A 54,999-nucleotide genomic window follows, 5' to 3' on the forward strand; every position below is an offset into this window, starting at 1 on the left:
TGCTCACCGCCCCACGAACAGGAACCCCACCGCCGCCACGATGCACGCGAATGCCGCGGCATGGCGCCATGTCACCGGCTCGCCCAGCACCGCGACCATGAACACGCCGAACACGATCAACGCGATCGCCTCCTGCGTCACCTTCAGCTGCCCCGCGCTCCACCCGGCGGCATATCCGATCCGGTTGGCGGGCACGGCCAGGCAATATTCGAACAGCGCGATGCCCCAGCTGATCGCGACGACCAGCGCCAGCGGCTTGGCCATCCCGCCCTTCAGGTGCCAATACCACGCGATGGTCATGAACACGTTGGACAGCGTCAGCAGCAGGATCGTCGGCATTCCCGCCCCCTGCGCCGCGAAAGGAACGATCGCAAGATGAGCGCGCCGAAGCTCGATACGAAGCTGTCCCGCGACGACGCGGGCTTCCGCGCCAATGCTGCGCACAACCGCGCGCTGGCGGACGAATTGCGCGCCCGCGTCGCGACCGCGGCGCTGGGCGGCGACGCGCGCGCGCGCGACCGCCACGAATCGCGCGGCAAGTTGCTCCCGCGCGACCGCGTCGAGCGCCTGCTGGACCCGGGCACCGCCTTCCTCGAAATCGGCCAGCTTGCCGCGGACGGACTGTACGGCGGCGACATTCCCGGCGCGGGCATGATCGCGGGCATCGGGCGCGTATCGGGACGGCAGTGCATGATCGTCTGCAACGACGCGACCGTGAAGGGCGGCACCTATTACCCCCTGACGGTCAAGAAGCACCTGCGCGCGCAGGAGATCGCGCTGGAGAACCGCCTCCCCTGCATCTACCTCGTCGACTCGGGCGGCGCGAACCTGCCGCATCAGGCGGAGGTCTTCCCCGACCGCGACCATTTCGGCCGCATCTTCTTCAACCAGGCGCAGATGTCCGCACGGCAGATCCCGCAGATCGCCTGCGTCATGGGCAGCTGCACCGCGGGCGGCGCCTATGTGCCCGCGATGTCGGACGAAACCGTCATCGTCCGCGAACAGGGCACGATCTTCCTCGCCGGCCCCCCGCTGGTGAAGGCCGCGACGGGGGAGGTCATCACCGCGGAGGACCTGGGCGGCGGCGACCTGCACGCGCGCCGGTCGGGCGTGGTCGATCATCTGGCGGAGAACGACGAACACGCGCTGACGATCGTGCGCGACATCGTCTCCACGCTGCCCGCGGACCGCACGCCCGACGTGAACCTCGCCCCGCCCCGCCCCCCGCTCTATCCCGCCGACGACCTGTACGGCATCGTGCCGCAGGACGTCCGCGCGCCGTACGACGTGCACGAGGTCATCGCGCGGATCGTCGACGGCAGCGAGTTCCACGAGTTCAAGGCGCTGTACGGCAGCAGCCTCGTCTGCGGCTTCGCGCATATCCACGGGCTACCGGTCGCGATCCTCGCCAACAACGGTGTGCTGTTCAGCGAATCCGCGGTGAAGGGCGCGCATTTCATCGAACTGGCGTGCCAGCGCCGCGTTCCGTTGCTGTTCCTGCAAAACATCTCCGGCTTCATGGTCGGTGGCAAGTATGAGGCGGAAGGCATTGCGAAACATGGCGCGAAGCTCGTTACCGCCGTCGCCACCGCCAGCGTGCCGAAGCTGACCGTGCTGATCGGCGGCAGCTTCGGCGCCGGAAACTACGGCATGTGCGGGCGCGCCTATGGGCCACGTTTCCTGTTCACCTGGCCCAACAGCCGGATCAGCGTGATGGGCGGGGAACAGGCCGCCAGCGTGCTCGCGACCGTCCATCGCGACGCCGACGGCTGGACGCCCGAACAGGCGGAGGCGTTCAAGGCGCCGGTCCGCGCGAAGTACGAGGACGAAGGCAACCCGTATTACGCCACCGCCCGCCTGTGGGACGACGGCGTGATCGATCCGGCGCAGACCCGCGACGTGCTGGCCCTGGCGCTGACGGCAGCGCTGAACGCCCCGGTGGAGGAGACGCCCCGGTTCGGCGTCTTCCGCATGTGACGGGGGCCGACCAAATACCTCCCCGGCACGGGGAGGGGGACCAGCCGAAGGCTGGTGGAGGGGTCTTCGCCACCACGCGAAGCACGATTATTCGCGCCCGCAAAGAACGCCGCTCGAACAACCTGCCGGAGGTCGTCCTCTGGCGCGCATTACGCACGCGTCCCGCGGGCCTGAAGTTCCGCCGCCAGCATCCGATCGCGGGCTATTGCCTCGACTTCGCCTGCCTATCGGCCCGCCTCGCGATCGAGGTGGATGGCGAGGCGCACGCGCGTGGCGATCGCCCGGCACGCGACGCGGCAAGAGACGCCGCGCTTCGTGACCTCGGCTTCCGCACCCTGCGCATTCCGGCCCGCGACGTCCTGTCCGACACCGACGCCGCCGTCCGCGCCATCGTCGCCGCCTGCCAACCCCTCCACCACCCGGCGCCGCCGGGCGGTCCCCCTCCCCGTACCGGGGAGGTATGAAGGTATCGCCATGATCCTCCCCCTCCTCCTCGCCCTGCAAACCACGCCCGTCGCGCCGATCGTGAAGGGCACCGCCCTCCCCCCGCCCGGCTCGACCGAGGCGGAGGTCATGGCGCCCGTCACGCGGCTGCTGACCGCGCTCACCACCGACGATGCCGCCGCCGTCATCGCCGTCACGCTGCCGGAAGGCACGATCACCGCCGTCCGCACCGGTCCCGACGGCACGGCGCAGCGCCGCACGATCCGCTGGGCGGACTTCGCCGCCGGCCTGAAGCCCGACGGCACCCGCGTGGTCGAGACGCTCGGCCAGCCCGCGATCGAGATCGACGGCCCGGTCGCGATGGTTTGGGCGCCGTACACCGTCACGATCGACGGCAAGCCGTCCCACTGCGGCTACGACCTGTTCGACCTCGTCCGCGACAACGGCAGCGGGGGCGGGTGGAAGATCCTGAACGTCACCTATTCGCACCGCACCGACGGCTGCGGATCGTGAGCCGCGATGTCCTACATCCGCCCGGTCGTGATACGGCGGCGACCATGATGGAGGTCCCCGCCCGCACCGCGCGAAAAACGCGCGATCGATTCAACATTCGCAACATTCGCGCCCACGTCCCCTCCTGCAACCACGGTGCCGCCGCATGATCGCCTCGCTCCTGATCGCCAACCGCGGCGAGATCGCCTGCCGCATCGTCCGCACCGCGCGCGCGCTGGGCATCCGCACGATCGCGGTCCATTCCGACGCCGATGCGACGGCGCTGCACGTGCGCGAGGCGGACGAGGCGGTGCACATCGGCCCCTCCCCCGCGCGCGAAAGCTATCTCGTCGGCGACCGCATCCTCGCCGCGGCGAAGGAAACGGGCGCGGCGGCGATCCACCCCGGCTACGGCTTCCTGAGCGAGAATGCCGATTTCGCGCAGGCGATGATCGACGCCGGGCTGGTCTGGGTCGGCCCCTCCCCCGCCTCGATCCGCGCCATGGGGCTGAAGGACGCCGCGAAGCAGCGGATGATCGACGCGGGCGTTCCCGTCACGCCGGGCTATCTGGGCGAGGACCAGTCCCCCGACCGCCTCGCCGCGGAGGCCGCGCGGATTGGCTGGCCCGTCCTCATCAAGGCGGTGGCGGGCGGCGGCGGCAAGGGGATGCGCCGCGTCGACGACGCCGCCTCCTTCGCCGACATGCTCGCCTCCTGCCGGCGCGAGGCGGCCAGCTCGTTCGGCGACGATCGCGTCCTGATCGAGAAGTACGTCCTGTCGCCGCGGCATATCGAGGTGCAGGTGTTCGGCGACACCCACGGCAACGTCGTCCATCTGTTCGAACGCGACTGCTCGCTGCAACGCCGCCACCAGAAGGTGATCGAGGAGGCCCCCGCCCCCGGCATGGACCCCGCCACCCGCGCCGCGGTGTGCGACGCCGCGGTCCGCGCGGCGAAGGCGGTCGACTATGTCGGCGCCGGCACGATCGAATTCATCGCCGACGCCAGCGACGGGCTGCGCGCCGACCGCATCTGGTTCATGGAAATGAACACGCGGTTGCAGGTCGAACATCCCGTGACGGAGGCGATCACCGGGCAGGACCTGGTCGAATGGCAGCTGCGCGTCGCGTCGGGCGAACCGCTGCCCTGCACGCAGGACCAGCTGTCGATCCACGGCCACGCGATCGAGGCGCGGCTGTATGCGGAGGACCCGGCGAAGGGCTTCCTCCCCTCGATCGGCACGCTGGAGGCGTTCGCGCTGGGCGACGGCGTCCGCATCGACACGGGCGTCGAGGAAGGCAGCGTCATCTCGCCCTTCTACGATCCGATGATCGCGAAGCTGATCGCGCATGGCGAAACCCGCGAGGAAGCGCGCGAGACGCTGGCCGACGCGCTGGACGAAAGCGTCGTGTGGCCCGTCCGCACCAACGCGGGCTTCCTGGTCGAGGCGCTCGACCATTCCGCCTTCGTCGCGGGCAATGTCGACACCGGCCTGATCGCGCGCGAGGGCGAGGCGCTGATGCCTCCGACGCTGCCGAGCGAGGAGGCTTTGGTCGCCGCCGCCGCCGCGCTGGTCGGCCCGGTCGCGCTCGGCGGTTTCCGCCTGAACGCCGCGCCGCGTCGGACGGGCATGTTCCTGCTGGACGGCGAACCGCTGGCGATCGACTTCGCCGACGCGCAGGGGGCCGACGACGCGACCGACGGCGCGGTGCTGATATCCGAAGGCGGGCAGACATGGGCGCTGGACCGCTACCGGGCGACCGCGACGGCGGCGGGCGGCGCGGCGGACGGCGCGATCCTGTCCCCCATGCCCGGCCGCATCATCGCGGTGGAGGTCGCGGCGGGCGATACGGTGACGAAGGGGCAGCGGCTGCTGGTGCTGGAGGCGATGAAGATGGAACATGCGCTGGTCGCGCCGTTCGACGGCATGGTGGCGGAACTGAACGCCGATACCGGCGGGCAGGTGGTCGAGGGCGTGGTGCTGGTCCGGATCGAGAAGGGCGAAGCCTGACGGCACCTCCCTCGGACCCCACCCCCCGTTCGTGCTGAGCGAAGTCGAAGCACACGTACCACCGCATGGCCTTCGACTGCGCTCAGGCCGAACGGAGGGAGGCTCAGACGTACAGGTCCACCACCTCCCGCCCCTCGCCCTCCGCGGCGAGCAGCAGGGTGCGGTGGCAATGGCACGGATCGCGCTCGTAGCAGAGCAGGGCGCTCGGCATCTCGTCCGCCAGCGCGCGCATCCGCGCCGCCTGCGCCATCGCCTCGGGCAATGCCAGTTGCTCGGCATAGACCGCCTCCAGCGTCGCGACATCGCCCTTCTTCGCCGCGTCCCGCCCCGGCTTGGGCGTGCCCAGCGACTTCAGGTGGACGTAGTCGATCCCCTCCGCCGCCAGCGAGGCGGCAAGGATCGATTTCGAGAACCCCGGCCGGCGCGACAACGGCAGCATCCGGACGTCGATCACGCGCCGCACCCCGGCGCGCACGAGCGTGGACAGGAAGTCGCCCATAGCGACTCCCTCGTACCCGATGGTATAGATGGTCATCGCTTGCACATGGCGATCGTCTGCCGGAAGCGCCAGTTCCCGGCGCCCCCGGGGACGCTACCCCTCCAGCACGCGCCGCATGTCCGGATCCTCCGCCAGGGTGGCCAGATCGTCGTCGTTGCCGCCCGGCGTCGCCAGGGCGCGGAGGCGGTCGCGATAGCTGGGATCGATCCGGACCGCCCGGCGCGCCGCGTCCAGCGCATTGTCGCGCGCGCTTTGTCGCAGCTCCTGATCGCCCTCCGCCGTCGCGACGCCATGCTGCTGCCCGAACGCGGCGGCGAGATAGAACCAATATTCCGGCCGCGCCACCGCGCTGGAACTGGACAGCCGCCCCGCAAGATCGATGACGCGCGCGTAACCGGCGTCGCCATCGTACAGCATCGAGAACATCAGATCGAGCGCGTCCTCCACGCTGATACTGCCCAGCGACGGCGTGGGCAGCGGGGCTGCGGACGGCGCACGCTGGATCGCGTTCGCCACCGCGCGCTGGGCGTCGCGGTCCAGATAGCAATCCAGTTCGGCATGGCGGAACAGGCGCGTGATCTCGATCCTCGTATACAGGTACATCGCCAGGAAGCCCAGGATCACGCCGGTCACCAGGATCATCGGCGCCAGTCCCGGCAGCCGCGCCGCGACCGGCCCCAGCGGCGCCGAAGCCGTCCCGACGAACGCGGAGAAGGATGCCAACGCCTCGCCCGCGCGCGCCACCTGGGTCAGCCCGGCACCGACGATCAGCGTGGTCAGCCAGTCGGAAATCCGCTCCAGATTGGTATTCGTCTCCAGCAATCGCTGCGCCTGCGTGCCCGCCGGGACGGCGCCCACCGCCGCCTCCGTCGCGCCGCGCGCCAGGACCCGCGGAACCGAGAACAGGAAACCCAGGAAGGCACCGACCATCAGCGCCGCGACGAAGATCGCGCTCCCAAGGCCCACCACCGCATGCGCGCCCGATCCGCGCATGCTGTGGATCGCGATCCCCGTGGTGAGCAGCAACAACGCCAGTATCGCGCCCAGCACGCGCATGACCCAGATGGCGCGCCGTTTCTCTTCCCACGCTTCCATGTCCGCCCCCGCGTCCGCCCGATGCGCGACCGTAGGACGATCGCGGTCGTCGCAGGTGGATTGACCGGTCCGTTTCGGACGCGACCGCGCGCTCTGGCCATCACCCCGCGCTTGGCGCTATTCGCCGCGCCATGACTCATGACATCCAAGTGATCGGCGGCGGCCTGGCCGGGTCGGAGGCGGCGTGGCAACTGGCCGAGGCGGGCTTCCGCGTGCGGCTGAGCGAGATGCGCGGCGGCGGCGATGCGACCGCGGCGCACCACACCGACGACCTGGCCGAACTCGTCTGTTCGAACAGCTTCCGCTCCGACGATGCGGATTCCAACGCGGTCGGCCTGCTGCATCAGGAAATGCGTGCGCTGGGATCGCTGATCCTGCGCGAAGGCGACCGGACCCGCGTGCCCGCGGGGTCGGCGCTTGCGGTCGACCGCGACGGGTTCGCCGCGGGCGTGACGGCGGCGCTGGCGGCGCATCCCAACGTCACGATCGTGCGCGAGCGTATCGACATCCTGCCCGATGCCCCCGCGATCATCGCGACAGGCCCGCTGACCGCGCCCGCCCTGTCGGAGGCGATCGCGACGGAAACCGGCAAGGACGCGCTCGCCTTCTTCGACGCCATCGCCCCGATCGTCCATCGCGATTCGATCGACATGGAAACCGCCTGGTTCCAGTCGCGCTGGAACAAGGGCGACGGGACCGACTACATCAACTGCGCGATGTCGAAGGAGGAATATCACGCCTTCGTCGCCGAGCTGCTGGCCGCGGAGAAGACCGAATATCGCGAGTGGGAGAACGTCCCCTATTTCGAGGGCTGCATGCCGATCGAGGTGATGGCGGAGCGCGGGGTGGAGACGCTGCGCTTCGGACCGATGAAGGGCGTCGGCCTGGACGATCCGCGCACGGGCCGCTGGCCCTATGCCTGCGTGCAGCTGCGGCAGGACAATGCGCTGGGTACGCTGTGGAACATCGTGGGGTTCCAGACGAAGCTGAAACATGCCGAACAGGTCCGCGTCTTCCGCACCATCCCGGGGTTGCAGAATGCGGAGTTCGCGCGGCTGGGCGGCCTGCACCGCAACACGTTCCTGCGGTCGCCCGAACTGCTGGACGGCGAACTGCGGCTGAAATCGCGCCCGGCGATCCGCTTCGCCGGGCAGGTGACGGGATGCGAGGGCTATGTCGAAAGCGCCGCGATCGGCCTGCTGGCGGGCCGCTTCGCCGCCGCGGAACTCGCGGGGCGCTCGCTCCCCTCCCCTCCGGTCGAAACGGCGCTGGGCGCGTTGCTCTCGCACATCACCGGCGGGGCGGCGGCGGACACCTACCAGCCGATGAACGTGAATTTCGGCCTCTTCCCGCCCATCCCCGGCAAGACGAAGAAGGCGGATCGCAAGCGCATGTACACCGATCGCGCGCGTGAGGCGCTGGCGGGCTGGGTCGCGGCCTGATCCGTCAGTCGTCGCCGCCCGGCGGAGGACAGACGCACCGCGGGCGGGCGGCGGCACGTTTTGGGCGCGTCGTGGCGAATTCGGCCGCGGTCAGCACGCCCGACCCGTCGCGATCCGCCGCGGCGAAGCGGTCGGTCGTCTTCACCGCCCATTCCTCGAACGACAGGCGCCCGTCGCCGTTCACGTCGAGCTTCGCGAAGGCCTTGCGCCGCGGGGCCAGATACTCCTCGCGCGCGATCCCGGCGTTGCGATCCTTGTCGTAGCGATCGAAGCGCTTCTGTTCGCGTGATCGTTCGGGCGCGGCGGGCAGCGCGACCGCCGGATCGTCCGCCGCCACCGGCGTCGAGGGTCCCGCGGCCTGCGCGGGCATCGCCGGCAACGGGGAATCCGGTCGCGCCTGGCTGGAAAAGATCAACCACCCCGCCGCCGTCATCAGCAACGCCGCGATTCCCCCCGCCACATATCGCCACATGTCCCGCGCCTCCGCCGTCACCGCGCCGACCCTACCGCCGCCGTCGCGCGGACGAAAGCCGTCACCTGCCGGTCAACAGCAGGCGGATCGCGCGTGCGCTGCGGCGCGGACCGCCCGGGACCCCGCGCCCCTCGACCGCGAGCGCGGCATCCGCCGCCAGCGCCCCGATCGCGCGGGCAGGACCGTGCCAGCGACCCCGCGCATCCCCCAGCGCGGCCAGCGCCGCCGCGCCCGCCCGCTGCGCCAACGCCGGCTCCGCCACGTTCGCCGCCAGGTCCGCCAGCGCCCAGCCGCGCCCCGCCGCCGCGATCCGCCCGTTGCTGCCGCCGTCGCCGTCGCCGTCGCCGATGCCGTCCGGAACGATCGCCCGGAACAGCGTCGTCCCCCTCGCCTGGGCATAGGCCAGCAGAGCGGCGTCATCGGGAACGGCCTCGTCCGTCAGCAGCTCCCACCCGTCCGTCATCCCGGCAAGGGTCGCACCCGACATTCGCGGCAGGACATGCGCGTGCAACGCCTGCAACACCGGGTGGGCGGGCGCCGGTGCCGCATCCAGCGCCAGCAGCGCGTCGCGCCACCACGTCAGCCGCATCTGGCCCAGGATCGGCGTGCGCGTGGTGCGGACGACCGTGCCCAGGATCGCGTCGAGCGCGAACAAGGCGGCCGGGGCGCCGGCGAAGCGGCACCCGACCCAGCCGAAGATCGTCGCCGGTGCGGTGGGGGGAAGCGGTGACATGACCCGACAGCGATGCGGCGGCGCCGGTCGCCGCGCAAGGGGATCGGGTTACCGAACCGTTTACCATGTCCGTCTACCGCCTGTTGTGGATGTCCATGCGATGCGGCGGCGTCCTGGACGCGAGAAAATGAAGAGCAACAGCCAAGCATCACGCCGTCAGCCGCAGCGCCGGAGCTTTCTCCTGCGGCTGCTCCATGACCGGAAAGCCAACACGCTGGTCATCATGGCCATGGCCCTGATCCCGCTCAGCGGTCTGGCGGGGTCCGCGGTCGACATGGCGCGGCTCTACGTCGTCAAATCGCGGATCCAGCAGGCGTGCGACGCGGGCGTGCTTGCCGGGCGCAAGTTCATGGCGACGACCAGCTCGTCCACGCTCGACACCAATGCCGCGAACAGGGCGCGCGAATTCTTCCGCAACAACATGGAGTCCGGCTGGCTCAGCACCGGGACCGCGACGTTCGCGCCGGTGAAGACGACCGACAACCAGGTCGCCGGAACCGCGTCGGTCGTGGTGCCGATGACGGTCATGAAGATCTTCGCGGTCGGCGATGCGACCGTGAACGTCGCGTGCGAGGCACGGTACGAGGTCGCGGATACCGACATCGTCTTCGTCCTGGACACCACGGGCTCGATGGCGTGCCGCCCGGAGGACAACAGCACGCAATGCGGCAACTACGTCAACGCCAATTCCGCGGTCGCCTATACGCGGCCGTCGTCGGATCCGGATGCCGTGGCGGGCTATCCAGGTTCCACGGGCTATGCGGTCCCCGAAACCAGCGTGGGTTCGGGATCGCGCATCAAGGCCCTGCGGCAGGCGGTGAAGGATTTCCACGCCACGATGATCGCCAGCGTCGACGCCAACACGCGCATCCGCTACAGCTTCGTCAGCTACACCTCGACCGTGAACGCCGGCCGTGCGATCCAAGCGATGTCGCCGTCGTACATGATGGGAAGCGCCTCGTCCGAGACGGTTCCCTATCAATCGCGCCGCGTCACCGCCGACTATTTCATATCGAACATCAGCCGCAGCTCGAACGGCAAGAGCAGCGCCAGCTGCAATGCGACGTACAGCCGCACGCCGTCGACCGCGCTGACCTACGATTCCTCCGGCCGCGCCACGCGCGTCGTGGACGTGTGGGATTCCAGCTTCGGGCAATGCTACACCACCAACCAGCGGATCGGCCCGCGCTACACCTACCGTCGCTACGACACCAACGTGTCGCAATATCTGTCGGGCGGCGCGGTCCCCGATCCGACGAAGGCGACGGGTGCGACCTCGAAATGGGACGGCTGCATCGAGGAGCGGCAGACCGAGGCCGGCACGACCAGCTTCACGGCCGCCTCCTACGATCTCGATCCCGATCTGGTCCCCACCAGCGCCGCGCCGACGCGATGGGCGCCGATGTGGGCGGATGCGGAGTATACGCGCTGGGGCTACGGCTGGACCGGGGACGATGCCACCGACGGCGACGACGACAATTATCGGTATAGCCTGGGCGACGCGGCGCGGCGGAGTTCGGGAAACTATTCCTGCGGAAAGCCGATCCACCGTCTTTCTGCGATGTCGGCCAGCGAGGTCGCCGCCTACGTCGATGCGCCGGACTTCAAGGCGCTGGGCGGCACCTATCACGACACGGGCATGATCTGGGGCGCCCGGATGCTGTCGAGCAAGGGCATCTTCGCCGGCGACAACACCGGTCGTGCCGGACAGGCATCGCCCAAGAAGGTCATCATCTTCCTGACCGACGGCGACATGTCGCCCAGCCCGTATCTGTACGGCCTCTACGGCATGGAATATTTCGACAACCGCGTCAGTGCGGGGGACCATGGCAACCTGAAGGCGTATCACAACGCCCGGTTCCTGGCGGTGTGCGATCGCGCGCGTGCGATGGGGATCGACGTCTGGACCGTCGCGATCGGCATGGGGAGCACGCCTGAGCTGAAGAGCTGCGCCCGCGTCGATACGCAGGCGCTGGCCACCACCAGCGGCTCCGGACTGTCGACCGCGTTCCAGACCATCGCGAAACAGGTCGCAATGCTGAGGTTGCAGAAGTGATCGCCCGGCTGGCCCGCCGCGTCTGCGCGCTGCGCCGCGATGCGCGGGGGGTGACGGTCGTGGAATTCGCGATCATCGCGCCGGTCATGCTCGCCCTCATCATGGGGCTGTGCGACCTGATGTATCAGGCCTACGTCCAGTCGGTCCTGGACGGGGCGATGATGAAGGCCGGACGCGACAGCGCGCTGGAAACGAACGCGACGAACGCCGCGGCGCAGGATGCGGCGGTCAAGAACATGGTCGCCAGATTGGGTCCGGAAGCGAAATTCTTCCCCGAGCGGAAGAGCTATCAGTCGTTTTCCGTCGGGAAGCCGGAGAACTTCACGGACACGAACAGGGACGGCGTCCGCAACGCCGGCGAATGCTACGACGACGTGAACGGCAACAAGCAATGGGACGCGGACCCCGGCCGTACCGGACAGGGCGGCGCGAACGACGTCACCAAATACACCATGCGCGTCGAGTATCCGCGCCTGTTCCCCATCGCCCCCATGTTCGGATGGCCCGCGAAGCAGACCATCACCGCGACGACGATGCTGAAGAACCAGCCCTACCGCACCCAGGACGTGAAGGCGATCGAGAGCATATGCACGTGACACGCCCCCCATCGACGTTCGTGCGCGTGTCGCGCGCGTTGCTGCGTGACCGGTCGGGCGTGGCGCTGATCGAGTTCGCCTTCTCGATGCCGATCGTCCTGGGCATCGGATGCTACGGCATCGAGACCGCGAACCTCGCCCTCGCCAATCTGCGCGTCAGCCAGATCGCGCTGAACCTCGCCGACAATGCGTCGCGCGTGGGCAATATGCAGGCGGACAATACGACCCAGCTGCGCGAGGTCGACATCAACGACGCACTGACCGCTGCGCGGATGCAGGGCGAGAAATGGGGCCTGACGACGCAGGGGCGCGTGACGCTGTCCAGCCTCGAGGAACACGGCGGGAAGCAATATATCCACTGGCAGCGATGCCTGGGGACGAAGAGCGGATCGTCATACGATTCGCGTTACGGCACGACCAAGCCGACCGACGGCACCGCCGTCGGGGCGAGCTACGCCGGGACCGAGGTGACGGGCGGCATGGGAAAGACGGGCGCGAAGGTATCCGCGCCGCCCGATTCGGGCGTGATGTTCGTCGAGGTGAATTACGACTATTCGCCCGTGATCGGGAAGATGTGGCTGGCGGGCGAGTTCGCGCGCCTCCACTACATCGCCTCGTTCGTGGTGCGCGATCGCCGCGCCTTCGACCAGATCTACAATCCGGCGCCGACCGCGACGCGCTACACCTGCGACCGATATACCAGCAGTTGAGCCCGGCTCCGACCGGAGCCGGGCCCACACCGCCGGCGATCAGTTCCGGTAACAAACCTTCTTGACCGCGGTCACGACCTTGTCCGCGGAAACGAGCGCCAGCTTCTCCAAGTTGGCGGCGTAGGGCAGCGGCACGTCCTCGTTGCAGACGCGCAGGACCGGGGCGTCGAGGTCGTCGAACCCCTCCTCCATCGCGATCGCGACGATTTCCGATGCGATCGAGCACGTCGGCCAGCCTTCCTCGACCACGACCAGCCGGTTGGTCTTCGCCAGCGACGTCAGCACCGCAGCCTTGTCCAGCGGGCGTAGCGTGCGCAGGTCGATGACCTCCGCATCGATGCCCTCATCCGCCAGCCGGTCCGCCGCCTCCAGCGCCAGGCCGACGCCGATCGAATAGCTGACGATCGTCACGTCCTTGCCCTCGCGCATCGTCCGCGCCTTGCCGATCGGCAGGACCCAGTCGTCCAGCTTGGGCACGTCGAACGAGCGGCCGTACAGAAGCTCGTTCTCCAGGAACACGACCGGATCGGTGGTGCGGATCGCGGCTTTGAGCAGCCCCTTCGCATCCGCCGCGTCGTACGGCGCGATCACGATCAGGCCGGGGACGCTGGCGTACCACGGCCCGTAGTTCTGCGAATGCTGCGCACCGACGCGACTGGCGGCGCCATTGGGGCCGCGGAACACGATGGGGCAGCGCATCTGCCCGCCCGACATGTAGTTGGTCTTCGCCGCCGAATTCACGATATGGTCGATCGCCTGCATCGCGAAGTTGAACGTCATGAACTCGACGATCGGGCGCAGGCCGCCCATCGCCGCGCCCGTGCCGACGCCGGCGAAGCCATATTCGGTGATCGGCGTGTCGATCACGCGGCGGTCGCCGAACTCGTCCAGCAGACCCTGCGTGACCTTGTACGCGCCCTGATATTGCGCGACTTCCTCGCCCATCACGAACACGCGGTCGTCGGCGCGCATCTCCTCCGCCATCGCGTCGCGCAACGCCTCGCGAACGGTGGTCTTGACCATCTCGGTCCCTTCCGGAACCTCGGGGTCGCGGACCTCCGCCTTGTGGGCAGCGGCATCGAACATCTGGCGCGCGCCGGTTTCGACCTTTTCCTGCGCGGGATGCGCCGAATCCTCGACCGCGGCGGCCTTCTTCTCGTCCGCCTTCGCCTCCGGCTCGGGCGCGTCGTCCTTCGTCGTGGACGGTTCCTCGCCCTCGGCGTCGAGCTGCATGATGGCCGTGCCGACCTTCACCGCATCGGTGCCCTCGGCGACCAGGATCTTCGCGACGGTGCCCTCGTCGACCGCCTCGAACTCCATCGTCGCCTTGTCGGTCTCGATCTCGGCCATGATGTCGCCGGACTTGACGGTGTCGCCTTCCTTCACCAGCCACTTGGCCAGCGTACCTTCTTCCATCGTGGGCGACAGCGCCGGCATCTTGATGTCGATCGCCATGTCAGTACGTCTCCACCAGCACGTCGGTATACAGCTCCGCGGGTTCGGGTTCGGGCGTGGATTCGCTGAAGTCCGCCGCCTCGGCGACGATCTTGCGGATCTCCTGTTCGGTCTTCTTCAGGTCCGCCTCGGTCACGCCCTGCTCCTCCAGCAGCTTCTTCACGTGTTCGATCGGGTCGGACTTGTCGCGCACCGCCTGCACTTCCTCGCGGCTGCGGTACTTCGCGGGATCGGACATCGAATGGCCGCGATAGCGATAGGTCTTCATCTCCAGGATGATCGGCCCCTTGCCCGCGCGCACCCATTCCAGCGCCGTCTCCGCCGCGCCGCGCGCCGCCAGCACGTCCATGCCGTCGATCTGAAGGCCCGGGATGCGGAAGCTTTCGCCGCGACGGTACAGCTGATCCTCGCTCGACGCGCGGTTCACGCTGGTCCCCATGGCATATTGGTTGTTCTCGATGACGAAGATGATGGGGAGCTTCCACAGCTCCGCCATGTTGAACGCCTCGTACACCTGGCCCTGGTTCGCCGCGCCGTCGCCGAAATAGGCCAGCGCCACGCCGCCGTCGCCGCGATACTTGTGCGCGAAGCCGAGGCCCGCGCCCAGCGACACCTGCGCGCCGACGATGCCGTGCCCGCCGTAGAACTTATGCTCCACGCTGAACATGTGCATGGAGCCGCCCTTGCCCTTGGAGATGCCGGCCTGACGCCCGGTCAGCTCCGCCATCACGTCCTTGGGCGGGATGCCGCACAACAGCATGTGGCCGTGGTCGCGATAGCCGGTGATGACCGAATCCTTGTCGGTCAGCGCGGACTGAAGCCCGACGGCGACGGCCTCCTGCCCGATGTACAGGTGGCAGAAGCCGCCGATCAGGCCCAGGCCGTACAATTGCCCGGCCTTCTCCTCGAAACGCCGGATCAGCAGCATGTCGTGGTAGAATTTCAGCAGTTCGTCTTTCGACGCCTCGTACGGCGTCAGGTCGGCCGGACGCTCGCGATTGGATGCGGGGGGCGGCGCACTGGGCGCCTTGGTGCTTGCAGGGGCTTTTGCCACGGGTCGGAAGGCCTCGTCGTTTCCGGGGAGGGAACTGGACGCAGCCTATAGGCCGGGGGCGGGCGCGCGTGCAACCGCGCCGGCGGTCAGAAGGCGAAGCGATCCAGTGCGTGATCCGCGGGCCGCGCCGCCAGCATCTGCGCGAAGCGGGCGCGTTCGGCCGCCAGATGGTGGATCGGCACCCAGAAACGCACCCCGTCGATCGGCGCGTCGAACCCGCTCTGGCGCGTCGCGGTTACGGCCAGGCCGTCGATCAGGTGCGCCAGCTTCCGGAACTGCGCGACCTTCATCGTCACCTCGGCATCGGGTGCCGCGGCGGCGACGCTGGCGATCATCCGTCGTGCCTCCTCGTGCGCCGCGGCGACGATCTCGTCCTCTTCCATCCCGGTCCTGCCCCGTTGGTCGTAGGCACGGCTAGGCCCGCTGTGGTTAAATTGTCGTTATCGATACGATCACGTCACGATCCCCCCCCCGACCGGGCGGTTGCCGCCACGCGGCGGCTGGTCCAAAGCCGCATGCGATGGCCGACGTCCCGCACCCGCTCACGATCCCCAATTTCCGCGCGTATTGGGCTTCCCGCCTCGCAGGGACGGTCGCGGTCAGCGCGCAGGCGATCGTCATCGGCTGGCAGGTCTACGGCATCGCGCGCCAGACGATGGACATCAAGGACGCCGCCTTCATGCTCGGCATGATCGGGCTGGCGCAATTTCTGCCGCTGTTCCTCCTGACCCCGGTCGTCGGGCTGATCGCGGACAGCGTCGACCGGCGGTGGATCGTGCGCGGCACCACGGCCTTGCTGGTCGTGGTCGCCGCGACGCTCGGCGTCCTGACATGGGCGGGCGACCTGACTCTGCCGTTCCTGTTCGGCGCGGCGGTACTGATCGGCGTGGCGCGCGCCTTCTCCGGCCCGGCCTATTCCGCGCTCGCGCCGAATCTCGTCCCGCGCGAGGTGCTGCCGACCGCCATCGCCGTCTCCTCGATCGCGTGGCAGGTGGGGACGATCGCGGGCCCCAGCGTCGGCGGCCTGCTGTACGCACTGCACCCCGACGTCGCCTATGGCGTCATCGCGGGGTTGCTGACGATCGCGCTGGCGGCGATGTTCCTGATCGGCCCGGTGGCGCAACCGCCGGCGCAGAAGGACATCCACCCGATCCGGCGTATCCTCGACGGCTTCTCCTACGTCCGCCGCAACCGGCTGGTGCTGGCCGCGATCACGCTGGACCTGTTCGCGGTGCTGCTGGCGGGGGCGACCGCGCTGCTGCCGATCTACGCCCGCGACATATTGCATGTGGGCGCAAGCGGCCTGGGATTCCTGGCGGCGGGCATGGGCATCGGCGCGGCGGCGACGGCGGTGTGGTTCTCCTTCCGCCCGATGACCACCAACGTCGGCATGAAGATGCTCGTGTCGGTCGTGATCTTCGGCCTGGCGATCCTGACGTTCGGCATATCCAAGAATTTCTGGTTGAGCCTGTCCGCGCTTATCGTGGCAGGCGGGGCGGACATGGTATCGGTCTACGTCCGCTCTTCCCTGATCCAGTTGCACACGCCCGATGCGATGCGCGGGCGGGTCAGCGCGGTGTCGCAGCTGACCATCTCGGCCTCCAACGAACTGGGAGAGGCCGAGAGCGGCCTGCTCGCCTCGCTCCTCGGCCCCGTCGGTGCGGTCGTGTTCGGCGCGGTCGGGGCGATCGGCGTGACCCTGCTATGGGCGCGCATCTTCCCGGAACTGAAGCGCGCGCGGACCTTTGACCCGCCCGAGATACTTGAAGCGGTTCCCCAACAGCACGGAGTTACGCCATGAAGGCCCGGAACATCCTGGAGACGATCGGCAACACGCCCCACATCCGCATGGGCAAGCTGTTCCCCGAATCCGACGTGTGGATCAAGTCGGAGCGGTCGAACCCGGGCGGCTCGATCAAGGACCGGATCGCGCTGGCGATGATCGAGGCGGCGGAAAAGTCCGGCGAGCTGAAGCCCGGCGGAACGATCATCGAGCCGACCAGCGGCAATACCGGCATCGGCCTCGCCATGGTCGCGGCGGTGAAGGGGTACAAGCTCGTCCTCGTCATGCCCGAGAGCATGAGCCTGGAACGCCGCCGCCTGATGCTGGCCTATGGCGCGCAATTCGACCTGACCCCGCGCGAGAAGGGGATGAAGGGCGCGATCGAGCGCGCGCTGGAACTGGTCGAGCAGACCCCCGATCCGTGGATGCCGCAACAGTTCGAGAATGCGGCGAACATCGACGTCCATGTGCGCACCACGTCGCAGGAGATCCTGAACGATTTCCGCGACGCGCCGATCGACGTCATCATCACCGGCGTCGGCACCGGCGGCCACATCACCGGCGTCGCCGAGACGCTGAAGAAGGAATGGCCGCACCTGAAGGTGTTCGCGGTCGAGCCGAAGGCGTCGCCCGTGATTTCCGGGGGGCAGCCGGGGCCGCACCCGATCCAGGGTATCGGCGCGGGCTTCATCCCCGCCAACCTGCATACGCAATCGCTCGACGGCGTGATCGAGGTCGACGCCGCGGTCGCCAAGGACATGGCGCGCCGCGCCGCACGGGAGGAAGGGATGCTGGTCGGCATCTCCTCCGGCGCGACGCTGGCCGCGATCCTGCAAAAGCTGCCCGACCTGCCCGACGATGCGCGGGTGCTCGGCTTCAACTACGATACCGGCGAACGCTACCTGTCGGTCCCGGACTTCCTGCCGGAAAGCTGATCTGTCCATCGCTCACCGCCTCCCCGGCGAAGGCGGGGGTCCGGTTGGGACAAGGCCGATAACGACGCGCCGCGCGCCGTCGCGACGACCTTTCCAACCGGACCCCGGCCTTCGCCGGGGAGGCGGGTGCGCGAGGAGCGCGCGTGATGACTGATGAACGAGGCCGATCGCACCAGCCGATGACCGACACCACCCCCTCCCCGTCCCTGCGCATCATCCTCGGCGGCATCGCGGCGCTGGCGATCGTCGGCCCGATCGTGGCCGTGCGGAATGCGCCGGCGATCGCCCCACCCGCGGTCGCCGAGGTGAAGCGCCCGCAGCGGATCGTGGCGCCGAACGAGGTGCCGGAGGTGGAGCCGGTCGAATACCAGTCGCTCGCGCCGCAGGACGCGCGCGCCTTCAACGCCACCGTCCCGTTCGCGCGCGGGCCCAACCCCGCCGCGCGTCCGTTCCGCTTCGCGGGCGACGACGCCGCGAAGACGCGCGCCACCGACTGCCTCGCCGCCGCCGCCTGGTACGAGGCGGGGGACGATCCGGTCGGGCAGAAGGCGGTGGTGCAGGTCGTGCTGAACCGCCTGCGCCACCCCGCCTTTCCGAAGACCGTCTGCGGCGTCGTCTTCCAGGGGCAGGAGCGGCGCACCGGATGCCAGTTCACCTTCACCTGCGACGGCGCGATGACGCGCCCGCCCGCCGCCCCGGCGTGGGATCGCGCGCGCAAGGTCGCGACCGCGGCGCTGAACGGCGCGGTCTATCGCAAGGTCGGCTATGCCACGCATTACCACACCGACTGGGTCGTGCCGTACTGGAGCGCCAGCCTGGACAAGATCGCGGAGGTGAACACGCATCTGTTCTTCCGCTGGACCGGCTGGTGGGGCACGCCCCCCGCCTTCCGCCGCGCGGTGTCGGGGGACGAGCCCGTGATCGCGAAGCTGGCGCCGCTGTCGTCCGTCCATGGCGGGATCGCGGGCGCGCTCGCGGCGGCGGACGCGCCGGTGGCGGCGGCGGTGCCGTTCACCGGCACGATCCCCGAACCGCTCGTCGAGGCGCCCGACACCTATCACGTGGTGCTGGCGGGTATCGCGCCGGAGATGTTCCGCGCGATGGCCGACACCGCCTGCGGCCCGCGCGAGCGCTGCAAGTTCATGGGCTGGACCGACCGGCGGCAACTGCCCACCACCGTCCTGCCTACGCCCGCGCAGATGGCGGCGATGTCGTTCAGCTACCTGCGCAACACCGCCGAAGGCTTCGACCGCGCGTTGTGGAACTGCGCGCAATATCCGCGCCCCGATGCGAAACAATGCATGAAGCGGCAGGTGATGCCCGCGGCGACCCCGACCCCGCCCGCGCTGGTGCCTACGCGCGGCGTGGCGGAGCTGGACGGGGTGCGGCGGCGGGCCGATCCCGCGCCGGTGGCGACCCCGACGGTGCCATAATTCCCGGACCGCCCGATCGCAACGTCCGTTCGGGCTGAGCGAACTCGAAGCCCAGGCGCTGCGCATACCCTTCGACTTCGCTCAGGGCGAACGGAGGTTGTCCTATATACCGCCAGCCTCCCGTGTTCCCGCGAAAGCGGGAACCCAGAGCCACGAACGCTACCGCCCGCGACCTTGGGCTCCCGCCGCCGCGGGAGCGCATCGCCGCGGATCACGCCGCCGCGAACATCTCCGGCGGCAACGCCATGATCGCCTCCGCCCCGCCCTCGACCTGCCGCCGCAGCCCGCCCGCCTCGGGCAGCACGCGCTCGGCGAAATATCGCGCGGTGACGAGCTTGGCGTCCAGGAACGCCGCATCCCCCTCGCCCGCATCCTTCAACCGCGCCGCCGCGCCCGCCATGCGCAGCCACATCAGCCCGACCGCCACGATCCCGACCAGCCGCATGTACGGCACCGCGCCCGCGCCGATGTTGTTGGGATCCTTCATGCCGTTCGCCATGAACCACATCGTCGCGGCCTGAAGATCGCCCGCCGCGCGTTCCAGCCGTGCGGCGAAGTCGGCCGTCGCCGCAACCGACTTGGCGCCCGCGATCTCGTCGGTCACCAGCTTCCCGAACGCCATCACCGCACGCCCGCCGTTCATGGCCAGCTTGCGCCCCGCCAGATCCATCGCCTGCACGCCGTTGGTGCCTTCGTAGATCATCGCGATCCGCGCATCGCGGACATATTGCTCCATCCCCCATTCGCGGATGTAGCCGTGCCCGCCGTAAACCTGCTGCGCGTTGGTCGCGATCTCATACCCCTTGTCGGTGCCGACGCCCTTGATGACCGGGGTCAGTAGGCCGAGCAGGTCGCCCGCAAGCTGCCGCTCCGCCTCGTCCGCTGCGCCATGTTCCAGGTCCGCCTGCAACGCCCCCCACAGGCACAGGGCCCGCAGCCCTTCGGTCCACGCCTTCGCATCCATCAGCATCCGGCGCACGTCGGGATGGACGAACAACGTATCCGCCTTCTCGCCCGGCTCGGCAGGCCCGGTCAGCGCGCGGCCCTGCCGCCGGTCCTGCGCGTATTGCACGGCGTTCTGATACGCCGTCTCCGCGATCCCCAGCCCCTGCAACCCCACGCCCAGCCGCGCCGCGTTCATCATGATGAACATCGCCGCCAGCCCCTTCATCTCCTCGCCGACCAGCCAGCCGGTCGCCCCGTCATAGTTCATGACGCAGGTGGAATTGGCGTGGATGCCCATCTTGTGCTCGATCGACCCGCACGACACCGCATTGCGCGCGCCCAGCGACCCGTCCGCGTTCACCAGCACCTTGGGCACCACGAACAGGCTGATCCCCTTCGAACTGTCCGGTGCCCCCGGCGTCTTGGCCAGGACGAGGTGAACGATATTCTCGGTCAGGTCGTGCTCGCCCGCCGAAATGAAGATCTTCGTGCCCGTGATGCGATAGCTGCCGTCCGCCTGCGGCTCCGCCTTGGTGCGGATCAGGCCCAGGTCGGTGCCGCACTGCGGCTCGGTCAGGTTCATCGTCCCGCCCCATTCGCCCGACACCATCTTGGGCAGGTACGTCGCCTGCTGCTCGGGCGATCCCTTCACCACCAACGCGGCGATCGCGCCGTGCGCGAGGCCGGGATACATGGCGAAGGCCATGTTGGCGGAGATCATATATTCCTGGAACGCAGTCGACACGACGTGCGGCATCCCCTGCCCCCCGAACGCCTCCGGCGCGCTGAGCGTGCCCCAGCCCGATTCGACGAATTGCGCATAGGCCTGCTTGAACCCCTTCGGCGTCGTGACGCTGCCATCCTCGTGGCGCGTGCATCCTTCGAGGTCGCCCGACTGGTTCAGCGGGAACAGCACCTCCGCCACGAACCGCCCGCCTTCCTCCAGCACCGCGTCGACCGTGTCGGGCGTGGCATTGGCGAAGCCGGCGAGGTTCGCATGGCGGTCCAGCCCGACGACGTGGTCGAGGACGAAGCGCGTGTCGCGGACGGGGGGCGTGTACTGTGGCATGTCAGTGATCCTCGGTTGGTTCGGCGAGCAGCGCGACGAAGCCGTCCAGCTCCGCGATAGCCGCATCGATATCGTTCTTCTGCCGGTGCAGCGCGTCGATCCGCTCGCGGCAACGCGCGACCGTGACCGCGCGCTGCACCGCGCGACCGTCGCCGACGTCGTACAGGTCCACCATCTCGCGGATCTCTGCCAGGCTGAAGCCCACGCGCTTGCCGCGCAGGATCCACGCCAGCCGCGCCCGGTCGCGATGCGAATAGACTCGCGCCACGCCCCGCCGCTCCGGCGCGATCAGGCCTTCGTCCTCGTAAAAGCGCAGGGCCCGCGGCGTGACATCGAATTCGGTCGCGAGATCGGTGATCGTGAACGACACCCGGTCGGGGCGCGGCGGGACCGTGGCGAAGGTGGACGTCGGCGCGGGTCGCGAACTCATGCCGTGTTTTTAACTTCCGCTTACGTGAACGTCAACCTGCACACAGCAATGCGCCGTCCGCGCCACGCACGCGTGTCGCTTCCGCCGCGGAGCCGCTCAGGCGACCCGCCGCGATACCCGTCATCGACGCGCGGCCGACGCATTTCTCGTCGCAGGTGTCGGGAAGGATCGCGGGAAGGACGATCCGGTCCGCTTCCACCCGCGCCTCGAACCGGCAACCGTCCCCCATGTCCATCGTCAGCCGGTCCCGCCCCGTCGCCCGTCCGCGCGCGACGCAGCGCTGCCCCTCGCCGTAATCGACGCTCACGCCAGTGACGAAGCCGTCGCGATCGGGGGCGACGCATATGCGGTCGGCGTCGGTGCGATAGACGCCGACGGGGGACACCGCATCGGGGCCGGCGACCAGTCCGCGGGCCCGCGCCTGCGCCTCCAGCGCCGCCCCGCCGCCCGCGACCGCCGCTGTCGGCGCCGGCCGATCGCATCCGGCCAGCGCGATCAGCAGCACGAACGGGAGTTTCACGCGATCCGCTCCAGCCCCGTATCGATGATCCGGCGATAGAAGCAGCTGTCGGCCCCGGTGTGACAGGCGGGCCCGGCGGGATCGACGACGATCCACAGCGCGTCCTGATCGCAATCGACCCGCATCTCCACGACGCGCAACGTGTTGCCCGACGTCTCGCCCTTCACCCACAATCGCGCCCGGCTGCGCGACCAGAACGTCGCGAGGCCCGTGACCCTGGTGGCCGCGATCGCTTCATCGTTCATGTGCGCGACCATCAGCAATCGTCCGTCGCGATCGGTGACGACGGCGGTCACCAGACCCGCAGCGTCGAATTTCGGGGCGAAGTCGAGGCCGGTTTCGCGGGTGTCCTGCATGAGGTCGCCCTAACCGGAATCGATCGCGTGGCGAAGTCGCTTTCGACACATCGCCCCGTCCCGGGATCCGCCGCACCGCGGGGCCCAGACCTTCAGGTGAGTAGCATGATCGACCCCCGGAATCGGCTCGGGACGAGGGACGCGCGCCCTCACTTATGCCCGCGGATCGCGGTCGCCAGCCGGGCCTTGTTCATCGTCGATCGCCCCTTGATCCCGATCCTCTTCGCCTCGTCCAGCAGTTCGTCCTTCGTCCGATCCTCCAGCGCACTTCCCTTGCGATCCAGCGTCCCCGCCGCCTTCGCATTGGCGATCCGCGCCGCCTTCTCCTTCGATGCCCCCTGCTCGCGAAGCGCCGCATACAGGGCGTCGTCCTTGATCTGCGGTCCGTGGTCCTTCGCCATCGCGTCTCTCCTTCGCCGCGAATAACTTGCGACGACCCGCCCGGCTCCCGGATGACATTCCCGCGACAACCGCTATATGCGGCTCCGCGCCCCACATCGCGAGCCTCTCCTTATGCTGACGACCCACCCGTTCCAGCCCGAAGACGGCGATCACCTGCGCGAGGAATGCGGCATCTTCGGCGTGTCGGGGGCGGAGGGTGCCGCCGCGCTCGTCGCCCTGGGACTCCACGCGCTGCAACACCGCGGGCAGGAGGCAGCCGGGATCACGACATGGGACGGGCATCTGTTCCACACCCATCGTGCGATGGGGCATGTCGCGGGCAATTTCGACCGGGACGAGATCATCCGCGCGCTGCCCGGCGACGTCGGCTGCGGCCATGTCCGCTATTCCACCACCGGCGAGACCGCGCTGCGCAACGTCCAGCCGCTATACGCCGACCTGGCCACGGGCGGCTTCGCGATCGCGCACAACGGCAATATCTCGAACGCAATGAAGCTGCGACACGAGTTGGTCCGCCGCGGTTCGATCTTCCAGTCGACCAGCGATACCGAGACGATCATCCACCTCGTCGCGACGTCCAGCTACCGGACGCTGCTGGACAAGTTCATCGACGCGCTGAAACGGGTCGAGGGCGCCTATGCGCTGATCGTCATGACCCCCGACGGCATGATCGCCTGCCGCGATCCGCTGGGCATCCGTCCGCTGGTGATGGGCAAGCTGGGCGATACGATCATCTTCGCCAGCGAGACGGTGGCGCTCGACGTCGTGGGCGCGGAATTCGTTCGCGTCGTCGATCCGGGCGAGCTGGTGATCGTGCGCGGCGAGGAAATCCGGTCGATCCGCCCGTTCCAGGAAGTCGCGGCGCGGCCGTGCATCTTCGAATGGGTGTATTTCTCGCGGCCCGATTCGATCGTCGACGATCATTCGGTCTATTCGGTGCGCAAGGAAATCGGCGCGCAACTGGCGATCGAATCGCCGGTGGAGGCGGACCTCGTCATCCCCGTTCCCGATTCGGGCGTCCCCGCCGCGATCGGCTACGCGCAGGAATCGGGCATTCCGTTCGAACTGGGCATCATCCGCTCGCACTACGTCGGCCGCACCTTCATCCAGCCGGGGGACAAGGTCCGCCACCTTGGCGTGAAGCTGAAGCACAACGCCAACCGCGCGCTCATCAAGGGCAAGCGCGTGATCCTGGTCGACGATTCGATCGTCCGCGGCACGACCAGCCTGAAGATCGTGCAGATGATGCGCGAGGCCGGCGCGGCGGAGGTGCACATGCGCATCGCCTCGCCCCCGACGCGCCACAGCTGCTTCTACGGCGTCGACACGCCGGAACGGGGCAAGCTGCTGGCGGCGCAGCACGACGTCGGCGGCATGACCGACTTCATCCATGCCGACAGCCTGGCGTTCGTGTCGATCGACGGGCTGTACAAGGCGCTGGGCGAGGCCAGTCGCGCGGACGACCGGCCGAAATATTGCGACGCCTGCTTCACCGGCGACTATCCCACCACGCTGACCGATCATGACGAGACGACGGCGGAGGATCAGTTTGCGCTGCTGGCCGAACGGGTGAACTGACATGGACCTGCCGTTGAAGGACAAGCTCGCGCTGGTGACCGGCGCCAGTCGCGGCATCGGCGCGGCGACCGCGATCGCGCTGGCGGCGAAGGGCGCGCACGTCGTCCTGACCGCGCGCACCGCCAGCGGGCTGGAGGCGGTGGAGGAAGCCATCTTCGCCGCCGGCGGCTCCGCCACGATCGCGCCGCTCGACCTGACGCAGACCGATGCGATCGCGCGTCTGGCGACCGCGATCGGCGAGCGGTGGCAGGCGCTGGACGTTCTGGTCCTGAACGCCGGCACGCTCGGCACGCTGACCGCGGTGCCCGCGATCGATCCTAAGGAACTGGCGCAGGTCCTGACGCTCAACGTCTCGGCACCGGTCGCGATGATCCAGGCGTTCGACCCGATGCTGCGCCGATCCGACGGCGCGCGCGTCGTCGGCCTGACGACCAGCGGCACCGCGATCGGCCGCGCCTATTGGGGCACCTACGGCGCGTCGAAGGCGGCGTTCGAGGCGCTACTGTCCTCCTACGGCGATGAGATGGAGGCGACCAGCAAGGTTCGCGTCGCGCTGGTCGACCCCGGCGCCACCCGGACGAAGATGCGCGCCCGCGCCTATCCGGGCGAGGACCCCGCGTCGGTCAAGCCGCCGGAAGTCGTCGCCGACCGCATCGCCGCGCTGGCGGTGGCGGGCTTCCCGGCGGGTCACCGCGAGCGGGTGGAGGGCTAAGGACCCCTCCGTTCCGGCTGAGCGAAGTCGAAGCCTATGCGCATACCCTTCGACGTCGCTCAGGGCGAAGGGAAGGTCGGGGTAAGTGGCGGTCGGTCAGCGCTTGACCAACGTCACCTGCACCACGTCGATCCCGCCGCCGCGGAAGCCGCCCTCGCAATACATCAGGTAATAGCGCCATAGCCGCCGGAAGCGGGCGTCGAACCGCGGGGGCAGCGTCGCGGCGTCGAACCGGTCGCGCCAGTCGCGCAACGTGTCGGCATAGTCGAGCCCGAACGCCGCCCGATCCTCCCACGCCAGCCCCGCGTCGTGCGCCAGCGCGCGGAACGTCGGTTCGTGGATCAGCGATCCGCCGGGAAAGACGTAGCGCTGGATGAAATCCACCCCGCGGCGATAGCGGTCCCACACGTCGTCGGCGATCGTGATGAACTGGATCGCCGCACGCCCGCCGGGTTTCAGCCGCGCAGCGATCGTCGCCAGATAGGTCGCCCAATATTCCGGCCCGACCGCCTCGACCATCTCGATGCTCGCGACCGCGTCGAACGTGCCGGCGACGTCGCGATAGTCGGTCAGCGCCACGGTGACGCCCGTCAGTTCCAGCGCGGCGACATGATCGCGCTGCTCGGTCGACAAAGTCAGCGCATGCACCCCCACACCCGCCGCCGACGCGGTCGCCGCGAACGAGCCCCAGCCGCAGCCGATCTCCAGCACGCGCTCCCCCGCCCGCGCACCCGTCCGCTCCAATATGCGCGACAGCTTGCGCCGCTGCGTCTCCTCCGGCGTCCCGTCGCCCAGCCCGCTGGAATAGGTCAGCGTCGCATCGAGCCATTCGCGATAGAAATCGTTGCCCAGGTCGTAATGCGCCGCGATGTTGCGCCGCGCGCCACGGCGGTGGTTGCGCCGCAGCCGGTGCCACGCCCGCATCGCCAGCCGCGCCGCCGGTCGCGCCCGCGCGACGTTACCCAGCGCCAGGCGGTTTCGCATGAACAGATCGAAGATCTGCACGGGATCGGGGCTGGTCCAGTCCCCCGCCTCCCACGCCTCGTACCAGCCGATCGATCCCCCGGACACCAGCCGCCACAAGGCGCGCCACCGTACCAGCGTCACGACCGCCAGCGGCCCTTCCGCATGGCCGCCGATCAGCCGGCGCGTCCCGTCGGGCAGCGTCGCCTCGATCGCACCCGTCAACAGGCCGCGATCGATGCGATCGAGCACGCGATGGAACGGCCCGGCCAGCAGCCGCGCGCGCCTGTGCATTGTGTTCCGTACGACCGTGCCCGCGTCCATGCGGGCGCGGTTACTTCACCTTCGCGTTCGCCGCCAGCGCGCGTTCACGTGCCTCGCGATGGCCGATGATCTTGGCCGGATAGTCCTTCGGCCGGCATCCCGCCGCATCCGGATCGTGGATCGCATCCCCCCGCACCTTCGCCAGCTCGGGCACCCATTTGCGGATATAGTCGCCCGCGTCGAATTTCTCCGACTGCGTCAGCGGCGCCATGATGCGGCCGAACATGTTGGCGTCCACGCCGGTGCCCGCGACCCATTGCCAGTTGACGGCGTTGTTGCCGTAATCGGCATCGACCAGGCAGTCCCAGAACCAGCGCTCCCCCTCGCGCCAGTCGATCAGCAGGTGTTTGACGAGGAAGGACGCGGTTATCATCCGGACGCGATTGTGCATCCAGCCCAGCGACCACAATTGCCGCATCCCGGCATCGACGATGGGATAGCCCGTCCGCCCCTCCTGCCACGCCTTCAGGTCCTTCGGCGACCGTCGCCACGGCAGGGAATCATATTTCGGTCGCCCATTCTCCGCACCGTATTCGGGCAGCGCCAGAATCACGCCCGACGTGAAATCGCGCCACGCCAGCTCCTGCCGGAACGTCGTGTCGCCCCGCCCCGTCGCGTGCCACACCGTCCGCGCGGAAACCTCGCCGAAATGCAGGTGCGGCGACAGCTGCGACGTCCCGTCCTCGTCCGCGGGCATGTTGCGACGGTGGTCGTATCCCGACAGGTCCAGCGTCTTCACCTTCTTCAGCGCCGCCGCCTCGCCCGACGTCCAGTCGAAGCCTTTGGACCAGTCGGGCTTCGTCGGCAGCAGGTCCCACGACGCCAGCGTGTCCGATGCGGGCCAATGCTCCGGCGCGGGAATGCTGCGCGGCATCGCCAGCGGCTCGTCGGGCGGCAGGTGCGATTGCAGCGCCTTCCAGAACGACGAATAGATGCGATATTGCCCGCCCGATCCGGTGGTGACGTCCTCCAGCCGCGCGAGGTGATTGCCGTCGTACAGGCACAGTCGCTCGCCCAGCGCCGCGTCAACGTCGCGCCACCACGGTTCGTAATGCCGCATGGCGTGAATGCGATCGGCGTCGACCTCGTCCTCCAGCCGGAACAATTCCTCCGCCGCCTTGCCCCGCCGCAGGATCAGCCGGCTGCCCTTGGCCGCCAGTGCGTCGGACAGCGCGGTCAGGCTGTGGTGCAGCCACCACCGCTGTGCCGCGCCCATGCGGCGGTCGCCCGGCGTCTCGTCGTCGAGGATGTAGACGGGCACGACCGCCCCCTCGTGTGCGGCGGCGACGAGCGCGGGCTGATCGTGGAGGCGGAGGTCCTGTCGGAGCCAGAGGAGGCTGGTCATGCCGTCCCTACGCCGCGTGCGATGCGCGGTTCCGCACGATCTCGCATCCCACGCGGGCGTCGGGATAGACGTCGAGCTTCATCGACCGTACCCGCACCTCGCGCACCCGATGATCCGACAGGCACTGCGCCGCGATCGCCTCCACCAGCGTTTCCTGCAACGCGAAGCCCGGACCGTCCGCCAGCGCACGGATCCCGTCGCGGATCGTGTCATAGTCCAGCACCTCGTCGATCGCGTCCGCGCTGGGCGCCAGGGGATAGTCGACCGTCAGGCGCACCGACAGGCGGACGCGTTGCGGCACCTGTTCGTGGGGATGGATGCCCAGCCGCATCGCGACGTCCAGGTCGTCGAGGAGGATCGCGAAATCAGCCATGTCGGTCCTTCTCGAACATCACGTCGCCGTCCCGTTTCAGAAAACGTTGCCCCGCGTCGACCCAGATCGTCTGTCCCGTCACGCTCCGCGCCTCCAGCAGCCAGACGACCGCGGCGGCGACATTCGCCGCCTCGACCGGGCGTTCGAGCAGATTGGCACGCGCCACGCGATCGAATTCCGCGTCCGATTGATCCCCGCTCTTCAAAGTCAGGCCGGGCGCGACCGCATTGACGCGGACCCGCGGCGCAAACGCCTGCGCCATCATCGTCGTCGCGCCGGCCAGTGCGTATTTGCTGAGCGAATAGCTGAAATAATCGGGGTTGGGATTGGCCAGTTTCTGGTCGAGCAGGTTCACGACCGCGCCCTCCCGCCCCTGAGCGGCCAGTGCGGCGGCGAGGATCGCGGGGGCGACGCAATTGACCGCATGGAGGCGTGCCGCGAGCGCGGGATCGATCGCCTCAGGCCGGTCCTCCTCGAACAGCGACGCGGAATTGACCAGCCCGTCGATCGCGCCCGCCGCCGCCGCGCGCGAGAACATCGCCGCGACCGTCCCGCTGCGGGACAGGTCGCCGCCGATGCACGTCCCGCCAAGCTCCGTCGCCAGCGCCTCCGCCGCGTCGCGCGAGCGGCCGTAGTGGATCACGACCTCATGCCCGGCCTGCGCCACCGCCCGCGCGATCGCCGCCCCCAGCCGCTTCGCGCCACCCGTCACCAGCACGCGCATGTCAGGCGGCCCCGCTCACGACGTCAGGCCCATCAGTGCCAGCACTTCCTTCCGGCTGCGCTCGTCATCGCGGAAGACCCCCATCATGCGGCTCGTCACCATCGACACCCCTGGCGTGCGCACGCCGCGCGCGGTCATGCAGGCGTGGCTCGCCTCGATCACCACGGCGACGCCCTGCGGCTTCAGCCCGCTCCAGATGCAGTCCGCGACCTCCGCGGTCAGCCGCTCCTGCACCTGCAATCGCCGCGCATAGGCGTGCAGCACGCGCGCCAGCTTGGAGATGCCGACCACATGGTCGCGCGGCAGGTACGCGATGTGCGCGCGGCCGATGATCGGCGCCATGTGATGTTCGCAATGCGACTGGAACGGAATGTCCTTCAGCAGGACGATCTCGTCGTAGCCGCCGACTTCCTCGAAGATGCGCGACAGATGGCGCGCGGGATCGTCGCCGTAGCCGGCGCAATATTCCCGCCACGCGCGTGCCACCCGGCGCGGCGTATCGACCAATCCCTCGCGCGCGGGATCGTCGCCCGCCCAGCGGATCAGCGTCCTCACCGCGTCCGCCACCTCGTCGGGGACGGTCAGCTTCCCGTCCGGATCGACCGCCGGCGATGCGCCGTACGCGCCTGCACTGTTTCCGTCGCTTGCCATCCCCGTCCTTCGATCGTTGCGCCGCATTGCAGCATGATGTGAGTTCAAATTCGAAACTGTTTCATTTATGGCACGTGCGTGACGACGCGCAAGAAACTGCCGCGGAATCGATTGACGATTGAAATTTTCCGTCGCTAGTCTCCATACCGGAATATCGAAGAACCGCGACCCGGTAACAAATCGGGCGCGATCCAGAGGAGGGGATGGCCATGAGGAAATTCGATCTGTTCGCTGCGTCCGCCATGTCGGCGATCGCCCTGTCCGCCGCGATGCCCGCATATGCGCAGACCGGCACGACCACCAGCGCGGAAACGACCGCCCCGACCGGCGGACCCGGCCAGGAGGCGACGTCCGCGGATACCGGCCCGACCTACGCCGGCGACATCGTCATCACCGCACAGCGCCAGTCGCAGCGGTTGCAGGACGTGCCGATCGCGGTGTCGGCCTTCACCGCCGAGAACCTGGAAAAGCAGCAGATCGTCAATTCCACCGCGCTTCAGCAGACGTTGCCGAACATCACCTTCACGAAAACCAACTTCACCTCCTCCAGCTTCACGATCCGCGGCATCGGCGACCTGTGCGTCGGCGTGACCTGCGACAGCGCGACCGCGATCCACGTCAACGACATGCCGCTGCTGGGCACCCGACTGTTCGAAAGCGAATTCTTCGATCTCGAACGGGTCGAGGTCCTGCGCGGGCCGCAGGGCACCCTGTTCGGCCGCAACGCCACGTCGGGCGTGGTGAACTTCATCACCGCGAAGCCCGACCTGTCGGGCATCCGCGCGGCGGGCGAGTTCGAGTATGGCAATTACGATTCCAAGCGCGTGAAGGGAATGTTCAACCTGCCGCTGACCGACACGCTGGGCGTGCGTGTCGCGGGCACCTATCTGAAGCGCGACGGCTATACCGAGAACCTGTATACCGGCAACCGGATCGACGACCGAGATCTCTACGCGGTGCGCGGTACCCTGTCGTGGGAGCCGTCGCCCGACACGCGCGTCGACCTGATCGGTTACTACTTCCGCGAAAAGGATCGCCGCAGCCGCATCCAGAAGCAGCTGTGCCGCCGCGATCCGTCGGGCGTCCTGGGCTGTTCGCCCGACCGGCTGGCGTTCGAGACCACGAACGCGAATTCGACCCTGTCGAGCGTCCTGACCAGCCGCGAGTTCTTCACCATCGGCGTCAGTCCGGCCGTGGCGCCGTTCGCGCTGGGTAGCATCTATCAGACGCAGGACCAGTTCTTCGGCGTGGTCAATCCCACCGACGTCCGCCAGGTCCGCATCGATTACGAGCCGACCTATTTCGCCGAAGAGCAGCAATATACGGTGAAGCTGTTCCATGATTTCGGACCGGTCAGCTTCAACTTTACCGGCGGCTACATGGAAAGCAGCGTCGATTCCACGTCGGACTATAATCTGGCGGTGGAAAACTCGTTCTCCGCCAATGCCGGCCTCAACCTGCTGAACGCGATCGGCCGCCCCGGCCTTCCCGGCGCGACGTTCAACAACGTTCGCCAGTACCTCATCCCCAACGGGCCGAGCAGCCTGTGCCAGTCGATCCCGGAACCCAGCAACACGGGCGTGTATGGCGGCAATGCGGTCTGCGCGCCCACCAGCCTCGACTATGACCGTTCGGTCGGCCGCAATCGCCAGTATTCCGCCGAAGCGCATATCGACAGCTCGTTCGACGGCATGTTCAACTTCCTGCTCGGCGGCATCTATTTCGACAGCAAGGCGACGAACGTCGACTATTACGTCAACGCGTTCGGCCTCGATTACGCCACCGGCATCCTCGGATCCGCGGCGACCGGCGGCACGTCCTACCTCGCCTCGCCCTTCTTCCGCAGCAACTCGCCCGAGTTCCGGCTGAAATCCTACGGCATCTTCGGCGAAACCTATTTCGAGATGAACGATGCGCTGAAGGTCACGCTGGGCCTGCGTTATAACAACGACAAGAAGGACGTGACAGCACGCACGACGCTGGCGAACGTCCCGGTGCCCTTCGGTGCTGCCACCGCTTTCCCGCAATTGGATAGCGGTGCGGTCGACTTCGACGCCACGCGCCCGGGCAACCAGCCCTACGCGCAGGATTCGGTCAGCTTCCAGCGCCTGACCGGTCGCGCCGTGGTCGATTACAAGATCACGCCCGACAACCTCCTCTACGCCTCCTATTCGCGCGGCTACAAGTCGGGCGGCATCAATCCGCCACTGTCCCCCGTCTTCTCCGTCCCGACGACGTTCGCGCCCGAAAAGGTCGACGCGTTCGAGATCGGGTCGAAGAACACCTTCGGCAACGGGCAGTTGCGCCTGAACGTCACCGGCTTCTACTACAAGTATCAGGGACTTCAGCTCAGCCGCATCGTGGCGCGCACGTCGGTCAACGACAACGTCAACGCCAACATCTACGGCGTCGAGGCCGAAGCCGTCATCAGCCCGATCCCCGCCTTCGTCGTCAACATGAACTTCAGCTACCTGAAGTCGAAGGTCGCCGACGACCGCTTCCTCGCCAATCCGCGCGATCCCTCGGGCGGCCGGTCCGATGCGGTCATCATCAAGGATATCACGAACGCGTCGAACTGCGCCATCATCCCGACGACCGCGGGGAACGTCACCGGCGTGAACACCTATGTGGCGGCGGTCAATTCCGGCATCGGCCTGCGAGCGCCAGCCCCGCTTCAGGGCACGAACACGACGGGCGCGTTCAGCGTCTGCTCGGCACTCGCGGCGACGGCGGCAAATCCGCCGGCTGCGCTTCGCGCGCTGTTCGGCGTTCCCACCGGTGCGCTTCCCTTCACGGTGCTGGGATCGGGCGTGGAGGTGAACGTGCGCGACAACAGCCTGCCCAACGCCCCGACCTACAAATGGGCGGTGGGCGCGCAGTACACGATCGACATGGGCGGCAGCGGCTGGACCGTGGTACCGCGCGCGGACCTCAACTACACCGGCAATGCCTGGGGCACGATCTTCAACAAGAACCCGATCGACCGCATCCAGGGCTATGAGGTCGTCAACGCGCAGGTGCAGATCAACGCGCCCGACGATCGTTTCTACATCCGCGGTTTCGTGCGCAACCTGACGCAGAACGACGCGACGACCGGCATGTACGTGACCGACCAGTCGTCCGGCCTGTTCACGAACATCTTCTCGATCGAGCCGCGCACGTACGGCGTGGCGGCGGGGTTCAAGTTCTGACCCCCACTTGCGGGATGCGCGGCGACGGGCATCCCGCAACCTTTTGCCCGGTCCGTCCATTGCCGACGGGCAAGAAGGAGTGGGTGAACATGAAGGATCCGAAGAAGGGCGACGACGTCACGTGGAAGTCGCATGGCGGCACCGCGCACGGAACGGTCGAGAAGAAGCTGACCAAGGATACCACGATCAAGGGGCACCAGGTCCGTGCCTCCCCCGACGAGCCGCAGTTCCTCGTAGAGAGTGACAACGGCGGAAAGGCGGCGCACAAGGCGTCCGCGCTCAAGAAGGCGTAACCCTGATTCATGCCGGCGCTTGGGGCCGGCCCATAAGGAAGGAACGACATGGCGACCACGACGACGAAGACGAAGACGGGCGGCATCCACGCCCCCGTGCAGCCCTCGGCCGAGCTCGGCGCGGTCGTCGGCAACGACCGCCTGCCCCGCAGCGAGGTCATCAGCAAGGTGTGGGAATATATCAAGTCCAACAACCTTCAGAACCCAGAGAACAAGCGCGAGATCCTGGCCGACGAGAAGCTGAAGAAAGTGTTCGGTCGCGACAAGGTGACGATGTTCGAGATGAACAAGTACATCGCGCAGCACGTCAAGGCGTGATCCGTCGCGCACCGGCCATGGCGGATGCGCGGTGCGCGTCCCCGGCCGGTGCGTCACGGCACCGCACATGGTTGATCGTGTGCCCGCGCTGCTCTACCGACCGCGCGCGTGCCCCCGTAGCTCAGCAGGATAGAGCGACGGTTTCCTAAACCGCAGGTCGTGAGTTCGAATCTCGCCGGGGGCACCAGCGGTCCGGTTGCGGTAGATGGGTTGCGCGGCTGCCGGATCGATACGGCCGGTCGACCGACGCCACGCCCGTGACGACAATGGCGCGGTGGGAGCCGGGCGACCCGCGACGAAATCGTTGCGGCTGCTTCCTTCCGGACCTGACCGGGTTGGCGACGGCCGCGCCCACCCGACTCCCATGCGCCCTATGGCGGAGCCGGGCGGGACGTTCAAGCCATCAGCGACGAACGCGCCGGCAAACTTCGACCCGGCCGTACGGACCCGGCCGCCAGCGGCACACCGTCCGCACGCGCGGTCCGCGGTTCCAGCGTCGCCCGTTCCAGTATCCGCCGCGATAATAGCCGCGCGGGGGGTAATGCCAGCGACCATGATGCTGGTAGCGGCCGTCGTGCCATCCACGCCCGTCGCGCCACCGCTGCGCCTCGGCAGGCGCCGGGGTCATCGCGCTCGCCGCGACCACGCCGGCTAGGGTGAGAGCCATCAACTTCATGTCGGATACTCCTTTCACGCTACATGCCGGGATGATGGGTCAGGGGCGCTGCACCTTTGCTGAACCCGGCGGTAAGGCGAACGACAGGTTCGCGTGATCGGCAGAAAGCCGGATCTGGCACCCCAGCCTGCTGGTCGCCACCGCGCGCGGCAGCATGTCGAGCAGGTCTTCCTCCTCTTCCGTCGCACCGGGCAGCCGCGCCATGTCGTCCGGCGCGATCACGACGTGGCAGGTCGCGCAGGCCATATCGCCGCCGCACGTCCCCTCCAGCGGCAATCCGGCGCGCTGCGCCGCGTCCAGCAACGTCTCGCCGATCCGGGCGTCGATCGCGACGCCGTCCGCATTTATCCTCATGCCGCGATCCGTTGCGCCGACGCGGCGGCGTGCAACCGGTCCAGCGCAGAGATCAGTTCCGCCTCGGTCGTGTAGCGGCCGAAACCGATCCGGATCGACGACCGCGCCGCCCCGTCGTCCAGCCCGATCGCGCGCAGTACATGGCTGGGACGCCCCGACCCGCTGGCACAGGCGGACCCGGCGGAGAAGGCAACGTCGCGCAGGTCGCTCATCAACCGCGCGACGTCCAGCCCCTCGCGCCGGACATTCAGGTTCCCGCGATAGCGCGGTCCGTCCGATCCGTTGAGGATCCAGCCGGGCAGCCTGTCCCGCGCCGATGCCCACAGCGCCGCGACATGCGTCGCATCCTCCGCCGCCCGTTCGTGCATCAATCGCGCCGCGGTGCCGAAACCGGCGCAAAGCGCGGGCGACAACGTGCCGGACCGACCGCCTTCCTGGTCGCCGCCGTACAGCAGCGGCGACAGCGTCACGCCGTCGCGGATCCACAGCGCGCCGATCCCCTTGGGCCCGTGCACCTTGTGCGCCGACAGCGCGATCAGGTCGCAACCGTCCGGAATCGGCACGCGGCCATATCCCTGCACCGCGTCGCACAGCATCAGCGCGCCCGCCCGGCGCGCCGCCGCGGCCAGGGTCGCGACAGGCTGGATAACGCCGATTTCGTTGTTGACCAGCATCGCCGCGACCAGGCCGGTGCCCGGCGGGATGTCCGCCGGTCGAACGATCCCCTCCCCGTCCACGGGCAGGACCGTCGTCGCCCGTCCGCGCGCCGCCTCCGCCCTTGCGGTGTCGAGCACCGCGGCGTGTTCCGTCGCGACGGTGACGATGCCGCCGCCCGTGCCCCGGATCGCCCAGTTCAGCGATTCGGTCGCCCCGCCGGTGAACACCACGCGCCCACCGTCGGGCAGCAATCGCGCGACCTGCGCGCGCGCAACTTCCACCGCCGCCTTCGCCGCCCGGCCGGGGCGATGGGCGGAATGCGGGTTCGCATGCTGATCGCGAAGCCAGGGAATCATCGCCTCCAGCGCCTCGGGCGCCAGCGGCGTCGTCGCCTGATAGTCCAGATAGGTCATGCCGCGAACGATCGCGCGGTCCGCGCCACGCCGCGCCACGCCGCGATGAAGCGGTCGACGTCGGCATCGGTGGTGGTACGGCCGAAGCTGACCCGGACGACCTCCCGCGTCGTCTCCTCGGTCCAGCCCATCGCGCGCAGGACGTGGCTGGGCTTCATGCTGCCGCTCGCGCACGCGCTGCCCGCCGACACGGCGATGCCGTCCAGGTCGAAGCGGATGAGCTGCGTCATCGCGGCGACGCCGGGCATCCGATAGCTGCCGATCGCGGGATGACGTTCCGCCGCCCCGGCCACGACGTCGCCGCCGGATCGCCGGATCGCATCGTCCAGCCGGTTGCGCATCGCGCTGTGATCCGGTTCCGGCTCGGCGATGGCGGCGGCGAACGCCAGGATGCCTGGTACGTTCTCGGTCCCGGGGCGATAGCCGCGTTCCTGCCCGCCCGTGGGGGCCAAGGTCGCAAGATCGCGGACCAGCAACGCCCCGACGCCGGGCCCGCCGCCGCGCTTGTGCGCGGACAAGGCGACGAAGTCCGCATCGCCCGCAAGTCCGGTGGTCGCGGGCATCTGCGCCGCATCGACCAGCAGCAGCCCCCCTGCGCCGTGCGCCGTCTCCGCCACCGCGTGCAACGGCTGCCGCACGCCGGTTTCGCTGTTGCACCATTGGACCGCCACCAGCGCGTCGCGCGCATCGATCGTCGCGGGATCGACGCAACCGGCGGAATCGACCGCGATGGTCTCCGCCCGCCCCGCGCCCCGCAGGCAGGCGTCATGCTCCACCGCGGACACCAGCCGTCGTGTCGGCACCGCGCGGGTCAGCACGATCGCCAGCGACTCGCTCGCACCGCTGGTGAACAGGACCTCCCCCGTCCATCCGTACGCCGCCGCGATCCGCGCGCGCGCCTCCTCCAGCATCGCGCGCGCGGCCCGCCCGTCGGCGTGCGGCGACGACGGATTCGCCCACCGCGCCATCCCGTCCACCAGCGCGTCGCGCGCAGCTGCGGTCATCGGCGTTGTGGCGGCGTGGTCGAGATAGGTGCGTGGCGGCAACAAGCGTTCCAATATCCTGATCCGGGCCTATATAGCGCGTGATTACGGGCGCCCAACGCCCTTGCCTTGCGAGACATCATGCCCGAAGTCATCTTTCCCGGTCCCGACGGTCGTATCGAGGGACGCTTCGTCCCGGCACCGCGTCCCCGCGCGCCCGTCGCGATGATCCTGCATCCGCATCCCAACGCCGGCGGAACGATGAACAATCGCATCGTGCAGGAACTGTACAAGACGTTCCAGCGCCGGGGGTTCGCCACGTTGCGGTTCAATTTCCGCGGCGTGGGCAAGAGTCAGGGAACGTTCGACAACGGGATCGGCGAGTTGAGCGACGCCGCCGCTGCGCTCGACTGGGTGCAGAGCTTCCATCCGGAGGCGCAGACGACGTGGATCGCGGGCTTCTCCTTCGGTGCGTGGATCGGCATGCAGCTGCTGATGCGGCGGCCGGAAATCCGCGGCTTCATCTCGGTCGCGCCGCCCGCCAACCTGTACGACTTCTCTTTCCTCGCCCCCTGTCCCTCCTCGGGCATCATCATCCAGGGCGCGGAGGACGAGGTCGCCACGCCGATGGCGACGCAGAAGCTGGTCGACAAGCTGCGGACGCAGAAGCACATCACCATCCATCACGACACGATCCCGCGCGCCAACCATTTCTTCGAACACGAGATGGAGGACCTGATGCGGTCGGTGGACAATTACCTCGACATGCGCCTGGCGCCCGACAGTCCGATCAAGTGACCGCCGCCGGCGGGCGCCCCATGAACGAACGGCTGCGGCTCGGGGCCTGAAAGGTCCGAGCCGCAGCCGCTGGATACCGCCGGTCCGAACGGACCGCAGGCGCGTTCGCGTTACTTGCGAAGGGTGAGACCGCCGCCGAACCGCTTGTTGAAGCGTGCCACCTGGCCGCCCTGATCGAGCAGCTGGCCACGACCGCCGGTCCACGCCGGATGCGCGAGCGGATCGATTTCCAGCGTCATCGTGTCGCCTTCCTTGCCCCACGTCGAGCGCGTCTCGTACACGGTGCCGTCGGTCATCTGCACCTTGATCGAGTGATAGTCGGGGTGCGTGTCTTTCTTCATCGTCGTATCTCCGCAATGGCTGGTTTCCGACCAGCCGGAAAGGAAGCGCGCGCCTACAGCGGCCCGCCCGCAAAGTCAAAGCGGGCCGTCTACGTCTTGGGCGGGTCCGCGATCATCGCGGTGAAGGCGGCCTCGGCGGCCAACTGACCGTCGATCGTGGCACGGCCCGCGAACTTGCAGACGCTTGACCGCTTCTGCACGAACTCCACCTCCAGCCGCAGCAGGATCCCGGGTTCCACGGGCTTGCGGAACTTCGCATTCTCGATCGCCATGAAATAGACGAGCTTGCCCGACCCGGCGAGCCCGAGGCTCTCGACCGCCAGGATCCCGGCGGCCTGGGCCAGCGCCTCGACGATCAGGACGCCCGGCATGATCGGACGGCCGGGGAAATGCCCCTGGAAGAACCCTTCGTTGAAGGTCACCGCCTTGATCGCCGTGATCGAGCGATCGGGCACGATCTCCTCCACCCGGTCGACCAGAAGCATGGGGTAGCGATGCGGCAACGCCGCCAGCACGCGCGTGATGTCGAGCGGTCCGATCACGGACCCGCCCGACGTCTCACCGGCGTTCGCGGAAGGATCGCCCATCCCGGCTCAGCGCCCGGTCGGGCGCCGCGTGGTCGTCGCGGGCGCGGGCGTCGCGGTCGTAGCGGCGGCGGCACCGGCGGCGCCCTGCTGCTGGCCCGGCTGCCAGTTGGCGGGCGGCGTGGTGGTCACCGACGGGACGGCCCGGTCCAGCTCCGCCGTGATCGCCGACGTGATGTCGGCGGCCGGATTGGCGAACAGCGCGGCGTTGGGACGCAGCAGCAGGCTGACGTTCTTCGCGCGCACCGCGGCGTTGACCGCGTCGGGCAGCTTCGCCGAAATCTGTTCCAGCGCATAGGCCTGCGCACGGCTGGCGGGGGCGGTCAGGCGCTGGAGCTCGGCGTTGGCGGCCTGCTCCTTCGTCTGGATCGCCTGCGCCTGCGGACGCAGCGAGGCCTCGGTCGCGCCCGGCGCCGCGGCGGCGCGCTGATACGCGGTCACCAGCGGCTGCAATTCGGTGTTGATCGCGTTGCGGCGCGCGGTCGCCTGGTCCAGCTGGGTCTTGTACGTCCCCTGGATCTGCGTGCGCGCGGTGGCCCACGCCTTGGAATTGGCGACCGCGCCTTCGGGATCGGCGACCGCGATACCATTGACCTGCGCGGCGGCGGCGCCGCCGGCGAGCATGGCGGGGCCGGCGAGCGCGGCGGCGAGCAGGAGGGTCTTGAACGTCGTCATCAGAACTGTGTCCCTACGTTGAAGGTGATGAGTTTGGGGTCGTCGCCGGGCTGGGTCACCAGCGCCTTGGCGAGGTCGATGCGGAGCGGGCCGAACGGCGAGTTCCAGTTCACGCCGATACCCACGGACACGCGCGGTCGCGCACTGTCGCCCAGGAAGCGTTCCAGGAACGGCTGCGATGCGATCAGGGGCACGTTGGGGATGATCCCGTTACAGGCCCCGCTGGCATCGGGCAGGCCCGTGGCGCAGGTCGTCTGCACCGCCCCGCCCGCCGCGTTGACGAAGTAATAGAGCGGCGCGCCGGTGGTCGGATCGGTCTGCGGCAGCGGCAGGACGATCGTGTTCCCGTTGGCGTCGGTCGTGGTCGGGAACGTCGCGGTCGGGCGCGGCCGGGTGATGTTGAAGAGGCTGCCCATCTGCGCGTAGATCGACGGCCGCAGCCCCAGTTCGCGCGCGCCGGAGCCGAGCGGGATCTCCAGCTCGACACGGGCGAGGTAATATGCCTTCCCGCCCAGCGCGTCGTCGATGATCTGGTCCCGATCGGTGACCAGGACCTGCGCGCCCGACGGATCGGTCGTGTACGACAATCGCTGCACGCGCGGGCCGACGCCGCGGATGTCGAAGCCGCGGAACTGCGGCTCGCCCAGGTAGAAACGGTCGTTGATCCGGATGGGATCGCGGCCGTCGCCGGGCGACCCCTGCAACGAGTGGATGTAGCCGCCCTCGGCGACGATCGAGCCGATGAACCCGGACCCGATGTTCTTGTACTTCGCGCCCTCCAACCGGGTGCGGATGTATTTGACGTCCCCGCCGAGGCCCGCGAAATCCTGGCTGAACGACAGGCGCTGGCCCGCCGTCGGACGCAGCCGGCTGTTCAGGCTGTCGTAGATCAGCGAATAGCCGACCGCGGAGGTCAGTCGCTTGCCGAGCGCGTCGCACAGGTAGCGACCGGCCTTCAGCGGATCGCACTGGCCGTTGGTGAAGAAGCTGGCCTCGTCCAGCCCGACATCGTCGTAGCTGAGGCTGTAGCGACCGGCGAGCTGCCAGAATTCGGTCAGCGGCACGCCCGCGCGGACCTGGAACCCGGTCGACGTCTGGCTGTACGTCGTGTTGCGATTGGTGCCGATGAAGTTGAACGAATTGAAGTCGCGCCGGAACACGTCCACGCCCACCGCGATGTTGCGGTCGAACAGATAGGGTTCGGTAAAGCCCAGCTCGATCGACTTCGAATAGGTGGAGTAATTGACGCCGGCGCGCAATTCCTGACCGCGGCCGCGGAAATTGCGCTGCGTGATGTTCGCCTGGATGATGAAGCGTTCGAGGGAGGAATAGCCGGCCGACAGCTGCAACTCGCCGGTCGATTTCTCTTCCACGTTCGCCTCCAGCACGACGCGGTCGGGCGTGGTGCCCGGCGTCTGCTTGATCTCGAACTTGTCCTGGAAATACCCCAGGCTATTGATGCGATCCTGCGAACGCTTCACCTGGAACGTGTTGAACGCATCGCCTTCCGCCAGGCGGATTTCGCGGCGGATGACCTTGTCCTGCGTGTTCGTGTTGCCCGTTATCTCCACCCGCTCGACATAGGTGCGCTGCGCCTGGCCGATGTGGAAGTTGATCGACATGGTCAGCGTGTCGCGGTCACGCTGGAATTCCGGCGCGACCTGTGTGAAGGCGTAGCCGAACAGGCCCGTCGTCTGGCTCAAATTGTCGACCGTATCCTCGACCGCCTTGGCGTTGTACCAGTCGCCCTTCTTGATCGGCAGCGTCGTCGCCAGCTTTTTTCCGTCGAAGTCGCGGATATCGCTGTCGACGGTTACGTCGCCGAATTTGTAGCGCGGGCCTTCCTCCACCACGTAGGTGATGATGAAGTCCTTCTTGTCGGGCGTCAGCTCCGCCACCGCGCTGGTGACGCGGAAATCGGCATAGCCCTCGGTCAGGTAGAATTGGCGCAGCTTCTGCTGGTCGTAGGCCAGGCGATCCTGGTCGTACGACGTGCCCGACGACAGGAAGCGATAGAAGCGCGCTTCCTTCGTCGCCATCTGCGCGCGCAGCTTGCCGTCGTCGAAGACCTCGTTGCCCAGGATGTTGATCTGGCGGACCTTCGACTTCGGGCCTTCGCTGATCTCGAACACCACGTCGACGCGGTTCTGGTCCAGATTGACCATCTTCGGCTCGACCGATGCGGCGAACCGGCCCTGGCGCCGGTACAGTTCCACGATGCGGCCGACATCCTGGCGGACCGCGGCGCGCGTGAAGATCTGGCGCGGCTTGAGCTTGATTTCCTTGACGATCTTGTCGTCCTTCAACCGCTTGTTCCCTTCCAGGATCACGCGATTGATGATCGGGTTCTCACGCACGCGGATGACGATGTCGCCCGTCTCCGCCCCCGCGATCGACACGTCCGCGAACAGGTCGCTGGCGAACAGGTCCTTGATCGCCTGGTCGAGCAATTCGTTGGTATACGGCTGCCCCTGGCGTAGCTTGGTGTAGCTGAGCGCGGTTTCCGCCTCGATCCGCTGCGATCCTTCGACGCGCAGCGACTTGATGACGCGCTGGGCCTGCGGCGCGGTGGCGACGACGGCGGGGGTGGCCACCGGCGTACGCGCTGGCGCCGTCTGGGCCAGCGCGGGAACGCCGGAAAGCATGGTGCAGCCCAGCAGGGCCGCCGCGCGCAACCGCGAAGTCGAAGCGTTGTGGACGGTCACCGAAAAATCCCACTCGAGAGAAACCCGCGCGCGGTGCAGGGCCGCGTCGCCCTGCCCCAGCTTGCCCGCACGATCAACACGTCATCCCGTGCGCAACAGGCCGGACAGGGCATGCCACAGGCCGAAATTGCCGAGATCGTTGATCGTGACCAGCACCATCAGCGCCAGCACCGCCATCAGCCCCCCGCGATAGGCCCATTCCATCGCCTCCGGCGCGACCGGGCGGCGGCGCACCGCTTCGATCGCGTAGAACAACAGGTGGCCACCATCCAGCATCGGCACTGGCAGCAGGTTGATGAACCCCAGATTGATGGACACCAGCGCGATCAGGAAGACGAACGCGTCCCAGCCCAGCGACATCTGCTCGCCCGATACTTTCGCGATCGACAGGGGACCGCCCAGTTCCTTCACGGACCGGCGGCCGGTCACGATCTGTCCGATCGTTTCCACCATCATGCGCACGATCTGCCCGGTACGCGCGACCGCGACGACGGGGGCGTCGAGCAGGCCGACGGGCACGACCACCGGGTCGGTCGGCGAAATGCCCAGCAGGCCGACCTTGTATTCGTTCCCGAACCGGTCGCGCTGTACCTGCGTGGCGATCGTCGCGTCCACACCGGCGGCGCGGCCGTCGCGCACATACTCGACCCGAACGCGCTCGCCCGCGCGAATCTTCACGTACCGGACCATGTCCTCGAACGAATCCATCGGCCGATCGCCGATCGCGACGATCCGGTCGCCGGTGCGCAACCCGGCGGCGGCGGCGGCGGTGCCGGGGATCGCCTGCCCCACCACGGCAGGGGTCCGCACGTCGCCATAGGCGAGCGCGAAGCCGCCGAGGATCACGATCGCGAGCAGGAAGTTCACGACCGGCCCGGCGGCGACGATGATCGCACGCTGCCACACCGGCTTCGCCTGGAACGTCTGCGCCCGCTCCTCCGCGGGTAGCGCCAGCCATTCCGCCGACGGCTGCGACACGGCGTTCATGTCGCCCGCGAATTTGACGTAGCCTCCCAGCGGGATCCAGCCCAGCTTCCACCGCGTACCGCGGCTGTCGGTCCATCCGGCGACCTCGCGCCCGAACCCGATCGAGAAGGCATCGGCCTTCACCCCGAACCAGCGTCCCGCCAGATAATGCCCCATCTCGTGCACGAAAACGAGCGGGCCGATGACCAGCACGAACGACAGCAGGGTAAGGATGACACCGGGGGCCTGGATCAAGAGACGCAATCCTCTACGCGCTCGCCCGCACGCCGCCGCGCCTCCGCGTCGATCGCGAACACCGCGTCGAGCGTCTCCGGCGCGGCCGGGCCGTAACCCTGCAATATATCGTCCACGATTGCGGCGATTTCGAGGAAGCCGATCCGCCCCGCCAGGAATGCCGCCACCGCGACCTCGTTCGCCGCATTCAGGATCGCCGGCGCCGCGCCCCCCGCGTCCAGCGCGGCGCGGGCCAATGCGAGCGCGTGGAAGCGGACCGGATCGGGCGCTTCGAAATCGAGCCGGCCCAGCTTCACCAGGTCCAGCGCCTCCATCGGGGTCGCCATGCGGTCGGGCCAGGCCAGGCAGTGCGCGATCGGCACGCGCATGTCGCTGGGGCCGAGCTGTGCCAGCATCGACCCGTCGACATAATCGACCATGCTGTGGATCACCGATTGCGGATGGACCACGATCTCGATCCGCGCGGGGTCGATCGGGAACAGCCGCGCGGCCTCGATCAGTTCGAGACCCTTGTTCATCATCGTCGCCGAATCGACCGATATCTTCGCGCCCATCGACCAGTTCGGATGCGCCACCGCCTGCGCGGGCGTGACCTGCGCCATGGCGTCCAGTGACCAGTCGCGGAACGGCCCGCCGCTGGCGGTCAGGACGATGCGGCGCACGCGGTCGGGCCGGGCGAAGTCGAAGCATTGGAACACGGCGTTATGCTCGCTGTCCGCGGGCAGAATCGTCGCCCCGTGCGCGCGCGCCGCGGCCGTGACGAGGTCGCCGGCGGAGACGAGCGGTTCCTTGTTCGCCAGGATGACCGTCCCACCGCATTCGATCGCCGCCATCGTGGACGCGAGGCCCGCGCATCCGACGATCGCGCCCATCGTCACGTCCGCGCCCAGCGCCGCGGCGTCGCACACCGCCTGCGCTCCGCCCGCGACGGCGATGCCGGTGCCCGCCAGCGCGCGGTCCAGATCGGGCAGGCAGCGCTCGTCCGCCACCACCGCCAGTTCGGCATGGGTGCGGATCGCAGCGGCGGCGAGCTTCCCCACGTCGCAATTGGCGGTCAGCGCGCGGACGCGGAAACGGTCCGGCGCCCGCTCGACTAGGTCGAGCGTGGACGTGCCGACCGATCCGGTCGCCCCCAATATCGTGACCGTCCTCACGGCAGCAGGACGAGCAGCGCGGCGATCGGGGCGACCGGGACCAGCCCGTCGATGCGGTCGAGCACGCCGCCGTGGCCCGGCAGGGTGTTGCCCGAATCCTTCACGCCCGCCTGCCGCTTCAGCCAGCTTTCGAACAGGTCGCCGCCCTGCGCCAGCGCCGCCAGCAACGGCGTCGCCATCACGAGGCGGATCGGCAGGGCGGCACCCAAGTGAAGCACCACCGCCAGCATCGTCGCCGCGATCACGCCGCCGATCAGGCCCGCCCACGTCTTGTTCGGGCTCAGTCGCGGCGCCAGCTTCGGCCCGCCGATGCCGCGCCCGGCGAAGAAGGCGCCGATGTCGGTGGCCCAGACGAGCGCCATCGCCCAGAAGGCCAGGAGCAACCCCATGTCCTGCCGCCGCAACACGATCAACGCCATCACCGGCAACGCGCAGTAAAGGACTCCGGCGGCCAGGCGCGGCATGCGCGTGACGGCGGCGACGAAGAAGAACGCCGCCGCGACGAGGCCCAGCGTGAAGAAGTCGCGCGTTTCCAGCACCAGCCACGCCGGCGCCATCGTCGCCAGCGGTACGCTCAGCGCGAATTGCGCGAGCCGCTTCGTCTTCGCCGGGGCCTTTTGCAGGTCCGACCATTCCGCCATCATGAACAAGGCGGCGATCACCGTCAGTAGCCAGAACGCCAGACCGCCGAGCACGAGCGCGGTGGAGGCGACCGCGATCATCGCCACGCTGGCGATCATCCGCAGCCGCAGGTTCGACGGCGTCCGGAGTTTCGCGTCGGGCGCGCCGGGAAGCGGGTTGTCCAGGCTCACAACCCACCGTAGCGGCGCTGCCGCCGCGCGAACGCGTCGACCGCGGCGGCAAGGTCGTCGGCGCCGAAATCGGGCCACAGCGTCTCGACGAACAGAAGCTCCGCATAGGCCGCCTGCCACAGCAGGAAGTTCGACAATCGCTGCTCCCCCGACGTGCGGACGAGCAGGTCCAGCGGCGGCAGGTCGCGCGTTTCCAGTTCCGCCTCGATCGCCGCTTCGTCGATCGCCTCCGGCGGCAGGCGTCCGGCCAGGCGACGCGCCGCCGCGGCAAGCTCCGCCTGCGCGCCGTAGTTCAGCGCGATCGCCAGGATCGGCCCCGTGTTACCCGCCGTGCGCGCCAGCGCATCGTCGACCAGCGCGACGACGTCGCCCGCGAACCGGCGATAGTCGCCCAGCACGCGCAACCGCACGTTCTCGCGCACCAGTTCGGCCAGATCGTGCCGGATGAAGAATTTCAGCAACCCCATCAGGTCGCCGATCTCCTCCGCGGGACGGCGCCAGTTCTCGCTGGAGAAGGCGTAGAGCGTCAGCGCCTCGATCCCCATCGCACGCGCGGCGCGGGTGACCGCGCGCACCGCCTCCACCCCCGCCTTGTGCCCGGCGGCACGCGGCAGGTGGCGGCGCTTCGCCCAGCGGCCGTTGCCGTCCATGATGATGGCGACGTGACGGGGAAGAACGACCGAAAGCCCCTCCCTTTCAAGGGAGGGGTTTGTAGTGGGTGCGACACGCGAAGCGGGTCGCTCGTCGCGGAGCGGCGGCCGGGCGTCGAGCCCGCTCGCCGCAGACCCACCCCCTGCCCCTCCCTTGAAAGGGAGGGGTGAAAATGGGCTACGGGAGCCGCTCACTTACCCAGGATTTCCTTTTCCTTCGCATCGCCGACGACGTCGATGTCGGCGATCGTCGTATCGGTGATCTTCTGCACCTCGGTCTCGTGGCGCTTGCGCTCGTCCTCGCTGAATACGCCCTTCTTCTCGTCGGTCTTCAGCGCATCCATGCCGTCGCGGCGGACGTTGCGGACCGCGATCTTCGCCTTCTCCGAATATTGCCCGGCCAGCTTCGCCAGTTCCTTGCGCCGCTCCTCGGTCAGGTCGGGGATCGGCAGGCGCAGCGTCGTGCCGTCGTTGATCGGGTTCAGGCCGAGCCCCGCGGAGCGGATCGCCTTTTCCACCGGGCCGACGTTCGACTTGTCCCACACCTGCACCGACAGCATCCGCGGCTCCGGCACCGAAACCGTCGCCACCTGGTTCAGCGGCATGTGGCTGCCGTACACCTCGACCGTCACGGGATCGAGCAGCGCGGTCGACGCGCGGCCGGTGCGCAGGCCGCCAAGGTCGCCCTTCAGCGCTTCCACCGCGCCGGCCATGCGGCGTTCCAGATCGGCCTTGTCGTAGGCGGGCATCAGACGCTCTCCATCTCTTTCTGAACGACCGTCGAAACGCCCTCGCCGCGAAGGACGGCGGCGAAATTGCCGTGCTCGCGGATGTTGAAGACGACGATCGGGATATTGCTGTCACGGCACAGCGCGACCGCGCTGGCGTCCATCACGCGCAGGTTCTTCGCCAGCACCATGTCGTAGCTGACCGTGGCGAAGCGCTTCGCATCCGCCACCTTCTTGGGATCGGCATCGTAGACGCCGTCGACCGACGTGCCCTTGAACAGGGCGTCGCAGTTCATCTCGGCGGCACGCAGCGCGGCGCCGCTGTCGGTGGTGAAGAAGGGTGATCCGACGCCCGCGGCGAAGATGACGACGCGGCCCTTTTCCAGATGCCGCTCGGCACGGCGGCGGATGAAGGGTTCGCAGACCGACTGCATCGGGATCGCGGACTGGACCCGCGTATCGACGCCGATCTGCTCCAGCGCATTCTGCACCGCCAGCGCGTTCATGACGGTGGCGAGCATCCCCATGTAGTCGGCGGTGCCGCGCTCGAACCCCTGCGCCGCGGCGGCGAGGCCGCGGAAGATGTTGCCGCCGCCCACGACGATGCACAGTTCGTAGCCCTGCGCCTTCACGTCCGCGATCTCCGCCGCGACGCGCGCCGTGACGGCGGGATCGATGGCGAGCCCCTGCTCGCCCATCAGGACCTCTCCCGACAGCTTGAGCAGGATGCGTTTGTAGCGGGGATCGGTCATGGGTTCCGGTGCGTCGGGGGTACGGGGCGGCACGAACCTTAAGCGGCGGGCGCGGCGCGGGCAACCTAGGTTGTGGGGGCGGCTCCGCACCCCGAAACGACGTCATCCCGGCTTTCGCCGTGGCGACGGGCAATGGTCGGAGGGGAGGACACCCCTGTTCTCCTCTCCCCTCGCCTCAGGCAGTCGGCTCGGCCTGCTTGCCCTGCGGCACGCCCGACACGGCCGCGACTTCGGCGGCGAAGTCGGACGCCTCCTTCTCGATGCCCTCGCCCAGCTGGAAGCGGACGTAGTCGACCAGCTTGATCTCCGCGCCCGCGTCCTTGCCGGCCTTCGCGACGACGTCGCTGATCTTCGTCTTGCCGTCCATCACGAACAGCTGACTGACCAGCGCATGTTCCTTGCGGAACTTCGCGATGCCGCCCTCGACCATCTTGGCGATGATGTCGGCGGGTTTGCCGCTTTCGGCCGCCTTCTCGGTCGCGATCGCGCGCTCGCGCTCGATCTCGGCCTCGTCCAGGTCATGCTCGTTCAGCGCCTTGGGGAAGGCGGCGGCGATGTGCATCGCTAGCTGCTTGCCCAGCGCCTGCAACACGTCGTCCGCCGCCTTGCTCTCCAGCGCGACGAGCACGCCGATCTTGCCCAGGCCCGGCGACTGCTGGTTGTGCACATAGGCAACGACCGCACCCTCGGACACTTCCAGCCGGCGCGCGCGGCGCAGCGACTGGTTCTCGCCGATCGTGGCGATGTTGTTGGTCAGCGCCTCCTCGACCGTCTTGCCAGACGGCATCGTCGCCGCCTTCAGCGTATCGATCGCATCGCCCTGCTCGAGCGCGATCTGAGTCACCTCGCGCACGAACGCCTGGAACTGGTCGTTCTTGGCGACGAAATCGGTCTCGGAATTGACCTCGACCGCCGCGCCCTTCGTGCCCGCGACGGCGACGCCGACGAGACCCTCGGCCGCGGTGCGGCTCGACTTCTTCTGCGCGGCCGCCAGGCCCTTCGTGCGCAGCCAGTCCAGCGCGGCGTCCATGTCGCCCGCGGTCTCGTTCAGCGCCTTCTTGCAATCCATCATACCTGCGCCGCTCTTCTCGCGCAGTTCCTTGACCATCGCTGCCGTGATGTCGGCCATGTCGAAATCCTCAATCTGAAAGCAAAATGCCGTTCGCCCTGAGCGAAGTCGAAGGGCGCGCGACGCGCGGGCTTCGACCTCGCTCAGCCCGAACGGCTGGAGGAGACATCGTATCGTGCCTCCGTTACGGTTACGCGGCGGCGGGCTCTTCCGTCGCGGGCACGTCGCCCGGCTGCGCGGCCGGGGTCTCGACCGGCGCGGACAGCGCCGCTTCCGCCGGCGGCTCGTCCATCGCACCCAGGTCGCGGCCCGAGCGCGCCTGCTGCTGCTGGCCGCCGCGGGTCGAGGCGATGGCGATCGCCTCGCAATACAGGCGGATGGCGCGGCTGGCGTCGTCGTTGGCGGGCACCGGGAAGGCGATGCCGTCCGGCGACACGTTGGAATCGAGGATCGCGACGACCGGGATGCCCAGGGTGTTGGCTTCCTTGATCGCCAGCTCTTCCTTGTTCGCGTCGATCACGAACATCACGTCGGGCACGCCGCCCATGTCGCGGATGCCGCCCAGCGACAGTTCCAGCTTGTCCTTCTCGCGCGTCAGCTGGAGCACTTCCTTCTTCGTCAGGCCGTGCGTGTCGCCCGACAGCTGCTCCTCGAGCGCCTTCAGGCGCTTGATCGAGTTGCTGATCGTCTTCCAGTTGGTGAGCATGCCGCCCAGCCAGCGGTGGTTGACGAAATGCTGGCCCGCGCGGCGCGCCGAATCGGCGACCGCTTCCTGCGCCTGCCGCTTGGTGCCGACGAACAGGACCTTGCCGCCCGCGGCGACGGTCGAGCTGACGAACTCCAGCGCGCGCGCGAACAGCGGCACGGTCTGGCTGAGATCGATGATGTGGACGCCGTTGCGGTCGCCGAAGATGTAGGGCTTCATCTTCGGGTTCCAGCGGTGGGTCTGGTGGCCGAAGTGCGCGCCGGTCTCGATCAGCTGCTGCATCGTGACGACAGGTGCCGCCATAATAGAATATCCTTCCGGTTGAGCCTCTGGGAAGCGAGTGACGCGTGGCTCGAAGCCTGCGCACCGGGATGATGATGCTTCCCATGCGGGGTTAGAGCGCGCGCCCCTAGCCGATCGTGCCGTTCCGATCAACCGCCATTCGGCGCTTGACGGTCTGGAACGGATATGGAACACAAAGGAACGGACCGGGAACTCCGGCGGTATTTCCACGACGGACCGTGGCTGAAATATTGCCGGGGCGAGGGAACCGCAAAGTTATCCACAGGTTGGCGGACATGAGGTTCGCGGGCGAACGGAGTTGGCGGCGATGATGACGATGATGGCGATCCTGATCTTCGGCGGTGCGTTCGGCGCCGCGATTTATGCCATCGCCGCCACGGTGGCTCCGCGGATGGCGCAGATCGTGGATGTGTTGTTCGCGCGTCCCCAGCCGCGCTTCGCGCCCCTCACCGAACTGGTCCATGCCGAGCGGCGGATCGCGGTCAGGCGCTGGGCGACGGCGTCGGCGCGGGGATCGTTCCGGCCGCGCGAAGCCGCCTGATCCGCGCATAGCCCGCGATGCTGAACGGCAGCGAGGCGAGGTAGGACAGGCAGGCGACCGTCGCGGTTTCCCACGGGGCATTGACGGCGGCGGCGGCGACGATGACGACCAGCGCCAGCGCCTCGAACCGGACGTTGCGACGCAGTTTCATCGAACTCCACGACAGGGTGGCGAGGCTCGACACCATCAGTAGCGCGACCAACGCGACCCATGGCGCCACGAAGCGCGGGTCGCGCAGAAACGGCTCCCCGCTCCAGAACCAGGCGAACATCGGAAGCAGCGCGAGTCCAGCACCCGCGGGCGCGGGAACGCCGGTAAGGAAGCCGGCCGACTTGTGCGGCTGATCGTCCGCATCGATCGCGGCGTTGAAACGGGCAAGGCGCAGGGCGCAGAAGACCGCGAGCATCAGCGACGCCATCCATCCGAAGCGCGGCAGCGTTTCCAGCGTCCACAAGTAGAGGATCAGCGCGGGCGCGACGCCGAACGAGATGGCGTCGGCGAGCGAATCGAGTTCCGCACCGAAGCGGCTTTCGCCATGCAGCATCCGCGCGATCCGGCCGTCGAGACCGTCCAAGACGCCCGCGACCAGCACCAGCACGACGGCCAGTTCCCATCGCCCGGCGGTGGCGAAGCGGATCCCCGACAGCCCGGAACACAAGGCGAGCGCCGTGACCGCATTGGGCGCGACCGCGCGCAGCGGCAGGCCACGGCGCAGGCGCTTGGACCCGGTCAGGTCGTCGCCGCCGTCGTCGTCCGCAGGGTCGTGGTTCATTGCGCGACGCCGACCGCGGCGTCCGCGCCGTAGCGGCCGAGGATCGTCTCGCCCGCGATCGCACGCTGCCCCAGCGCCACCTGCGGCGCGCAGCCGTCGGGCAGGAACACGTCGACGCGGCTGCCGAAGCGGATCAGGCCGACGCGCTGCCCGGCCGCGACGATGTCGCCGGTCTTGGCGAAGGCGACGATGCGGCGCGCGACCAGGCCCGCGATCTGCGTGAAGCCGACCCTCCGCCCGTCATGTCCCTCGACCACGAAATGCTGGCGCTCGTTCTCCTCCGACGCCTTGTCGAGGTCGGCGTTCAGGAACTTGCCGGAGATGTAGACGACCTGGCGGATCGTACCTGCGATCGGGCTGCGGTTGATGTGGACGTCGAACACCGACATGAACACCGACACGCGCACCCGCGCGCCCTCCCCCAGCTCGGGCACCAGCTCCCGCGGGATCGCGACGCGTTCGATCATCGTCACCAGGCCGTCGGCGGGCGAGACGATCAGGTCGTCGCCGACCGGCGTGGTGCGCACCGGATCGCGGAAGAACGCCGCGACCCAGACGGTGACGGCCAGGAAAGGCCAGAAGAACACCTTCGATATGATCGTCGCCAGCAGCGTGATGCCGAAGGCGATGGCGGTGAACTTCTGCCCTTCCGGATGCACGGCGGGGAAGCGCCATTTGACGGTGGAGGTGACGGGGATGCCGCCATGATGCGGCGGCTTTTCGAGCGATGACATGGCCCCGGTCTATCGGTGCGACGCGGATGTGACAATCGCGGGCGTCATGCCGCGATGCGTGTCGCCCCCCGGTCCGTCGCCCCGCGGCGCCGCAACGCCCCCGCGACCGCGCCGAAGCCCATGATCATCAGCGCCCATGTCGCCGGTTCCGGCACCCCGTTCACGCCCAGTTGCCGCGCGATCCCCGCGCCGACGACGCGATGGATGTCGCGCGTGGGGTGGACGAGATCGAAATAGGTGTAGCCGTCGCACGCCGGCGCCCCACTGGTCAGCAGGCAGGCGGTCCGCGTATCCAGCGTATCGGACAGGCCGTAGGCGCCCGGATCGGCGTAGATCGCCTGCTGATAGGCGAAGAAGTCGAAGAACCGGAAATTCGCCCCGGTGCTGCTCGCGAACGCATCGGTCAGACCGTCGAACGCGGTATTCAGCCCGAACGACATCCGCCGCCCCGCGTCCGACAAGGCGGGCGAGTTGAACTGCGTCACCGCCGGAATCTGTCCCACGTCGGGCAGGCCGGTGATGACGACGTTACGCGCGCCGAGCGTGTAGAGCGAGGTCAGCCCCTCGGTCATCGCGGTCAGGGTGGCGGTGAAATCGGGCATGTAGCGCGGGTTCGCGCCGACCTTCGCCAGTTCGCTGCGGATGTCGTTGCCGCCCAGCGTCACCAGCACGAGCGAATCGGCGGTGAAGGCCTGCCCCGACGTCCGGAACGCCTCGACCTGTTCGAGGAAGCTGGGGCTGGCGTCGCCCGAGACCTCGCGCGTCTGCGCGCCGCCGACGGAGAAGTTGCGCCCGCCATAGGCGGACGCGATCGTCGCCTGACCCTCGACGCCGCGCGACACCCAGTCCGCGAAATTGTAGCCGTTGGAGAAGCGCCCCTGATAATAGCCCAGCGCGGCGGGCGCCGGATCCTCGCCGCCGGAAGCGGCCCTCCCCGCCTGCGCGTTGCCCGCATCGACCAGGCTGTCGCCGAACACGAACAGGCGGTCGTAGTTCGCGGATTGCGCATCCGCCGGGATCGCCACGGCCATCGCGGCCCCGGCCAGCATCGCCCTCGTCAGCATCATCGCTCCCCTTTTTTCTGATGTTATGACGTCATGCTATCATGCCGTCGCGACAAAGCGAGCGCCAAATGGCCGCCGTGCCCGCGGTTGATCCCCCGCCCCCTTCCCCCTATCGCGCTGCGCAACCCCTCCCCTTCAAGGAAGCGAGCATGGCGAAGATCAAGGTGAAGACCCCCGTCGTGGAGATCGACGGCGACGAGATGACGCGCATCATCTGGGAATGGATCCGCGAGCGCCTCATCAAGCCGTATCTCGACATCGACCTGGACTATTACGACCTTGGCGTCGAGCATCGCGACGCGACCGACGACAAGGTGACGGTCGACAGCGCGCATGCGACGCAGAAATACGGCGTCGCGGTGAAATGCGCCACGATCACCCCGGACGAGCAGCGGGTCGAGGAATTCGGCCTGAAGCAGATGTGGAAGTCGCCCAACGGCACGATCCGCAACATCCTGGGCGGCGTGATCTTCCGCGAGCCGATCGTTATCAAGAACGTGCCCCGGCTCATCCCCGGCTGGACCCACCCGATCGTCGTGGGCCGCCACGCGTTCGGCGACCAGTACAAGGCGACCGACTTCCTGGTGCCCGGCAAGGGCAAGCTGACCATGAAGTTCGAGGGCGAGGACGGTACCGTGATCGAGAAGGAAGTGTTCGACTTCCCCGAATCCGGCGTCGCGATGGGGATGTACAACCTCGACCCGTCGATCCGCGATTTCGCGCGCGCCAGCATGAACTACGCGCTCGGGCGCGGCTGGCCGCTGTACCTCAGCACGAAGAACACGATCCTGAAGGCGTATGACGGCCGCTTCAAGGACATCTTCGCCGATGTGTTCGAGGCCGAATTCAAGGACCAGTTCAAGGCGGCTGGCATCGTGTACGAACACCGCCTGATCGACGACATGGTCGCGTCCGCGCTGAAGTGGAACGGCGAGTTCGTGTGGGCGTGCAAGAATTACGACGGCGACGTGCAGTCGGATCAGGTCGCGCAGGGCTTCGGCTCGCTGGGCCTGATGACCAGCGTGCTGATGACCCCGGACGGCAAGACGATCGAGGCGGAGGCGGCGCACGGCACCGTCACGCGCCACTATCGCCAGCACCAGCAGGGCAAGGCGACGTCGACGAACCCGATCGCCTCGATCTTCGCCTGGACCGGCGGCCTGAAGTATCGTGGCAAGTTCGACGATACGCCCGACGTGACGCGTTTCGCCGAGACGCTCGAGCGTGTCTGCATCGAGACGGTCGAGAACGGCGACATGACGAAGGATCTCGCGATCCTGATCGGGCCGGACCAGAAGTGGATGACGACGGAACAGTTCTTCGAAGCGGTCCGTGCGAACCTGGAGACGAAGATGGCGACTTGGGCCTGAGCCTGCGCCATCGTTCGGATAGCGGGCCCGGCGAGCGATCGCCGGGCCTTTTTTTTTGGCCCGCGCGGGTCGCGCGCTGCGGCGTGAAACGCGTCCGTTCCGGATCCGATCGAGGGCGGCGGCGCTCGACTTCGTCCCCCGCCCCGCCATCATGCGTCCACCGTGGCCAGGCACGGACACGGACCGTGGACGGGGGGACGCGATGCCGATCGATACGAAGAACTACAAGTGGCTGGACAAGCTGGGAACGCTGCCGCGGATGATCGCCGAGGCGCGCAAGCTGATCGACACCTACGAACATTCCGGTGCGACGAACAATCCCGTCATCATGGACTGGGCGAAGGAAGTCGATCCGGGCGGCAGCGACGGCTATACCGCGGACTCGATCCCCTGGTGCGGCCTGTTCATGGCGGTCGTGGCGCGACGCGCGGGAAAGACGCCGCCGGTCAAGCCGTATTGGGCGCTGAACTGGGGAAAGTTCGGCGTGGACGGCGGGCAGCCCGAACTGGGCGACGTCCTGACCTTCATCCGCACCGCCGCCGACGGCAGCAGGGGCGGGCATGTGGCGTTGTACGTCGGGGAGGACGCCTCCTGCTATCACGTGCTGGGGGAAACCAGACCGACCGGGTGTGTTTCGAGCGGAAGGCGAAGGACCGCCTCGTCGCGGTCCGCCAGCCGCCGTATATGAAGCGGCCCGGATCCGCGGCGGTGTATCTGCTGAACGAAAAGGGCGGGCGGGTCGAGGCGTTGCAGCCGCCGAAGGTCAAGGATCCGGGCGCAAGCGAGGGCTGAGATCGCGCACCGGTCGCTTGCCGATGCGCCTTCCCGGCCGGGTGGTCGGAGGCATCGAGCTCGCGCACCTGATCCCGAGCCGAAGCCCGGATGGCAACGCAAGTGGTAGGGTAACGTCGGATCGGCGCGTCCGGTCCGGCGCCTGACCCCGAACGGATGCGCCAGGCCCGCCGCGGATTCGGACGCCGCCGCGACCTTCCTGCATCGTCGGGAGACGCCAAGGGACAGCGCAGTCTCGACGGACGCAGGCGACCGGTCGCGCGCTAATATCCCGGAAGCCACCACGCCACGCGATGCCTGCTTGACTCTAAGTCTACCTATATCGATAACGAGCGTATGGCTCGCTCCCCCTCCCCGCATACGCGTCGCGTTCTGGCGATGCTGGCCGATACGCCCGCGGCGTGGCGGCATGGTTATGACATCGCCAAGGCGACGGGCACCGCATCCGGGACGCTGTATCCGATGTTGATCCGGCTGGAGGCGCAGGGGGTGCTGGAGGCGGAATGGCAGGCGCCGACCGAACCGGGGCGCCCGCCGCGGCACGCCTATCGCCTGACCGCCGCGGGACGGCGGATGGCGGCGGCGCTGGCACGTGACGCCCACATGCCCGTCGCGGCGGTAACGGCATGAGCGTCGCGTCGCTGGCCGCGCGCATCGTCATGCGCCTGTCCCCCGCCGATCGGCGCGATTGGGCCCACGCGATGGCGTGCGAGATCGCCGCGGTCGAGGGTGCGGGGACGCGGCGATTTGCGCTGGGGTGCATC

Annotated in this window: 57 protein-coding genes, 1 tRNA gene, 1 other RNA gene and 3 pseudogenes (1 of these 62 running past the window's edge); 23 read left to right on the forward strand and 39 right to left on the reverse strand. The window is 68.3% G+C overall.

Translation table 11 applies throughout. The annotated features are described in order from the left end of the window. Positions 1–3: 3 nt before the first annotated feature. Positions 4–339: a DMT family protein gene (locus ASG29_RS12445; protein ID WP_055984369.1), complete on the reverse strand. Its 336-nt coding sequence runs from the start codon at positions 337–339 to the stop codon at positions 4–6. Between the two features lie 36 nt (positions 340–375). Here ASG29_RS12445 and ASG29_RS12450 point away from each other — a divergent pair, with 36 nt between their 5' ends. From ASG29_RS12450 to ASG29_RS12460, 4 genes are all read left to right on the forward strand, one after another. After that, positions 376–1,977, forward strand: a complete 1,602-nt coding sequence (locus ASG29_RS12450) for a carboxyl transferase domain-containing protein (protein ID WP_055984372.1) — start codon at positions 376–378, stop codon at positions 1,975–1,977. Then, complete coding sequence (locus tag ASG29_RS16465) at positions 1,974–2,441, forward strand: endonuclease domain-containing protein (RefSeq protein ID WP_321163196.1); 468 nt, start codon at positions 1,974–1,976, stop codon at positions 2,439–2,441. Before ASG29_RS12450 ends, ASG29_RS16465 begins: the two co-directional genes overlap by 4 nt. 10 nt (positions 2,442–2,451) lie before the next feature. Next, a complete protein-coding gene (locus ASG29_RS12455; RefSeq protein ID WP_156458002.1) occupies positions 2,452–2,934 on the forward strand; it encodes a hypothetical protein in 483 nt (160 codons plus the stop codon). 145 nt (positions 2,935–3,079) lie between these two features. Next, positions 3,080–4,924, forward strand: a complete 1,845-nt coding sequence (locus ASG29_RS12460) for an acetyl/propionyl/methylcrotonyl-CoA carboxylase subunit alpha (protein ID WP_055984375.1) — start codon at positions 3,080–3,082, stop codon at positions 4,922–4,924. 103 nt (positions 4,925–5,027) lie between these two features. On the opposite strand, the gene ASG29_RS12465 is transcribed toward ASG29_RS12460, so the two are convergent. Further along, positions 5,028–5,459, reverse strand: a complete 432-nt coding sequence (locus ASG29_RS12465; protein WP_055984378.1) for a DUF488 family protein — start codon at positions 5,457–5,459, stop codon at positions 5,028–5,030. 57 nt (positions 5,460–5,516) lie between these two features. Then, on the reverse strand, positions 5,517–6,518 hold the full coding sequence (locus tag ASG29_RS12470; RefSeq protein ID WP_055984381.1) for a hypothetical protein: 1,002 nt from the start codon (positions 6,516–6,518) through the stop codon (positions 5,517–5,519). 131 nt (positions 6,519–6,649) lie between these two features. On the opposite strand from ASG29_RS12470, the gene trmFO reads away from it, so the two are divergent. Then, entirely contained in the window at positions 6,650–7,960 is a 1,311-nt protein-coding gene (trmFO, locus tag ASG29_RS12475) for a methylenetetrahydrofolate--tRNA-(uracil(54)-C(5))-methyltransferase (FADH(2)-oxidizing) TrmFO (protein ID WP_055984383.1), read from the forward strand. A gap of 4 nt (positions 7,961–7,964) precedes the next feature. Here the strand turns inward: trmFO and ASG29_RS12480 are convergent, their stop codons facing one another. Further along, positions 7,965–8,432: an EF-hand domain-containing protein gene (locus ASG29_RS12480; RefSeq protein WP_055985577.1), complete on the reverse strand. Its 468-nt coding sequence runs from the start codon at positions 8,430–8,432 to the stop codon at positions 7,965–7,967. A gap of 61 nt (positions 8,433–8,493) precedes the next feature. Then, positions 8,494–9,165 carry a hypothetical protein gene (locus ASG29_RS12485; protein ID WP_082515975.1) on the reverse strand — a complete coding sequence of 224 codons (672 nt, stop codon included), beginning with the start codon at positions 9,163–9,165 and terminating at the stop codon, positions 8,494–8,496. Positions 9,166–9,388: 223 nt separating this feature from the next. Between ASG29_RS12485 and ASG29_RS12490 the strand changes: the two genes are divergently transcribed. From ASG29_RS12490 to ASG29_RS12500, 3 genes are read left to right on the forward strand one after another with little or no spacing between them, the layout of a single operon-like run. Continuing rightward, complete coding sequence (locus ASG29_RS12490; RefSeq protein WP_235532902.1) at positions 9,389–11,221, forward strand: Tad domain-containing protein; 1,833 nt, start codon at positions 9,389–9,391, stop codon at positions 11,219–11,221. Next, a complete protein-coding gene (locus ASG29_RS12495) occupies positions 11,218–11,817 on the forward strand; it encodes a TadE/TadG family type IV pilus assembly protein (protein WP_055984388.1) in 600 nt (199 codons plus the stop codon). Before ASG29_RS12490 ends, ASG29_RS12495 begins: the two co-directional genes overlap by 4 nt. After that, positions 11,814–12,527 (forward strand): TadE/TadG family type IV pilus assembly protein, encoded by a 714-nt coding sequence (locus ASG29_RS12500; RefSeq protein WP_235532903.1) that lies wholly within the window; start codon positions 11,814–11,816, stop codon positions 12,525–12,527. Before ASG29_RS12495 ends, ASG29_RS12500 begins: the two co-directional genes overlap by 4 nt. A 39-nt stretch (positions 12,528–12,566) precedes the next feature. On the opposite strand, the gene ASG29_RS12505 is transcribed toward ASG29_RS12500, so the two are convergent. From ASG29_RS12505 to ASG29_RS12515, 3 genes are all read right to left on the reverse strand, one after another. After that, complete coding sequence (locus tag ASG29_RS12505) at positions 12,567–13,982, reverse strand: pyruvate dehydrogenase complex E1 component subunit beta (protein WP_055984393.1); 1,416 nt, start codon at positions 13,980–13,982, stop codon at positions 12,567–12,569. A gap of 1 nt (position 13,983) precedes the next feature. After that, complete coding sequence (pdhA, locus tag ASG29_RS12510) at positions 13,984–15,036, reverse strand: pyruvate dehydrogenase (acetyl-transferring) E1 component subunit alpha (protein WP_055984396.1); 1,053 nt, start codon at positions 15,034–15,036, stop codon at positions 13,984–13,986. Between the two features lie 86 nt (positions 15,037–15,122). Next, entirely contained in the window at positions 15,123–15,419 is a 297-nt protein-coding gene (locus tag ASG29_RS12515; protein WP_055984401.1) for a hypothetical protein, read from the reverse strand. A gap of 137 nt (positions 15,420–15,556) precedes the next feature. Here ASG29_RS12515 and ASG29_RS12520 point away from each other — a divergent pair, with 137 nt between their 5' ends. From ASG29_RS12520 to ASG29_RS12530, 3 genes are all read left to right on the forward strand, one after another. After that, positions 15,557–16,837 carry an MFS transporter gene (locus ASG29_RS12520; protein ID WP_055984404.1) on the forward strand — a complete coding sequence of 427 codons (1,281 nt, stop codon included), beginning with the start codon at positions 15,557–15,559 and terminating at the stop codon, positions 16,835–16,837. Next, on the forward strand, positions 16,834–17,754 hold the full coding sequence (cysK, locus tag ASG29_RS12525) for a cysteine synthase A (RefSeq protein WP_055984407.1): 921 nt from the start codon (positions 16,834–16,836) through the stop codon (positions 17,752–17,754). The genes ASG29_RS12520 and cysK overlap by 4 nt, the downstream gene beginning before the upstream one ends. Positions 17,755–17,933: 179 nt before the next feature. Then, positions 17,934–19,187 carry a cell wall hydrolase gene (locus ASG29_RS12530; protein WP_055984410.1) on the forward strand — a complete coding sequence of 418 codons (1,254 nt, stop codon included), beginning with the start codon at positions 17,934–17,936 and terminating at the stop codon, positions 19,185–19,187. A gap of 211 nt (positions 19,188–19,398) precedes the next feature. Here the strand turns inward: ASG29_RS12530 and ASG29_RS12535 are convergent, their stop codons facing one another. The 5 genes from ASG29_RS12535 to ASG29_RS12555 all read right to left on the reverse strand — a co-directional run bounded on the left by ASG29_RS12535 (position 19,399) and on the right by ASG29_RS12555 (position 22,908). Continuing rightward, entirely contained in the window at positions 19,399–21,201 is a 1,803-nt protein-coding gene (locus tag ASG29_RS12535) for an acyl-CoA dehydrogenase C-terminal domain-containing protein (protein WP_055984413.1), read from the reverse strand. A gap of 1 nt (position 21,202) precedes the next feature. Next, positions 21,203–21,631, reverse strand: coding sequence for a MerR family transcriptional regulator (locus ASG29_RS12540; protein ID WP_055984415.1), 429 nt, complete (start codon positions 21,629–21,631; stop codon positions 21,203–21,205). Positions 21,632–21,662: 31 nt separating this feature from the next. Beyond that, positions 21,663–22,151: a hypothetical protein gene (locus ASG29_RS12545; RefSeq protein WP_055984418.1), complete on the reverse strand. Its 489-nt coding sequence runs from the start codon at positions 22,149–22,151 to the stop codon at positions 21,663–21,665. Then, the gene (gene hisI, locus ASG29_RS12550) at positions 22,148–22,507 is read right to left on the reverse strand and encodes a phosphoribosyl-AMP cyclohydrolase (protein ID WP_055984421.1); all 360 of its coding nucleotides are present in this window, start codon (positions 22,505–22,507) and stop codon (positions 22,148–22,150) included. The genes ASG29_RS12545 and hisI overlap by 4 nt, the downstream gene beginning before the upstream one ends. A 149-nt stretch (positions 22,508–22,656) precedes the next feature. Continuing rightward, complete coding sequence (locus tag ASG29_RS12555) at positions 22,657–22,908, reverse strand: hypothetical protein (RefSeq protein WP_055984423.1); 252 nt, start codon at positions 22,906–22,908, stop codon at positions 22,657–22,659. A gap of 112 nt (positions 22,909–23,020) precedes the next feature. Here ASG29_RS12555 and purF point away from each other — a divergent pair, with 112 nt between their 5' ends. Continuing rightward, entirely contained in the window at positions 23,021–24,487 is a 1,467-nt protein-coding gene (gene purF / locus ASG29_RS12560) for an amidophosphoribosyltransferase (protein WP_082515978.1), read from the forward strand. Position 24,488: 1 nt separating this feature from the next. Beyond that, the gene (locus ASG29_RS12565; protein WP_055984428.1) at positions 24,489–25,199 is read left to right on the forward strand and encodes an SDR family NAD(P)-dependent oxidoreductase; all 711 of its coding nucleotides are present in this window, start codon (positions 24,489–24,491) and stop codon (positions 25,197–25,199) included. Positions 25,200–25,295: 96 nt separating this feature from the next. Here the strand turns inward: ASG29_RS12565 and ASG29_RS12570 are convergent, their stop codons facing one another. Genes ASG29_RS12570 through folE form a run of 5 tightly spaced genes read right to left on the reverse strand, consistent with a single transcriptional unit; the run spans position 25,296 to position 29,579 of the window. After that, positions 25,296–26,456 carry an SAM-dependent methyltransferase gene (locus ASG29_RS12570; RefSeq protein ID WP_055984431.1) on the reverse strand — a complete coding sequence of 387 codons (1,161 nt, stop codon included), beginning with the start codon at positions 26,454–26,456 and terminating at the stop codon, positions 25,296–25,298. Between the two features lie 40 nt (positions 26,457–26,496). Next, positions 26,497–27,831: a cryptochrome/photolyase family protein gene (locus ASG29_RS12575; protein ID WP_055984434.1), complete on the reverse strand. Its 1,335-nt coding sequence runs from the start codon at positions 27,829–27,831 to the stop codon at positions 26,497–26,499. Between the two features lie 7 nt (positions 27,832–27,838). Further along, positions 27,839–28,204, reverse strand: coding sequence for a dihydroneopterin aldolase (locus ASG29_RS12580; protein WP_055984437.1), 366 nt, complete (start codon positions 28,202–28,204; stop codon positions 27,839–27,841). After that, complete coding sequence (locus ASG29_RS12585) at positions 28,197–28,928, reverse strand: SDR family oxidoreductase (protein ID WP_055984439.1); 732 nt, start codon at positions 28,926–28,928, stop codon at positions 28,197–28,199. The genes ASG29_RS12580 and ASG29_RS12585 overlap by 8 nt, the downstream gene beginning before the upstream one ends. Before the next feature lie 15 nt (positions 28,929–28,943). After that, positions 28,944–29,579 carry a GTP cyclohydrolase I FolE gene (gene folE / locus ASG29_RS12590; protein WP_055984442.1) on the reverse strand — a complete coding sequence of 212 codons (636 nt, stop codon included), beginning with the start codon at positions 29,577–29,579 and terminating at the stop codon, positions 28,944–28,946. A 209-nt stretch (positions 29,580–29,788) separates the two neighbouring features. On the opposite strand from folE, the gene ASG29_RS12595 reads away from it, so the two are divergent. The 4 genes from ASG29_RS12595 to ASG29_RS12610 all read left to right on the forward strand — a co-directional run bounded on the left by ASG29_RS12595 (position 29,789) and on the right by ASG29_RS12610 (position 33,568). Further along, positions 29,789–32,770 (forward strand): TonB-dependent receptor, encoded by a 2,982-nt coding sequence (locus tag ASG29_RS12595; RefSeq protein ID WP_055984443.1) that lies wholly within the window; start codon positions 29,789–29,791, stop codon positions 32,768–32,770. Positions 32,771–32,859: 89 nt separating this feature from the next. Beyond that, positions 32,860–33,063, forward strand: a complete 204-nt coding sequence (locus ASG29_RS12600; protein ID WP_055985583.1) for a DUF2945 domain-containing protein — start codon at positions 32,860–32,862, stop codon at positions 33,061–33,063. Between the two features lie 48 nt (positions 33,064–33,111). After that, positions 33,112–33,381: an SWIB/MDM2 domain-containing protein gene (locus ASG29_RS12605; RefSeq protein ID WP_055984445.1), complete on the forward strand. Its 270-nt coding sequence runs from the start codon at positions 33,112–33,114 to the stop codon at positions 33,379–33,381. Between the two features lie 110 nt (positions 33,382–33,491). After that, positions 33,492–33,568 (forward strand) — tRNA-Arg (locus tag ASG29_RS12610). Between the two features lie 84 nt (positions 33,569–33,652). Here ASG29_RS12610 and ffs read toward each other — a convergent pair. The 5 genes from ffs to ASG29_RS12625 all read right to left on the reverse strand — a co-directional run bounded on the left by ffs (position 33,653) and on the right by ASG29_RS12625 (position 36,485). After that, an RNA gene (gene ffs / locus ASG29_RS16470) (signal recognition particle sRNA small type) lies at positions 33,653–33,747 on the reverse strand. 37 nt (positions 33,748–33,784) lie between these two features. Continuing rightward, positions 33,785–34,057, reverse strand: a complete 273-nt coding sequence (locus tag ASG29_RS16795; protein ID WP_156458003.1) for a hypothetical protein — start codon at positions 34,055–34,057, stop codon at positions 33,785–33,787. Between the two features lie 39 nt (positions 34,058–34,096). After that, entirely contained in the window at positions 34,097–34,411 is a 315-nt protein-coding gene (locus ASG29_RS12615; RefSeq protein ID WP_055984447.1) for a 2Fe-2S iron-sulfur cluster-binding protein, read from the reverse strand. After that, positions 34,408–35,481 carry a cysteine desulfurase family protein gene (locus tag ASG29_RS12620; RefSeq protein ID WP_055985585.1) on the reverse strand — a complete coding sequence of 358 codons (1,074 nt, stop codon included), beginning with the start codon at positions 35,479–35,481 and terminating at the stop codon, positions 34,408–34,410. The genes ASG29_RS12615 and ASG29_RS12620 overlap by 4 nt, the downstream gene beginning before the upstream one ends. Continuing rightward, positions 35,478–36,485 (reverse strand): aminotransferase class V-fold PLP-dependent enzyme, encoded by a 1,008-nt coding sequence (locus ASG29_RS12625; RefSeq protein ID WP_235532935.1) that lies wholly within the window; start codon positions 36,483–36,485, stop codon positions 35,478–35,480. Before ASG29_RS12625 ends, ASG29_RS12620 begins: the two co-directional genes overlap by 4 nt. Before the next feature lie 120 nt (positions 36,486–36,605). Between ASG29_RS12625 and ASG29_RS12630 the strand changes: the two genes are divergently transcribed. Beyond that, positions 36,606–37,262, forward strand: coding sequence for an alpha/beta hydrolase (locus ASG29_RS12630; protein WP_055984450.1), 657 nt, complete (start codon positions 36,606–36,608; stop codon positions 37,260–37,262). Between the two features lie 110 nt (positions 37,263–37,372). Here ASG29_RS12630 and rpmE read toward each other — a convergent pair whose 3' ends face one another. From rpmE to rpsB, 12 genes and pseudogenes are all read right to left on the reverse strand, one after another. Beyond that, the gene (gene rpmE, locus ASG29_RS12635; RefSeq protein WP_055984453.1) at positions 37,373–37,603 is read right to left on the reverse strand and encodes a 50S ribosomal protein L31; all 231 of its coding nucleotides are present in this window, start codon (positions 37,601–37,603) and stop codon (positions 37,373–37,375) included. An 89-nt stretch (positions 37,604–37,692) separates the two neighbouring features. Beyond that, a complete protein-coding gene (gene fabZ / locus ASG29_RS12640; protein ID WP_055984456.1) occupies positions 37,693–38,190 on the reverse strand; it encodes a 3-hydroxyacyl-ACP dehydratase FabZ in 498 nt (165 codons plus the stop codon). Positions 38,191–38,196: 6 nt separating this feature from the next. Next, entirely contained in the window at positions 38,197–38,862 is a 666-nt protein-coding gene (locus ASG29_RS12645) for an OmpH family outer membrane protein (RefSeq protein WP_055984459.1), read from the reverse strand. After that, positions 38,862–41,507, reverse strand: a complete 2,646-nt coding sequence (bamA, locus tag ASG29_RS12650; RefSeq protein WP_082516101.1) for an outer membrane protein assembly factor BamA — start codon at positions 41,505–41,507, stop codon at positions 38,862–38,864. The genes ASG29_RS12645 and bamA overlap by 1 nt, the downstream gene beginning before the upstream one ends. A 141-nt stretch (positions 41,508–41,648) precedes the next feature. Next, positions 41,649–42,788 (reverse strand): RIP metalloprotease RseP, encoded by a 1,140-nt coding sequence (gene rseP, locus ASG29_RS12655; RefSeq protein WP_055984462.1) that lies wholly within the window; start codon positions 42,786–42,788, stop codon positions 41,649–41,651. Continuing rightward, complete coding sequence (gene dxr, locus ASG29_RS12660; protein WP_055984465.1) at positions 42,785–43,942, reverse strand: 1-deoxy-D-xylulose-5-phosphate reductoisomerase; 1,158 nt, start codon at positions 43,940–43,942, stop codon at positions 42,785–42,787. The genes rseP and dxr overlap by 4 nt, the downstream gene beginning before the upstream one ends. After that, positions 43,939–44,682: a phosphatidate cytidylyltransferase gene (locus ASG29_RS12665; protein WP_055985595.1), complete on the reverse strand. Its 744-nt coding sequence runs from the start codon at positions 44,680–44,682 to the stop codon at positions 43,939–43,941. The genes dxr and ASG29_RS12665 overlap by 4 nt, the downstream gene beginning before the upstream one ends. Before the next feature lie 68 nt (positions 44,683–44,750). Continuing rightward, a pseudogene (locus tag ASG29_RS12670) lies at positions 44,751–45,479 on the reverse strand (isoprenyl transferase); the annotation flags it as partial. A gap of 116 nt (positions 45,480–45,595) precedes the next feature. Further along, a complete protein-coding gene (gene frr, locus ASG29_RS12675; protein WP_055984467.1) occupies positions 45,596–46,153 on the reverse strand; it encodes a ribosome recycling factor in 558 nt (185 codons plus the stop codon). Then, a complete protein-coding gene (gene pyrH / locus ASG29_RS12680) occupies positions 46,153–46,884 on the reverse strand; it encodes a UMP kinase (RefSeq protein ID WP_055984471.1) in 732 nt (243 codons plus the stop codon). The genes frr and pyrH overlap by 1 nt, the downstream gene beginning before the upstream one ends. 175 nt (positions 46,885–47,059) lie before the next feature. Then, entirely contained in the window at positions 47,060–48,013 is a 954-nt protein-coding gene (gene tsf / locus ASG29_RS12685) for a translation elongation factor Ts (protein WP_055984473.1), read from the reverse strand. 130 nt (positions 48,014–48,143) lie between these two features. Beyond that, the gene (gene rpsB, locus ASG29_RS12690) at positions 48,144–48,962 is read right to left on the reverse strand and encodes a 30S ribosomal protein S2 (RefSeq protein ID WP_055984476.1); all 819 of its coding nucleotides are present in this window, start codon (positions 48,960–48,962) and stop codon (positions 48,144–48,146) included. 307 nt (positions 48,963–49,269) lie between these two features. On the opposite strand from rpsB, the gene ASG29_RS12695 reads away from it, so the two are divergent. Further along, positions 49,270–49,503, forward strand: a complete 234-nt coding sequence (locus ASG29_RS12695; protein WP_235532904.1) for a hypothetical protein — start codon at positions 49,270–49,272, stop codon at positions 49,501–49,503. Here ASG29_RS12695 and ASG29_RS12700 read toward each other — a convergent pair. The 4 genes and pseudogenes from ASG29_RS12700 to ASG29_RS17595 form a co-directional block, all read right to left on the reverse strand. Beyond that, positions 49,445–50,275 (reverse strand): CDP-alcohol phosphatidyltransferase family protein, encoded by an 831-nt coding sequence (locus tag ASG29_RS12700; protein ID WP_082515983.1) that lies wholly within the window; start codon positions 50,273–50,275, stop codon positions 49,445–49,447. The genes ASG29_RS12695 and ASG29_RS12700 overlap by 59 nt on opposite strands. Further along, positions 50,272–51,009 carry a phosphatidylserine decarboxylase gene (locus ASG29_RS12705; protein WP_055984479.1) on the reverse strand — a complete coding sequence of 246 codons (738 nt, stop codon included), beginning with the start codon at positions 51,007–51,009 and terminating at the stop codon, positions 50,272–50,274. Before ASG29_RS12705 ends, ASG29_RS12700 begins: the two co-directional genes overlap by 4 nt. A gap of 44 nt (positions 51,010–51,053) precedes the next feature. Then, positions 51,054–51,167 (reverse strand): annotated as a pseudogene (locus tag ASG29_RS17860) (PEPxxWA-CTERM sorting domain-containing protein); the annotation flags it as partial. Positions 51,168–51,206: 39 nt separating this feature from the next. Further along, positions 51,207–52,076, reverse strand: a pseudogene (locus ASG29_RS17595) (SGNH/GDSL hydrolase family protein); the annotation flags it as partial. A gap of 146 nt (positions 52,077–52,222) precedes the next feature. On the opposite strand from ASG29_RS17595, the gene ASG29_RS12715 reads away from it, so the two are divergent. The 4 genes from ASG29_RS12715 to ASG29_RS12730 all read left to right on the forward strand — a co-directional run. Beyond that, the gene (locus ASG29_RS12715) at positions 52,223–53,443 is read left to right on the forward strand and encodes an NADP-dependent isocitrate dehydrogenase (protein ID WP_055984485.1); all 1,221 of its coding nucleotides are present in this window, start codon (positions 52,223–52,225) and stop codon (positions 53,441–53,443) included. 202 nt (positions 53,444–53,645) lie between these two features. Beyond that, entirely contained in the window at positions 53,646–54,131 is a 486-nt protein-coding gene (locus ASG29_RS12720) for a TIGR02594 family protein (protein ID WP_200932456.1), read from the forward strand. A gap of 440 nt (positions 54,132–54,571) precedes the next feature. Beyond that, entirely contained in the window at positions 54,572–54,865 is a 294-nt protein-coding gene (locus ASG29_RS12725) for a PadR family transcriptional regulator (RefSeq protein WP_055984488.1), read from the forward strand. Beyond that, positions 54,862–54,999, forward strand: the start of a protein-coding gene (locus ASG29_RS12730; protein WP_055984491.1) for a hypothetical protein. Its footprint extends 900 nt past the window's final position; 138 of the gene's 1,038 nt are visible here — the first part of the coding sequence; its start codon is at positions 54,862–54,864; the stop codon falls past the right edge of the window. The genes ASG29_RS12725 and ASG29_RS12730 overlap by 4 nt, the downstream gene beginning before the upstream one ends.

This window comes from Sphingomonas sp. Leaf412, assembly GCF_001425405.1.
Taxonomy (GTDB): Bacteria; Pseudomonadota; Alphaproteobacteria; order Sphingomonadales; family Sphingomonadaceae; genus Sphingomonas.

Excerpts from the sequence above, each read along its gene's own strand:
- ASG29_RS12445 (WP_055984369.1), bottom strand. The coding sequence starts at position 339 with ATGCCGACGATCCTGCTGCTGACGCTGTCCAACGTGTTCATGACCATC.
- ASG29_RS12450 (WP_055984372.1), top strand. The coding sequence starts at position 376 with ATGAGCGCGCCGAAGCTCGATACGAAGCTGTCCCGCGACGACGCGGGC.
- ASG29_RS12455 (WP_156458002.1), top strand. The coding sequence starts at position 2,452 with ATGATCCTCCCCCTCCTCCTCGCCCTGCAAACCACGCCCGTCGCGCCG.
- ASG29_RS12460 (WP_055984375.1), top strand. The coding sequence starts at position 3,080 with ATGATCGCCTCGCTCCTGATCGCCAACCGCGGCGAGATCGCCTGCCGC.
- ASG29_RS12465 (WP_055984378.1), bottom strand. The coding sequence starts at position 5,459 with ATGACCATCTATACCATCGGGTACGAGGGAGTCGCTATGGGCGACTTC.
- ASG29_RS12470 (WP_055984381.1), bottom strand. The coding sequence starts at position 6,518 with ATGGAAGCGTGGGAAGAGAAACGGCGCGCCATCTGGGTCATGCGCGTG.
- trmFO (WP_055984383.1), top strand. The coding sequence starts at position 6,650 with ATGACTCATGACATCCAAGTGATCGGCGGCGGCCTGGCCGGGTCGGAG.
- ASG29_RS12480 (WP_055985577.1), bottom strand. The coding sequence starts at position 8,432 with ATGTGGCGATATGTGGCGGGGGGAATCGCGGCGTTGCTGATGACGGCG.
- ASG29_RS12485 (WP_082515975.1), bottom strand. The coding sequence starts at position 9,165 with ATGTCACCGCTTCCCCCCACCGCACCGGCGACGATCTTCGGCTGGGTC.
- ASG29_RS12490 (WP_235532902.1), top strand. The coding sequence starts at position 9,389 with ATGGCCATGGCCCTGATCCCGCTCAGCGGTCTGGCGGGGTCCGCGGTC.
- ASG29_RS12505 (WP_055984393.1), bottom strand. The coding sequence starts at position 13,982 with ATGGCGATCGACATCAAGATGCCGGCGCTGTCGCCCACGATGGAAGAA.
- ASG29_RS12515 (WP_055984401.1), bottom strand. The coding sequence starts at position 15,419 with ATGGAAGAGGACGAGATCGTCGCCGCGGCGCACGAGGAGGCACGACGG.
- ASG29_RS12520 (WP_055984404.1), top strand. The coding sequence starts at position 15,557 with ATGGCCGACGTCCCGCACCCGCTCACGATCCCCAATTTCCGCGCGTAT.
- cysK (WP_055984407.1), top strand. The coding sequence starts at position 16,834 with ATGAAGGCCCGGAACATCCTGGAGACGATCGGCAACACGCCCCACATC.
- ASG29_RS12530 (WP_055984410.1), top strand. The coding sequence starts at position 17,934 with ATGACCGACACCACCCCCTCCCCGTCCCTGCGCATCATCCTCGGCGGC.
- ASG29_RS12535 (WP_055984413.1), bottom strand. The coding sequence starts at position 21,201 with ATGCCACAGTACACGCCCCCCGTCCGCGACACGCGCTTCGTCCTCGAC.
- ASG29_RS12540 (WP_055984415.1), bottom strand. The coding sequence starts at position 21,631 with ATGAGTTCGCGACCCGCGCCGACGTCCACCTTCGCCACGGTCCCGCCG.
- hisI (WP_055984421.1), bottom strand. The coding sequence starts at position 22,507 with ATGCAGGACACCCGCGAAACCGGCCTCGACTTCGCCCCGAAATTCGAC.
- ASG29_RS12555 (WP_055984423.1), bottom strand. The coding sequence starts at position 22,908 with ATGGCGAAGGACCACGGACCGCAGATCAAGGACGACGCCCTGTATGCG.
- purF (WP_082515978.1), top strand. The coding sequence starts at position 23,021 with ATGCTGACGACCCACCCGTTCCAGCCCGAAGACGGCGATCACCTGCGC.
- ASG29_RS12565 (WP_055984428.1), top strand. The coding sequence starts at position 24,489 with ATGGACCTGCCGTTGAAGGACAAGCTCGCGCTGGTGACCGGCGCCAGT.
- ASG29_RS12570 (WP_055984431.1), bottom strand. The coding sequence starts at position 26,456 with ATGCACAGGCGCGCGCGGCTGCTGGCCGGGCCGTTCCATCGCGTGCTC.
- ASG29_RS12575 (WP_055984434.1), bottom strand. The coding sequence starts at position 27,831 with ATGACCAGCCTCCTCTGGCTCCGACAGGACCTCCGCCTCCACGATCAG.
- ASG29_RS12580 (WP_055984437.1), bottom strand. The coding sequence starts at position 28,204 with ATGGCTGATTTCGCGATCCTCCTCGACGACCTGGACGTCGCGATGCGG.
- ASG29_RS12585 (WP_055984439.1), bottom strand. The coding sequence starts at position 28,928 with ATGCGCGTGCTGGTGACGGGTGGCGCGAAGCGGCTGGGGGCGGCGATC.
- folE (WP_055984442.1), bottom strand. The coding sequence starts at position 29,579 with ATGGCAAGCGACGGAAACAGTGCAGGCGCGTACGGCGCATCGCCGGCG.
- ASG29_RS12595 (WP_055984443.1), top strand. The coding sequence starts at position 29,789 with ATGAGGAAATTCGATCTGTTCGCTGCGTCCGCCATGTCGGCGATCGCC.
- ASG29_RS12600 (WP_055985583.1), top strand. The coding sequence starts at position 32,860 with ATGAAGGATCCGAAGAAGGGCGACGACGTCACGTGGAAGTCGCATGGC.
- ASG29_RS12605 (WP_055984445.1), top strand. The coding sequence starts at position 33,112 with ATGGCGACCACGACGACGAAGACGAAGACGGGCGGCATCCACGCCCCC.
- ASG29_RS16795 (WP_156458003.1), bottom strand. The coding sequence starts at position 34,057 with ATGAAGTTGATGGCTCTCACCCTAGCCGGCGTGGTCGCGGCGAGCGCG.
- ASG29_RS12615 (WP_055984447.1), bottom strand. The coding sequence starts at position 34,411 with ATGAGGATAAATGCGGACGGCGTCGCGATCGACGCCCGGATCGGCGAG.
- ASG29_RS12620 (WP_055985585.1), bottom strand. The coding sequence starts at position 35,481 with ATGACCTATCTGGACTATCAGGCGACGACGCCGCTGGCGCCCGAGGCG.
- ASG29_RS12625 (WP_235532935.1), bottom strand. The coding sequence starts at position 36,485 with ATGACCGCAGCTGCGCGCGACGCGCTGGTGGACGGGATGGCGCGGTGG.
- ASG29_RS12630 (WP_055984450.1), top strand. The coding sequence starts at position 36,606 with ATGCCCGAAGTCATCTTTCCCGGTCCCGACGGTCGTATCGAGGGACGC.
- rpmE (WP_055984453.1), bottom strand. The coding sequence starts at position 37,603 with ATGAAGAAAGACACGCACCCCGACTATCACTCGATCAAGGTGCAGATG.
- fabZ (WP_055984456.1), bottom strand. The coding sequence starts at position 38,190 with ATGGGCGATCCTTCCGCGAACGCCGGTGAGACGTCGGGCGGGTCCGTG.
- ASG29_RS12645 (WP_055984459.1), bottom strand. The coding sequence starts at position 38,862 with ATGACGACGTTCAAGACCCTCCTGCTCGCCGCCGCGCTCGCCGGCCCC.
- bamA (WP_082516101.1), bottom strand. The coding sequence starts at position 41,507 with ATGCTTTCCGGCGTTCCCGCGCTGGCCCAGACGGCGCCAGCGCGTACG.
- ASG29_RS12665 (WP_055985595.1), bottom strand. The coding sequence starts at position 44,682 with ATGATCGCCAGCGTGGCGATGATCGCGGTCGCCTCCACCGCGCTCGTG.
- frr (WP_055984467.1), bottom strand. The coding sequence starts at position 46,153 with ATGCCCGCCTACGACAAGGCCGATCTGGAACGCCGCATGGCCGGCGCG.
- pyrH (WP_055984471.1), bottom strand. The coding sequence starts at position 46,884 with ATGACCGATCCCCGCTACAAACGCATCCTGCTCAAGCTGTCGGGAGAG.
- tsf (WP_055984473.1), bottom strand. The coding sequence starts at position 48,013 with ATGGCCGACATCACGGCAGCGATGGTCAAGGAACTGCGCGAGAAGAGC.
- rpsB (WP_055984476.1), bottom strand. The coding sequence starts at position 48,962 with ATGGCGGCACCTGTCGTCACGATGCAGCAGCTGATCGAGACCGGCGCG.
- ASG29_RS12695 (WP_235532904.1), top strand. The coding sequence starts at position 49,270 with ATGATGACGATGATGGCGATCCTGATCTTCGGCGGTGCGTTCGGCGCC.
- ASG29_RS12700 (WP_082515983.1), bottom strand. The coding sequence starts at position 50,275 with ATGAACCACGACCCTGCGGACGACGACGGCGGCGACGACCTGACCGGG.
- ASG29_RS12705 (WP_055984479.1), bottom strand. The coding sequence starts at position 51,009 with ATGTCATCGCTCGAAAAGCCGCCGCATCATGGCGGCATCCCCGTCACC.
- ASG29_RS12715 (WP_055984485.1), top strand. The coding sequence starts at position 52,223 with ATGGCGAAGATCAAGGTGAAGACCCCCGTCGTGGAGATCGACGGCGAC.
- ASG29_RS12720 (WP_200932456.1), top strand. The coding sequence starts at position 53,646 with ATGCCGATCGATACGAAGAACTACAAGTGGCTGGACAAGCTGGGAACG.
- ASG29_RS12725 (WP_055984488.1), top strand. The coding sequence starts at position 54,572 with ATGGCTCGCTCCCCCTCCCCGCATACGCGTCGCGTTCTGGCGATGCTG.